Raw genomic sequence first — 57,671 nt, forward strand, 5'->3', positions numbered from 1 at the left:
GCGTGACCGCCCCCTGCACCTTCGGTGTGGTAGGTGTGGATGGTGCGGCCCTTGAGCGCGGCCAGCGTGGTTTCGACAAAGCCGGATTCGTTGAGGGTGTCACTGTGGATCGCCACCTGCACGTCGTACTGGTCGGCAACGCTCAGGCAGTTATCGATACTCGCCGGTGTGGTGCCCCAGTCCTCATGCAGCTTGAGGCCAATGGCACCGGCCTTGACTTGCTCGATCAGCGGCTCGGGCAGGCTGGCGTTGCCCTTGCCGGTAAAACCGATGTTCATCGGAAACGAATCGCTGGCCTGGAGCATCCGCGCCAGGTGCCAGGGACCTGAGGTGCAGGTGGTAGCGTTGGTGCCCGTGGCCGGGCCGGTGCCGCCGCCGATCATGGTGGTGACGCCGCTGGTCAGCGCCTCTTCGATCTGCTGCGGGCAGATGAAGTGCACATGGGAGTCGATGCCGCCGGCGGTGAGGATCATGCCTTCGCCGGCAATCACTTCGGTGCTGGCACCGATGGCCATCGTCACGCCGGGTTGGATATCCGGGTTGCCGGCTTTGCCGATCGCGTGGATGCGGCCGTTTTTCAGGCCGACGTCAGCCTTGACGATGCCCCAGTGGTCGATGATCAGCGCGTTGGTAATCAGCGTGTCGACCACTTCATGGGCGAGCAACTGGCTCTGGCCCTGGCCATCGCGGATCACCTTGCCGCCGCCGAATTTCACCTCCTCGCCATAGACGGTGAAGTCTTTTTCGACCTCGACGAACAACTCGGTGTCGGCCAGGCGAACCTTGTCACCGACGGTGGGGCCGTACATGTCGGCGTAGGCTTGGCGGCTGATTTTCATGTGTGTGTGCCCTGGAAAATTACGTTGAATGTGAGATCGCTATCGCGGGCAAGCCCGCTCCCACAGATGGAATTCGTTCCCGTGTGGGAGCGGGCTTTCCCGCGATGAGGCCCTAAAGGTCACCCATGATCCGTCCGGCAAACCCGAACACCCGCCGTCCACCGCTCAAATCCACCAACTCGATTTCACGACTCTGCCCCGGCTCGAAGCGCACCGCCGTCCCCGCTGGAATATTCAGGCGCATGCCCCGGCTCGCCGCGCGATCAAAGGTCAGCGCGTCATTGGTCTCGAAAAAATGGTAATGCGAGCCCACCTGGATCGGCCGGTCGCCGCTGTTGGCCACGCTGAGTGTGACGGTGCGGCGACCCACGTTGAGTTCGATGTCGCCAGGCTGGATCTGATATTCACCAGGAATCATGCAGGTTGCCCCAGGGTCTTGAAGTAGATGGCGGTCGGGCTGTAGCGCCCGTCCGGGCTTTGGCAGTAGTCGGGCAACTCACCGATCTTGGTGTAGCGCAGCGACTGGTAGAAGGCCTCGGCCGGGGAGCCGGCTTCGGTGTCCAGGTACAACAGGCCGCGCTTGTGCTGGCGCGCGGCGAGTTCCAGGGTGTTCATCAACTGTTGGCCCAGGCCGTGACGTCGGGCGCTGCTGTGCACCAGCAGCTTTTGCACTTCGGCGCGGTTGAGACCGTTGGCTTTCTGGCACAGCGCCAGTTGCACGCTGGCGATCACCTGTTCGTCGCGCACCACGACCCACAGCAGCAGGCTGGCGTCTTCGACGCTGGCTTGCACCCCCTTCAGGTAAGCGCGGGCCTGGGCTTCGTCGAAGTCAGCCATGAAGCCGACCGATGCACCGTGCTTCACCGCGTCCAGCAACAGCTCGATCAAGCCCAGGCGGTAGTGGGCAAAACTTTCTGCATTCACTCGACGCAGTTGCGAAGCGCTCATCGACTCACTCCTTGGGCGGTTCGGCGCCCGGGTTCAGGTTCAGTTGCATAAACGTCAGGTCCAGCCAGCGGCCAAACTTGATGCCCACTTGGGGCATCTGGCCGGTGGTAATGAAGCCCAGGCGCTCATGCAGGTGGATCGAAGCGTGGTTGCCGCTTTCGATGGCGGCGACCATCACATGTTTGCCGCCGGTGCGGGCGCGTTCGATCAGCGCCTCCATCAGGCGCGGGCCGAGGCCTTTGCCGCGTTGGTCGTTGCGCACGTACACCGAGTGCTCGACGCTGTAGCGGAAACCTTCGAACGGTCGCCAGTCACCGAACGAGGCGTATCCGGTGACTTCACCGTTTTCCACGCAGACCAGGACCGGATAGCCCTGGGCATGCCGCGCACTGAACCAGGCCTGGCGATTGCCCAGATCCACCGGTTGTTCGTTCCAGATCGCCGTCGTGTTGAGTACCGCGTCGTTGTAGATATCGCGGATCGCCGGCAAATCGTTTTGAGTTGCGTCACGAATCATGGCCGGGCCTCAGGCGATGGGTTGGTGGACGGTGACCAGCTTGGTGCCGTCGGGGAAGGTGGCTTCCACCTGGATGTCCGGGATCATCTCCGGGATGCCTTCCATCACCTGTTCCCGGCTGAGCAGGGTGGTGCCGTAGTGCATCAGGTCGGCGACCGTGCGGCCATCGCGGGCCCCTTCCATCAGTGCGGCGGAGATGTAGGCGATGGTTTCCGGGTAGTTGAGCTTCACGCCGCGCGCCAGGCGCCGCTCGGCCACCAGGCCTGCAGTGAAGATCAGCAGTTTGTCTTTTTCCCGTGGGGTCAGATCCATGGTTCAGGTGCTCCAGATTCGCGGTGAAACGGCTTCACGGCCCAGCACCGCCGGGCGCAGCAACCGCCATAAATCAATCAACCATGCCCGCGCCAGCAGCGCTTCGCTGGCCAGGCAGCGCGCGACCAGCAGGCCAGGCAGTTGAGTCAGGTCGCCGCGCACCGCGTGGGGCAGGGCACGGCAGGTTTCGAGTAATTCAGGGGCGATGTCGGCGGTCAGCAGCAACGTCGCAAACACCGGCTGACCGTCCAGGCCTATGGGCGAGTCCAGCAAGCCGTCGGCGCCGACAATGCGTTGGCGCTCGTGCCAGAGCAACTGGCCGTCGCGGCGAATGTCCAGGTGTGACTGAAAGTGGCCGAGGTCGAAACGTTCAGCGCTGGCCGGGCGACCCAGGGCGACCACATCCCAGTAGAACAGCCGCGCATCGCCTTGCAGCGCGATGCGCGTAGTGAGCTCGGCCTGGGCGGCACTGAATACGATGGTTTCCTGGGGCAGCCATTCCAGGGTGGCGCCGGCTTCCACGGTGAGGTCCACCTGCTGAAAGGCGGGGCCGCTGGCGCGATACCATTTGGCCGCGCCGGGGCTGGTCAATTGCGCCCAGGCACCCGCGCCGACATGGGCGCTGATGTCCAGGCGATCACCACCGGCAATCCCGCCGGGCGGGTGCACGATAATGTGCTGGCACACCTCGGGGCCTTCGGCGTACAGGTGCTTTTGCACCCGCAGCGGGCCAAGGTGGCGGCGCATCACCGGGCGCGTGGTGTCACCGAAACGCGCATAGCCGAGTTCCAGCTCGGCGTGCCAGCTGGGGGTGAACAAGGCGGGGGAAACGGGCAGGTTCATGGCGTGTGCTTATCGTTAGGAGGCTACAGATTAGATGGTTACGAGACCACGCACACCTTCACTTTCCATATTTTCACCTCGGCCTTGCTGCACGATTTCACCACGGGACATCACCAGGTATTGGTCGGCCAACTCGGCCGCGAAGTCGTAGAACTGCTCCACCAGCAGGATCGCCATATCACCGCGTGCCGCGAGTTTCTTGATCACCGCGCCGATCTCCTTGATGACCGAGGGCTGGATGCCTTCGGTGGGCTCGTCGAGGATCAGCAGGCGCGGGCGGCTGGCCAGCGCACGACCAATCGCCAGTTGCTGCTGCTGGCCGCCGGACAAATCGCCGCCACGCCGGTGTTTCATTTGCAGCAACACCGGGAACAGTTCGTAGATGAAGGCGGGCACTTCCTTGGCCTCGGAACCCGGAAAGCGCGAAAGCCCCATCAACAGGTTTTCTTCCACCGTCAGCCGTCCAAAAATCTCCCGGCCCTGCGGCACATAGGCAATCCCCGCATGCACACGCTGGTGCGGCTTGAACCCGGTGATCGCCTTGCCTTCCCAATTCACCGCGCCCTCTTTGGCCGGCAGCAGGCCCATCAGGCATTTGAGCAGGGTGGTCTTGCCCACGCCGTTACGGCCGAGCAGGCAGGTGACCTCACCGATCTTCACGTCAAAGGACAGCCCGCGCAGGATATGGCTACCGCCGTAGTACTGGTGCAGCTTGTCGACTTGCAGCATTCTCAAAACCTCCACGATTCCCCTGTGGGAACCGGATCAAATGTGGGCACTGGCGTGCCTGCGATAGCGCTGTACCCGCTACACCGAGTTGCCTGCATCGCCGGCAAGCCAGCGCCCACATGAAGCAGTCCTTGTCAGGCTCAGCGACCGAGGTAAACCTCGATCACCCGCTCATTTTCCTGCACCTGTTCCAGTGAGCCTTCGGCCAGTACGCTGCCCTGGTGCAACACCGTCACGTGGTCGGCAATAGAACCGACAAACCCCATGTCGTGTTCCACCACCATCAGCGAGTGCTTGCCCGCCAGGCGCTTGAACAGTTCGGCGGTGAACTCGGTTTCGGCGTCGGTCATGCCCGCCACCGGTTCGTCCAGCAGCAACAGTTGCGGGTCCTGCATCAGCAGCATGCCGATCTCCAGGAACTGCTTCTGGCCGTGGGACAGCAGTCCTGCCTGGCGATGCTCCGAGGCGGTGAGGCGGATGGTATCGAGCACTTCATCGATTCGGTCCTTCTGCTCGCCGCTCAAGCGTGCGCGCAGGCTGGCCCACACCGACCTGTCGGTCTTCTGCGCCAGTTCCAGGTTTTCGAATACGCTCAAGGCTTCGAACACCGTGGGTTTCTGGAATTTGCGGCCGATGCCGGCCTGGGCGATCTGCACTTCGCTCATGCTGGTCAGGTCCAGGGTTTCGCCGAACCAGGCCTTGCCGTGACTGGGCCGGGTCTTGCCGGTGATCACGTCCATCAAGGTGGTCTTGCCCGCGCCATTGGGGCCGATGATGCAACGCAGTTCGCCGACGCCGATGTAGAGGTTCAGGTTGTTGAGGGCCTTGAAACCATCGAAGCTGACGCTGATGTCTTCCAGGGTCAGGATGGTGCCGTGGCGAGTATTCAGGCCCTTGCCCGCGGCTTGGCCAATGCCGATCGCATCACGGCCGCTGCCTGCATCGAAAATAGGTTCAAGCATGACGTTCCTCATTTCTTCAGCAGGCCGATGACGCCCTTGGGCAGGTACAGGGTGACGATGATGAACAGCGCCCCGAGGAAGAACAGCCAGTATTCCGGGAAGGCCACGGTGAACCAGCTCTTCATGCCATTGACCACGCCAGCGCCCAGCAGCGGGCCGATCAGCGTGCCGCGCCCACCCAGGGCTACCCATACGGCGGCCTCGATGGAGTTGGTCGGCGACATTTCGCTGGGGTTGATAATGCCCACCTGCGGCACATACAACGCTCCTGCCAGCCCGCACAACACGGCGCTCAAGACCCAAACGAAGAGCTTGAAGCCGCGCGGGTCGTAGCCGCAGAACATCAGGCGGTTCTCGGCATCACGCAGCGCCGTGAGCACGCGGCCGAACTTGCTTTGCGCCAGGCGCCAGCCGATGTAGAGGCTGGCGACCAGCAACAGCACCGTGGCCACGAACAACACCGCGCGCGTGCCCGGCTCGGTAATGCCAAAGCCCAGGATGCTGCGAAAATTGGTGAAACCGTTATTGCCGCCGAATCCGGTCTCGTTGCGGAAAAACAACAGCATCCCCGCAAACGTCAGGGCCTGGGTCATGATCGAGAAATACACGCCCTTGATCCGCGAGCGGAAGGCGAAGAACCCAAACACCAACGCCAGCAGGCCTGGCGCCAATACCACCAGGCACAGGGCCCAGAGGAAGTGGTCGGTGCCCACCCAGTACCACGGCAGTTCGGTCCACGACAGGAATGTCATGAACGCTGGCAGTTCATCCCCCGAGGCCTGGCGCATCAGGTACATGCCCATCGCATAGCCCCCGAGGGCGAAGAACAGGCCGTGGCCTAGGGACAACATCCCGGCGTAGCCCCACACCAGGTCCAGTGCCAGGGCGACGATGGCGTAGCAGAGGATCTTGCCCACCAGCGTCAGGGTGTAGGCCGATACATGAAAGGTGTTTTCCGGCGGCAGCAGCGACAGCAACGGCAGCGCCAGCAACACGACAAGGATCAGCGCGCCGACGGCAATCGTCACCTTGGGGCCGGCCTTTTGCGCGGCCGTGAGCATCAATGGTTGGTTCATCAGTCGATCACCCGTCCTTTCAGTGCGAAGAGTCCCTGCGGGCGTTTCTGGATAAACAGAATGATCAGCGCGAGGATCAGGATCTTGCCGAGCACGGCGCCGATCTGGGGCTCCAGGATCTTGTTGGCGATACCCAGCCCGAAGGCGGCCATGACGCTACCGGCCAACTGGCCGACGCCGCCGAGTACCACCACCAGGAACGAGTCGATGATGTAGCTCTGGCCCAAGTCCGGGCCGACGTTGCCGATCTGGCTCAACGCCACGCCGCCAAGGCCAGCGATGCCTGAGCCGAGGCCGAACGCGAGCATGTCCACGCGGCCGGTAGGCACGCCGCAGCAGGCGGCCATGTTGCGGTTCTGGGTGACCGCGCGCACGTTGAGGCCCAGGCGCGTCTTGTTCAGCAGCAGCCAGGTCAGCACCACCACGAACAGTGCGAAGGCGATGATGACAATGCGGTTGTAGGGCAGTACCAGGTTGGGCAGCACCTGGATGCCGCCGGACAGCCAGGCGGGGTTGGACACCTCGACGTTCTGCGCGCCGAACACCAGGCGCACCAACTGGATCAGCATCAGGCTGATGCCCCAGGTGGCGAGCAGGGTCTCCAGCGGCCGGCCGTACAGGTGACGAATCACCGTACGCTCAAGGGCCATGCCGATGGCGGCGGTGACAAAAAATGCCACCGGCAGCGCGATCAGCGGGTAGAACTCGATGGCCGCGGGCACGTAGCGCTGCATCAGCAGTTGCACCACGTAGGTGGAGTACGCGCCGAGCATCAGCATCTCGCCGTGGGCCATGTTGATCACGCCGAGCAGGCCGAAAGTGATCGCCAGGCCCAGGGCTGCGAGCAGCAGGATCGACCCAAGGGACATGCCGCTGAACGCCTGGCCGAGGACCTCGCCAACCATCAATTTGCGTTTGACCTGGGCCAGGCTTGTCTCGGCGGCGGTGTGCACGGCAGCGTCGGTTTCGACGCCGGGCGCGAGCAGGGCTTCTAGGCGCGTGCGGGCCAGCGGGTCGCCGGTGCTGCCGAGCAAACGCACGGCGGCCAGGCGCACCACCGGATCGTTATCGACCAGCTGCAGGTTGGCCAGGGCCAGGCTGAGGGCGGTGTGCACGTCCTCGTTGGTCTCGGCGGCGACCCGCTGGTCGAGGAATGCGAGCTGCGCAGGTTGTGCGGTTTTTTGCAGGGTCTGCGCGGCGGCCAGGCGTACCTTGGGGTCGGCGGCGAGCAGTTGCTGGCTGGCCTGCACGTTGTCGATCAGGCCACGCAGACGGTTGTTCAAGCGTACGGTCTTGGTCTCACCGTTGACGGTGAGTTGGCCTTGTTGCAGGGCGTCTACCAGCTCGATGCGCGCCGGGTCGGGCTGGGCAGCCCAGTCCTGCAGGAGCTTGGCTTGTTGGGTCGGGTTGGCAGACAGGAAGTCTTCGGCGTCGCTGGCGTGTGCAGCGAAAGGCAGCAACAGCAGCGTAGCCAGGATGAAGCGGTAGAAGGCAGTGGGCATATTCGTGGGCCTTGCTCGAACTAATGTGGGAGCTGGCTTGCCTGCGATAGCGGTGCATCAGACACACCGAGTCGTCTGCATCGCAGGCAAGCCAGCTCCCACAGGGTGTGTGTCGGCACTCAAGTGCCGACACCCCTCGGATCAGTTGCTCTTCACCGCATAGTCCGGCTTCTTGTCATTGCCAGGAATGTACGGGCTCCATGGCTGGGCGCGGATCGGTTCCTGGGTCTGCCACACCACCGAGAACTGCCCGTCGGCCTGGATCTCGCCGATCATCACCGGCTTGTGCAGGTGGTGGTTGGTCTTGTCCATGGTCAGGGTGAAGCCCGACGGTGCAGCGAAGGTCTGGCCGGCCAGTGCTTCGCGCACTTTGTCGACGTCCGTGGACTTGGCTTTTTCCGCCGCCTGGGCCCACATATGGATGCCCACGTAGGTGGCTTCCATCGGGTCGTTGGTCACGGCTTTATCCGCGCCCGGCAGGTTGTGTTTCTTGGCGTAGGCTTTCCAGTCCGCGACGAACTTCTGGTTCACCGGGTTCTCCACCGACTGGAAGTAGTTCCAGGCCGCGAGGTTGCCCACCAACGGCTTGGTGTCGATGCCGCGCAATTCTTCTTCACCCACCGAGAACGCCACCACCGGTACGTCGGTGGCTTTCAGGCCCTGGTTGGCCAGCTCCTTGTAGAACGGCACGTTGGAGTCGCCGTTCACGGTGGAGATCACTGCAGTCTTGCCGCCCGCGGAGAACTTCTTGATGTTGGCGACGATGGTCTGGTAGTCGGCGTGGCCGAACGGGGTATAGACCTCTTCGATGTCTTTGTCCGCGACGCCTTTGGAGTGCAGGAACGAACGCAGGATCTTGTTGGTGGTGCGCGGGTACACATAGTCGGTGCCGAGCAGGAAGAAGCGCTTGGCACTGCCGCCTTCTTCGCTCATCAGGTATTCCACCGCCGGGATCGCCTGCTGGTTCGGCGCTGCACCGGTATAGAACACGTTAGGTGACATCTCTTCGCCTTCGTATTGCACCGGGTAGAACAGCAGGCCGTTGAGCTCTTCGAACACCGGCAGCACCGATTTACGCGACACCGAGGTCCAGCAGCCGAACACGACTGCGACCTTGTCCTGGGTCAGCAACTGGCGGCCTTTTTCAGCGAACAGCGGCCAGTTCGATGCGGGGTCAACCACCACCGGCTCAAGCATCTTGCCGTTCACACCGCCTTTGGCGTTGATCTCGTCGATGGTCATCAGCGCCATGTCTTTGAGCGAGGTCTCGGAGATCGCCATGGTCCCGGACAACGAGTGCAGGATGCCGACCTTGATGGTCTCGGCGGCCTGCACGGTCCAGGTCAGACCCATGGCGGCAATGGATGCCGAGAGAGTGAAAGCCTTGATCAAGCTGCGACGCTTCATGGTGCGGTCTCCAGGAACTCGATGTTGTTATGTGGACGTTGCACTGGCTTTTGCAAAGGCTGTGCCGAGGTGCGCGGCGGCGCTTGTCTGCGGTGCAGGCGGGGGGCTGGCGTAAACGGTTGCGCACCAGATCGGCGCGTTGACGGGGCGTCGGTGCATCGGCTGCGCTGAAGTGGTGCCTGGCCGACAACTATCTAGCGCCCGTGCGTGCCGGGTTGACGTGACAGTAGGCATTCCCCACTTTTCCAGGAGTCCCTGTATGTCTCGCACGCCACGAGCCGCTAACGCCACGCCCATCCTGCCGGCCTTGAGCCCGCCCTTTATCACCGCCGACGATGCTGCCCGTTGGGCTCACGACCAAATCGATCACCCCGTGGCTGACAAGGAATACGGCGGGGCTATTCTCAAACAGGGCAATCGCTACTTTGCTACGACGCCCCTTGCGGACCAACAGGTCTCGTTCGATCATCGAATCCTGCTGGCGACCGACGCCGACGATAATTTCATTGCCCCCCGTGGCTATATCTGCGAGGCGCTCTACCATTCGCACCCGCTGAACACGGCCCAGGTGAAAGCCCACAACCCAGGCATGAGCGATGAGCAGGCTTCGGTATTCGTCAGTTTTTTTTCCCCCGCCGACCTGAGTTTCATCATTGAGCACCGGCGTTCGGTGAAGGCCCATTATTTGTGCGGCCCAGAGGGCTCCTTGCTCAAGTACACGAGCAGTGGCTCGGCGCTGGAGAGCCTGCTTAGAAAACGCATTCTCGGCGAAGAGCCATTTGCGCCTTCCTCCGATTTCGAATCATTGATCTGGCAGGCCGTGCAGGCCGGTGACTTGCGGGTGGTGGTGGCCAACGCTCACTGGGGCGGCGTGCGCGGTCGGGTCAAGCAAGGCTGGCGCATCAATACGGCCGTCGCTCAGGTGACAGAGGAGCAGCCGTTCTTCACACAGATCTTCGAGCAGGCTGATGCGGCGGTGCTGGCGGCGCGGGCGTTGTTCCCGGCAGGCGCGGCCCAGGGTTTTGTGCTCAAGCACACGCGGGACGAAAGCTATGTGGCGATCTACCCCGAAGCGCTGAGCGCGCCGTTGTTCTCTCCAGTGGCACGGTTCCCTACGCGCGCCGACGGCCAGTTACGGCTGCCGTCGAATGTTCGGCTGGAGGCGATCTACTACCGCTCCTCGCCCGCGGCCCTCGACCTGCCTGCGCACGAACCCTGGCTGTATTCCACATTCTTTACGCCGACTGAAGTGGCGGCGGCCATCGCTCAAGCCAGGACCACCGCGTCACTGCAGGACAAGGCCCGTGGACTCCGCTTGTACCTGCAGGCATCGGATGGTGCGTTGCTCGAACTTGATGTGCCGGGCGCCACGACCGCCCTGGCCAGTGAGCCCGCGGCGGGCACCATTGAGGATAATGGCGCCCAGGCCGCACTGCTGGCCGGTACCCTGAGCCCGCGCAACTATGTGCGCCGGGTCATCGCCTCGACGAGCGTGTCGGTGGTGGAGGCGGGCTTGCTGTGGCGAGACGTCGGCCCGGTGGATGAACGTTCGACGGTGTTGGGCGGTCCCTCGCGGGCAGTATTGAGTCGTTTCTTCATTTCTGCCCACGACGCGGCCGTTTATGCCCACGAGCAAATTGGCCGCAAGCGCCAGCATGCCTACGGCGGGTACGTGCTCAAGGACGACGAAGGAGGCTTCTTGATCACCGAGCCGCAGGCGAGCAACGCCAACCCGTTCGCCCATCTGCTGTTCATGCCTGCAGATGGAAAGGGCCCGTCGATTCCGCCCGAGCCGTACCAGATACATGCGCGCTACGGTTCTCACGTGGCCTTGTCGATGGTTGACCCGAGTTGGGTCGAGCAGCGGCGCTGGACGCGGGAAGAGGCAGAAATCAATCTGCAGGTGTTCTCTGCCGAGGAAATCCATGACGTGATCCTGCACAAGCGCCCGGCTTATTTGTCGGGGAGCGAAGACTGTCTACTGGTCTACACACCGAGCGAGTCCGATTCGCAGACGCGGCTTTTGCGCCTCACCGCGCCGCAGGCGGGTGGCAGTGAGGCGCAGAAGCAACTGGGCAGCGGGCAGAGGAAGCCAGCGCAGTGGGTGGTCAGGTTGGCCGAGGCCGGTGACTTGCAGGTTATCCAGGGTAATCCACTGTGGGGGCCGCGCTCGCCAATCTATACCGATTGGACACCCAACTTTGACTACGCGCCGAGGTTTGGGCCGCCCAACTATGTCACCTACGGCGCCGTGTACTACAGTGCCGATGACGCCGCCCGCGACCTTCATGCTCGGGTTCATGGACGCAACCTTGCTGAGCAGGCGTACTTCGGTTTTATTCTCCGGCACAAGGACAAGCCGCATTACCTCGCCACCGAAGTAGTGGGCGTTGATGAACGCAACGCTCTGTTCAGCCTGAGCAGTTTGTTCGAAGCGACGGACGACCGTGATTATCGTTTTCCTGCGGGGTTCGTGCCCTGTGGGCTGTTCCGTTCACAGCAATGGCAGCCCATGGGGCTGGCGACGCAAAGTGCCTGGTTAACCCGCTATTTCGTGCGGCCTGCGTTGCTATATGGCGCGATTTACGACAGCAAGCGTGGCGGTGACAAATACGCTAACGGCAAGTACCTCCCGGTTTATTTTTCAACTGAAGACGGCGCTCTGTTGAGGTATGTATCGCTGCCTTACAACGTGGAAAGTGGCGGCCCGCTGGACAGGCTGTTGGCAGCCGACGATGAGGCAGTGGTGTCCGGTAAAAAGACGCCGCAGACCTTTGTCGGTGAGTGCGCCAACCGGGGCGGGCTCTATGTCGTGCGTACCAGCCAGTGCTGGGACAAGCAAGGGGGTGTGCCGCGCACCTGGTCCGGCTACGAGCACCCTACCCGGCGACGCCTCAGCCCGGTGTTTGCCAACCCGGACGATGCGGCGCGCTACGTCGCTGCGATAGTGGGCAAGGGGCGTCAACGGGCCTACGGCGGTGTGGTGCTCAGGATGACCGATGACAGGTTCGTGGCGACTCTGCCGCTGGTGGTGCCTCCTCGAGGCTTTACCATTGACTGGATTTACCCCAATTCGGTGATTGCGCGGGGGTTATACCCGCAGGGGGCCACGATCGTCGCGCGTTATCGTTCGGTGGTCGGGCATGAAGTACGGATGCTGTTGTCGGCCACTCAAAAAGCGATATACCAAAGCATGCTGCCCACCGGAGTAATGGCGAGCCTGTTGCAGCGCGAGGTCAACATTTTGCGTGAATACCTGATCGGGCCCCAAGGCTCGGTCCTGAGTTACCAACTGACGGGCTCTACGGACGAGGAGGCGCTCAAGCAGAACCTGCAGCCGTTGGATTCGCGCAAGGGCGACCTTTGGGACAATGACATCGAGCGCCAGTTACGCAACGGAACCCTGCTCCCCGGTGACTTTGTCACGCAGGTGGCCAAGGCCGGTAATCTGCAGGTGGTCCAAGGCAATTTACTGTGGGGGGGCGCGCGCCCCCTGCGTGGACCTTTCGTTGCGAACATGGTGTCGCCGGCACCTCTGGAGATCAAGCAGGTGTTTGCCGATGCGCCGTGCAGCCCTCTCTTTACCCAAGCCTACGATGCTGTGCGTTATGCACAGCTGCGCTCATCGCCACAAGCGCAGGTGCAATTCGGTTATGTGCTCAAGTCCGTAAAAAAGACGCTGTACATGACGACCTTACCGTTGGTACGTGCCAATTATTCCGACTTCAGGCAGGTCTTTCTCGATGGCCAGTTGCCTCAGGGCTATACGTTGGCGGCCTTGTACTTGTGCGCCTCCACACAGGTGATTGCGCCCACGCGCGATAGCATGGCGACCAGCTTCTTCGCGCCCGGGGCATTGGCCAATGGTGTCGCGTTTGTCAGCAACCTGGCCAAAAACGGCGTTCTGCCGCTTTACCTGCTGTGTGCCGACGGTGCCCTGCTCAGGTATTCATTCAGGAAAAACGGGCCTGAGGCCCTGTATGCGCTGATCTCCCAGGCCTCTGTCGCCGAACGGCAATTGCTGGAAGGCACCTTGCGTGTCGTCGACTATGTGCGCGGGCTCGCGACCCAGGGCGAGCTGTATGTGCGCGTGAGGAGCACGGTGTGGGGAAGGGAACAAGTCGTGACTGCGCAATGGTTGCCTCATGCTGCTGGCTGGCCGGTGGAAGACAACCCGCACTTTCTTTCCTTTTGCGGGCCGCTGTTCAGTCATGCCGATGATGCCGCGCTGTGGGCCGGCGCGCAGTTGGCCGGCTACAAGGGCCGTGAATACCTCGGGGCGGTGTTGGCCGCTCCGGGTAATGTGGGATTTGTGTCACTGGACCCTGTGGAAGACCACCACGCCTGGTTGCAGGACACGATTGCGCAACTGTTTCAGTTTGAGCATTTCGGCTTCGACATCAAACCTGACCATCCCCTGTTCCTCTACACCATTCACGCGGTCCAGGCTTTTTACAAAGTCATCGCCTCGACCATTAGCTCGCGGCCACTGGACCGAGCGCTACTGGAAAATTTTGTATCGAGGGACGATTTGAGCCTGTATCAGGACATTGTGAAAATCAACCGCCCGACCGCCCAGAGTGTGTACTTGACCTGTCGAGGCGGCGCGTTGCTCAAGTATGTGCCCAGTTTCTCGGCAGAGGAGGTACGACTGCTGAGTATCGGCCCTGTGCTTACGCCCAGCGTGCTGGTCAGCCGCTTGCGGGAGAACGGCCAATTGTCTGTGCTGCAAACCGATGCCTTCTGGACGCGCCTGGGGCTACTGGGTAACGAGTGGGAAGTCAAGGATGTGCAGGCCGCACCCGATCCGCAGGCCGTACAGTACGGTCGAGACAAGGACGAACTGTAATCTGCTGGTGGTCAGCGCTTGCGCATCAGGCCGATAAAAAACACCCCGCCAATTGCCGCCGTTGCCACGCCTATGGGCAAGTCTTCGGGGGCGATCAGGGTGCGTGCAGCAACATCTACCCACACCAGGAACAGGCTGCCCAGCAGCACGCACACCGGCAGTAACCGTCGGTGCTCGGCGCCCACCAGGCGCCGGGCAATGTGCGGCACCATCAGCCCGACAAAACCGATGGAGCCGCTGATGGACACCAGTACGCCGGTCATCAGGGACGCGACCAGGAACACCTTCAGCCGCACGTTGCGCGCATTCAGGCCCAAGGTCACGGCGGTCTGCTCGCCGGCCATCAAGGCGTTGAGCGGGCGCGCCAGGCCCAATAGCAAGACCAACCCCAACAGTACCGTGGCGGCGGGGATGGCCAACAACTCCCAGCGCGCGAGCCCCAGCCCGCCGAGCATCCAGAACATCACCGCCGAGGCCGCGCGATGGTCGCCCATGAACAGCAACAGGTTGGCCGCCGCCATCATCACAAACGACACGGCTACCCCGCACAGCAGCAGGCGATCACTCTCCAGCCGGCCGTTGCGGCTGGCCACTGCCAGCACCACCAACATGCTCAGCAACGCGCCGATGAACGCGGCGGCGGGCAGCGTGAGCAGGCCGACGATCTCACCAACGTGCAGCACCACGATGACTGCGCCGAGTGTCGCACCGGAGGTCACGCCGAGCAGGTGCGGGTCGGCCAGCGGGTTGCGCGTCACCGCTTGCAATACCGCGCCGATCAGGGCCAGCCCGGCGCCTACCAATGCACCGAGCAGCATGCGCGGCACACGGATCAGCCACACAATGTGTGCCTGCCCGGTGCTCCAGTTCACCTCACCCAGGCCGAACACCTTGTTCAGCAAGATCCGCCACACCACGTCCACCGGCACCCGCGCCGAGCCGAACCCCAGCGAGAGCACGCAGGAGACCAGCAACAGCGCGCCAAGGGCGACCAGCAGCAAGGCGTAGCGACGGGTGATCATTCGCCGTGGAATCCTTTGGCCAACGTTTCCACCGCGAGCACGTTATCGATGCCCGGCGTCGCCTGCACGTAGGGAATCACGATAAAGCGCTGGTTCTTGATGGCGTCTACCGATTGCAGGGCCGGGTTGTCGAGCAGGAATTGCACTTTTTGATCGGCAGTGATTTCGCTGTAGTCGACGATCACGATCACCTGGGGGTTGCGCTCCACCACGGTCTCCCAATTGACCCGGGTCCAGCTGGCATCGATGTCATCGAGAATATTGCGCCCGCCGGCGGCATCGATCAGCGCCTGCGGCATGCCCAGCCGGCCAGAAGTCATGGCGCGGTCTTCGCCGCTGTCGTAGAGAAATACCCGTGGTTTGTCGGCGGGCAGGTCTTTCTGCACCTCGGCAACCTGGGCCCGCATCTGTGCGATCAACGCATTGGCGCGGTCCTGCACGTCGAAGATCCTGCCCAGGTTGCGCAGGTCGTTGTAGGTGTCTTCCAGGGTGGCGGCGGGGCGTTTCATCACGAATGCGCACGACTCGGTCAGCTCATACACGTTGATACCCAGCGGCTGCAGGGTGTTCGGCGTGAGGTCGCCGCCCACGCGCATGCCGTAGTCCCAGCCGGCAAAGAAAAAGTCGACGTTGGCGTTCAACAGGGTTTCCACCGACGGGTACTTGCTTGCCAGCTCCGGCAGGCCGTCGAGCAGGTGCGCCATCTCAGGCGTCACGGACTTCCACCCGGTGACGCCGCTGTAGCCGGCCATGCGTGACTTGAGCCCCAGCGCGAGCATCATCTGCGTCATGTTGATGTCATGGCTGACCGCGTGTTGCGGGGCTTGCTGGAAGGTCACGTCGCGGTTGCAGCTTTTGACGGTCACCGGGTAATGGGTCGCTTCGGCGAACGCAGACGTCGCAGCGAGGAGCAGAGCAACAGCGGAGCAGGCGCGCAGGATCATGGTTGGGTTATCCAAGTGATTCGAGGGTAGCCGGACAGGGGATGGGTGTCGATCAAGGCGTCGACGCCAAAGACGTCGCGCAGCAGCTCGGCGGTCAGTACTTCATGGGGCGTGCCGCTGGCAACGATGCGGCCGTGGTCGATCACATAGAGACGATCACAAAAGGCGGCAGCCAGGTTCAGGTCATGAATACTGGCCAGGGTGCCGATGTTCAGGCGCTTGACCAGCCGCAACAGCTCCAGCTGATAGCGCGGGTCGAGGTGGTTGGTCGGCTCGTCGAGGATCAGCAGTTGCGGTTCCTGGGCCAGTGCACGGGCAAGAATCACGCGCTGTTTTTCACCGCCGGACAGGGTCGCGAACGCATGGTCTTCGAAGCCCTGCATGCCGACCGCCGCCAGCATGTTGTGAACGAGCTGCTGGTCCTGCAGTGTGTCGCCATCGAACAAACCCTTGTGGGGCGTGCGGCCCATGGCGACCACTTCATCCACGCGCAGTCCGAACGCATCGGGGAACTCCTGCAGCACCACGGCAATGCGTTGTGCGCACCATTTCGCGCTGTGTTTCCACACGTTCTGATGCGCCAGTTGCACGGTTCCCTGAGCGGGTTTGCTGAACCGGTAGGCACAGCGCAACAGGCTGGTCTTGCCGCTGCCATTGGGGCCGATCAGCCCGACAAACTCTCCTGCGCCGACCTGCAGGCTGGCGTCACGCAGTTGGAACTGGTGATGGCAGTGGCCGTGACCCGATGGGCTCCAGGCCAGGTCGTTGAGGGTGAGTGAGGTCATCAGAAGGTGTAGTCCGCCGTGACGAAGAACGAGCGCGGCTCACCGAGGATCCATTGCTGGCCGTCGTTGTACTGGCTGACGGCGTACGTGCGGTCGAACAGGTTGTTCAGTTGCAGGCCCAGGGTGGTGTTGCGCAGGGCCTTCCATGACACGTTGGCGTCGACCACGGTGTAGCTTGGCAGCTCGTTCTGGTTGGCCATGTCGGCATAACGTGCATCGACATAACGCACGCCGGCACCGGCGCGGATGTCGTCGGTCACGGCCTTGCTCAACCACAGGTTGGCGGTGCGGCGTGGTACGTCCACCGGGCGGTTACCGTCACGGGACACCTGCACGCCGCCGACGTCCTGCTTGAAGTCGTCGTACTGCGCGTGCACCCACGCCGCGTTGGCTTGCAACTGCCAGGCATTCGGCAGTTGCAGATCAAGGCTGGCCTCCAGGCCACGCGAGGATTGCTGGCCGACTTGCTGCTTGAGTTCCGGGTCGCCCGGCACATCGGTGAGCAGTTTCTTCTTGACGATGTGGTAGGCCGCCAACGTCCACTCACCGCGTTGGTCCCAGAACGCCTGCTTGATGCCGATTTCGGTCTGCTTGGCAGTGGACAGGTCAAACTGTTGCTGGCTCGGGCTCAGGGAAATCAGGCCGCCGACGCCGTCGGTGCTAGTGGAATACTGGCCGTAAACCGACGTGTCCGGTGTGATGGCGTAGACCAGGCCGGCCTTCCAGTTGTTGCCGGTGAGGGTCTTGCCGGTTCGGCTGCCATTGCGCAAATCATCCCGCTCGACCTGGGCATAGTCACGGCGGATGCCGGTGATCAGCGACAACTGGTCGGTAAGTTGCAGGCGGTTTTCCGCGAAGCCGGCGACGGTTTTGGTGGTGGTGGCGAACAGCGGCTTGAACGGGTCATTACTGGCGAACTGGCCGGGCGCCGGGTGGTGGATGTCGATGGGTTGGCCACCGGTAAAGGTGTCCCCGAACGGCGAGTTGCTGGCCAGGCGGAAGCGGATACGGTTGTATTCCACCCCGGCCACGGTCTGGCTGTCGAGGCCGAACAGCGTGTGCTTGAAGGTGAAGGTCTGGCGGTCGCCCACTTGTTCTTGATTGTGCTTGATGCCGAAGTTGCCGCTGCGGGTCAGTTGGCCGTCGGTGAAGTTGTAGTTCTCGGCGTTCTGCCAGCGGCGCTGGTTTTTCAGGTAGAACAATTCGTTGGTGGCACTGACGCTGTCGTTGATCTGCCACTCGCTGGTCAGGCGCGTCCACTGGTCGTTGTAGTGCTGGGTATCGTTGCTGACGTTGTAGTTCTTGTCGCGCAGGCCTTTGTGCAACTGGCCGTTGATCAGCGGCGTACCGAAGTAGTTTTGCGGGCGCTGGTCACCGTAGTCGCTGGCCAGGGTAAAGCTCAGGTTGTCCGCCGCCTGCCAGCGCAGGGCTCCGCTGACAAAGTCGCTGCTCGAGTCGCCACGGTCGATGAAGCCGTTGCTGCGCAGGCGATTGACGTTGAGGCGATAGCTCAGGGTGTCGGTCAGCGAGCCGCCGCTGTCCAGGGCTTCTTGCTGGCGGTCATAGGCGCCATAGCCCAGGCGGATGTGGTTTTCGATCTCGCCTTCAAACGGCTTTTTCGGCACGGTATTGATCACCGCGCCGGTGGCGCCTTCGCCGTACAGCACTGAGGCTGGGCCGCGCAGGACGTCCACGCGTTCCACCGACCAGGTGTCGACGGGAAAGGTCGAGGTGCCCATGCCCATGTACATGCGGTTGCCGTCGTACAGCTGCATCACCGAGCCCTGGCCGGTAAACCCACGGGCCGACAGCGAAGTACCACCGTCGCCCGGCGAACCGGTCCTGCTGATGCCGGTGGCGCGGGAAATCGCGTCTTGCACGCTGGCATCGCCACGCTCGCGGATCTGCGCGCCGGTCTGGCTTTCGACACTGCCTGGGGTTTGCAAGGCCGTGAGGTTCAGGCGCGAACCGGCGGTGGTCGGGGTCTTGAGGTCGACGCGTTCATCGTCAACGGCGCTAGCGGTGACGGGGCTGGCGGGCAGGGTCAGGGCCTGGGCATGGTTATGCAGGGCGAGCAGGCACAGGCCAGACGCAAGGTACTTGTTCATCGGTCGATCGATCGCTTCTTGGAGAGGTGCTCGCCGCGAGGGGCACGGCGAGCAACGATAACGCAGAAAGTGTTATAAGTTAACACTTATCGGCTGCGGGACAAAAGTCCGCGCAAGGCTACAGAAAGGCTCTGTGTCGGGCATCTCACTGGTTTCACGCCGAACCTGAGGCAGATTCATGTTGGCCAAAAAAGCGCGACAGCACCAGGCGGTCCAACGCCCAGACGAGGATCAAGGAAGCGCCCACGAGAGGAAAAATGATCGCCAGTCCGAGCATGACCAGCATGGCGGTTTTCCACTTCGGCAGGTCATGGCGCAATGGCGGAACACCCAGGCCGCCCTGGGGCCGACGCTTCCACCAGATCACCACGCCGCTGACCGCACTCAGCAGAATCATCAGGCAGATCAGCAGCACGAGCAGTTGATTGACCCAGCCGAACATCTTGCCTTCGTGCAGCATCACGCCGGTTTCGGTGGCGCGTGCAACGAGGTTGTAGTGCTCCCAGCGTACATCCGCCAGGACCTTGCCGGTGTACTGGTCCACGTGCAGGGTGGCGTCGTTGCGTGGGTCGTTGGCAAACACCGCAACGGTGAATACACCCTCTGCGGTGGTGGGGAAGGTGATGCTGTAGCCGGGCTCGACCTTGCGTGCAGTGGCCAGGTCGACCACCTCTTGCAGGCGCACTGCGGGTGCTGCGGGGGCCGCGTGCATCGCACCGTGATTCATGTGCTCGGCATGGTCGCCAGACATCGGCATTGGCGTGTTTTCCATGGCCCATGGCACCGTCTGCTGGGCAGCGGTATTGAGCACGCGCGCCTGTTGGTCCGACTGCGGCACCTGGTTCCACATCGCTGCCGGGAACGTGTTCCACAAGTCGGCGTATTGCTTGCCCCAGAAGCCGGTCCAGGTCATGCCGCTGAGCAGCATCACCAGCAGCAGCGACGCGCCCCAGAAGCCAGTCACCGCATGCATGTCGCGCCAGAACACCCGGCCGCGACTGCTGAATCTTGGCCATAGAATGCCCGCCGAGAATTTGCCGCGCGGCCACCACAGGTACAGGCCCGACACCACCAGCATCACGCCCCAACCGGCGGCGAGTTCCACCAGGCGATCGCCGACGGTGCCGATCATCAGCTCCCCATGCAGCGCACGGGCAATGGCCTGCAGGTTGTATTTCGAGTCCTGCTCGCCCAATACCGTGCCGCGATACGGATCAACGAACACGGTCACTTCGCGCCCGTCGTTGTGCATCACGAACTGCGCGCTACTGGTAGCGTCGGCCGGTGGCAGGTACTTGCTGACCGCGGCCTTGGGGTAGGCCGCCTGGGCGCGTTGCAGTTGCTCGTCGGCGCTCAGGGCGTGCTCGGCGGCTTGAACCTTGAGCAGGTCGCCGTACATCAGCGGGTCGAGCTGGGGTTTGAACAGGTAGATGATACCGGTCAGGGCCAGCAGGACCATGAAAGGGGCGACGAAGAGGCCGGCATAGAAGTGCCAACGCCAGGCCAGGTTGTAGAAGGACATTTTTTGAGTGGTCATCATTGGGCTCCGCAAGGCTTTGAATTTTTTGTGTGGGTGACGCCGCTGTCGCAGGCAAGCCCGCTCCCACAGGGAGGCAGTTGAACTGTGGGAGCGGGATTGCCCGCGATGCTTTTTAGAAGCTCATGTCCACCTTGGTCCAAAGGGTTCGCCCTGGCTCCTTGATGGCCTGCGGGTCATTGGCCGGGTAGCCGAAGCCAGCGTTGCCGGCGAGGTTCAGGTGTTCGGCATAGGCCTTGCCGAACAGGTTGTCGACGCCGGTACTGACCTTGAAGTGTTTATTGACGCGATACGCCGCATTCAGCGAGAACACGCCAAAACCACCGCTCTTGTCGAAGTCCTTGCCGACCACGTTGCCCTTGTTCTGGTCGATGCGGTTTTGCGCCGCGACCACACGCCACAAGGCACCGGCACTCCAATTGTCTTCGCTGTAGGTAAGGCCCAGGCGTGCATCCAGCGGCGGCATCTGCGGCAAGGCCTTGCCGTCGCTGCTGTTCTTGCCCCAGGCGTAGGCGAGGGTGGCGTCGGCCTTCCAGTTGTGCGTCAGCTTGTACGCCGCGCCCAATTCGCCGCCCATGATGCGGGCATCGACGTTACGGGCCTGGGAGGTCGTGCCCATCATGCCGGGCCTGTAGTCGAACAGGATGAAGTCCTGCACCCGGCCGATGTAGCCGGAGGCCCAGGCTTCAAGGTTCTCGGCTTTGTATTGCGCGCCAAAGTCGAGTTGGGTGGTTTTCTCCGGCTTCACGCCATCGAAGGCATTCACCGAGCCGACCGCGCCAGTGTTGGGCGAAAACAGCTCCCAGTAATCCGGGAAACGCTCCGAGTGGCCCAGGCCTGCGTAGAGGGTGGTGGGGCTGTCGGCCAGGTCGTGCTCATAGCGCATGAAGCCCGAGGGCAAGGTGTCGGCGCGCGTGTCGTCGGCGGTCGGGTTGGCGCGGGTGCTCATGCCCGAGCCGGTGGTTTGCCGGAAGTCCTTGGCCGAGGCGCGGTCCAGGCGCGCGCCGGTGATCAGGCGGTCGCGGTCGGCGGCGTACCAGGTGAGTTCGCCGAACACGCCGTAGTTGTGGAAGTTGGCGTCCTTGTTGCGTGGCAGGTCCTTGTAAGTGTCGATGCCCATGCTGCTGCGCTGGCGGTGTTCGTTGGTCTGCGCGTCCAGGCCGCTGATCAGCTGCACATCGGCCCAGCGCCAAGTGGCCTTGATACGCGCGCCGAGGGTGCGGCGGTCGACGTTGGAGGCCATGGGGCCGGCCATCATCCCGGTGCCCGAGGGCGTGCGCAGGCTGTAGTTGTCCATCACATGGTCGGCGTAGTTGTAGTAGACCTGGGCCTCGACCTTATCCAGCACCTCGCCGAGGTTGGACTTTTCGAAACGCAGGCCCAGGCTTTCGCGCAAAAACTGCGAGCCATCCATGCCGCGCCCGGCGTAACGCGCTTCGCCATCGCCACGGCCAGCGGTGAGTTCCAGCAAGGTGTCGGCATCGGGGGTGAAGCCGACCGCCACATCACCATTCCACTTGTCGTAGCGCGAGGCGACGGTGTCGTTGTTGCCGTCCTTGTAGTCATCGGCATGCGCCTGGTTGCCGATCACCCGCACATAGCCCAGCGGCCCGCCGGCGGCGGCATCGATGACTTTGTCGAAGCGCCCGTTGGAGCCGGCCAGCACGCTGGCGTTGACCCGCGTGCCCAGCTCGCCGAACTGCTCCGGCTCACGGTCGAACAGGATGGTGCCGGCCGAAGCGCCAGGGCCCCACAGTACGGTTTGCGGGCCTTTGATCACGGTGAGTTTGTCGTAGGTTTCCGGCGAGATGTACGAGGTGGGGGCGTCCATACGGCCGGGGCAAGCGCCCAGCATCATGCTGCCGTTGGTGAGGATGTTCAGGCGTGAGCCGAACATGCCGCGCAGCACCGGGTCGCCATTGGTGCCGCCGTTACGCACCAGGGCGAAGCCGGGGATGGTCTTGAGGTAATCGCCGCCGTCGCTGGCGGGTACGGGTTGGCGTGGGTCTTTCGGGTTGGTGACCACGGTCAGCGGCGAGCTGGGCGCGATGGCCGTGATCACGGTGGGGCTGAGCTCGTGCTCGGCATGCTCATCGGCCTGAGCGTGGGGGGCGAGCAACGCGCCGCACAGGGCAGCGAGCACGGGGGTATATCCCAAACGGGTGTCAGCAGAAAACCTGGACATGACAAATTCCATCAATCAATCGTAAACAACACGGCCAGCAGCCTGCGGCTGTCTGTCTAAAGTCGGCCGGTGTGAAGTAATGGTGTTAAGTGCTTACGAGGCGATTGGCGGGGCGCGGCTGCGGGCGCCGGGGAAGATGCTCTGCCGGGCATGGCCCAGGCGCGTGGCGGGGGTGAGGGCGTTGGCCGGTGGCGGGCTGCTCAGGGTAAACGTTGAAATGCCGCCGGGCAGGGCGGGGCAACTGTAGAGCAGGTCGCAATAGCCGCACTTGGACCAGAGGGCGTGGTGTTCGTCGGGGGCTTTAGGGTGATGGCCTTCGCCATGGTCGCCAGGCATGTCCATGGACATGCTCATGCTGGCGCCATTGGCCGGCATACCGGCGTGATGATCCATCGGCATCGCTTGGGAAATCAGCGGACCGATAAAAATCATCAGCATGGCAAACAGGCTGATCCAACTGCCGCGCTTCACGCGGTGGTGTGGGGATAGCCTGGCGCGAGGGGCGCCCATCTGGAGTCAGTCTATTGAGGGTGCTTGTGCTCGTGGCCGGCCATGGGCGGTACTTTCTGTACCGACACTTCCACCTCGACCTTGCCGGCTTTTTCAAAGGTCAGGGTCAGCGGGAACTGCTTGCCGTCGGCCAACAGGCTGCGGTCCTTGAGGCCCAGCAGCATCACGTGATACGCCATGGGCGCGAACGTCAGGTCACCCTTGGCCGGCACGGCAACGCTGGGCACTTGTTGCATCTTCATCAAGTCGCCCTGCATCACGTGCTCGTGCAGTTCGGCCTTGTCCGCCACCGGCGTGTCGACGCCGAGCAGGCGGTCCGACGTTTCACCGGTGTTGTGAATCACGAAATACGCCGCGACGGTGGGCGCGTTCGGCGGCAGCTCCTGGGACCAGGGGCCACGGATTTCCAGTTCGCCGACCTTGTAGTCGTCGGCATTGGCAGCACTGAACACCGGCAGCAGCAACGCAGCCAGAAGCAGGGAAGATTTGAGCATGGCAGTTCTCCAGAACGGTTCTAAACACAGTTCACTTGCGAAGAAAATCAGGCCGCTGGAGAGGCGCGGGGGTTAAGGCTCGGCCATTGCTGGCGCGGAGTGGGTTGCTGGAGCGAAGACAGCGTCAGGTTCTGGAATGCATCGAACCGCGTGACATACAACTGCGGCACATGCCCCGGCAACGCCACCAGCGGCGCCGAACCCGAGCAGCACCAGCAATGCTGCATGGTGGAGTGATCATCCTGCTGCGGCGCCGGAATTTCCAGCTTGCCCAGGGCGATGGTCTTAAGACTCGCGCCATTGGACGAGCAGAAACTGCCCCAGAGCAACTGCTGAACCGGGTCCTGGGACGGTTGCATCGCGGTGGCCATCGGCATGGCAAAGGCGTTGAACAGCACTGCAAGGCAGGCGATCCAGGCAATTGCAAAGCGTTGACGGGCCATGGCGGACAATCCGTAGGGTTAAACGATCAGGTGGGTATTTAGCCTGATCGGGGGGGATAAGTAAAAAGCGGCGGTGTGGTTTGGTGTCGCAGTGCTACCAGGTTGCTGTGGCGTGACGCTTGAGACCTAAAGCTTTCATGACGTTCATGATAGTCGCAAATTCGGGATTGCCAGCGCCTACAGGGATTGCAGTGACTTCAAAAGCGTTTCCATGCGGGTGAACTCCCGGTCGACTGGCGCCAACACCGGCCGCTTCAGCACCAGCACCGGCACGCCTCGCTCCCTCGCCACTTCCAGCTTCGGCTCGGTGGCCGTACTGCCGCTGTTCTTGCTGATCAGCACATCAATCGCGCGCCGTTCAAACAGCTCGCGTTCGGCTTCGATCAAAAACGGTCCACGTGCGCCGATCACTTCGCACCGCTCATTTGCGGGGTACACATCCAGCGCGCGCAGCGTCCAGAACTGGTCAGCGGGGATTTCATCGAGGTGCTGCAACGGTTCGCGGCCCAACGTGAACAAGGGGCGCTTGAAGGGTTTCAGGGCTTGGGTCAAGTCGGCCCAATCGTTGACCTCGCGCCAATCATCCCCGGCCTGCGGCTGCCACGCGGGACGCCGCAGTGCCCAGCAAGGAATGCCACTCAACTGTGCAGCCTGGGCGGCATTGCGGCTGATCTGTGCGGCGTAGGGGTGGGTCGCGTCGAGGATCAGGCCAATCCCCTCGTTCCGAACAAACGCCGCCAAGCCTTCGGCCCCGCCGTAACCGCCGACCCGCACCTGGCACGTGAGGTCGGTAGGCACACGGCCAACCCCGGCCAAACTGTAGATATGCTGCGGCCCCAAGGTGCGCGCGACGGCCAGCGCTTCGGTCACTCCGCCCAGCAACAGGATGCGTTTCATAACGGCTTGATCACTTCCAGCAAGGTAATCGGCAACGCCTGGCGCCAGGTGTCGAAGTCGCCCAGCGGCTGCGCCTGGGCCACATGGATGCGTGTCAGCTCGCCACCGTATTGGGCACGCCAGTTCATCAGGGTCATTTCGCTTTGCAGGGTCACGGCATTGGCGACCAGGCGGCCACCGGGTCGCAGGTGCTGCCAGCAGGTATCGAGCACACCCTCGCGGGTAACGCCGCCGCCGATGAAGATGGCGTCCGGTGCTTCCAACCCGTGCAACACATCCGGAGCCTTGCCACGGACCAGTTGCAGGCCGGGCACGCCGAGGGCATCGCGGTTATGTTCGATCAGGCCTTGGCGACCTGCGTCAGCTTCAATTGCCAACGCGCGGCAACTTGGGTGCGCACGCATCCATTCGATGCCGATGGAGCCACTGCCCGCGCCCACGTCCCACAACAATTCGCCGGGCATCGGCGCGAGGCGGGCGAGTGTCATGGCACGTACATCGCGCTTGGTCAGTTGACCGTCGTGTTTGAAGGCAGAGTCGGGCAGGCCAGCCAGACGCGACAGACGCAGTGTTTCGCTGGAGGCCAGGCACTCGATGGCGACCAGGTTCAAATCGGCGACCGAGGCGTGTTGCCAATCCGCAGCCAGCCCGTCGATGCGCAGTTCATTCGCACCACCCAGGTGTTCAAACACGCTCAACCGGCTGGGCCCAAACCCGGATTCAGCCAACAGCGAGGCAATCAACGCCGGACTGCGACCATCATTACTCAACACCAGCAATCGCACGCCACTGGCCAGATGCGCATTCAGCGCCGCCAATGGCCGGGCCACCACGGATACCGTCATCACCTCCTGCAAAGGCCAGCCCAACCGCGCTGCCGCCAGGGACACCGAGGAAGGTGCCGGCAAAACCAGCAGCTCTTGCGCCGCCACTTGTCGCGCCAGGCTGGCGCCCACGCCATAGAACATCGGATCGCCGCTGGCCAGCACGCACACCGGCTCCCCGCGTCGCGCCAGTACCGGCTCCAGGGAGAACGGGCTCGGCCACAGCTGGCGCTCGCCACGAATACACACCGGCAACAGGTCCAACTGACGCTGACCTCCTATAATCCGAGTGGCACGCAACAGGGCATGCCGGGCATTCCTGCCCAGCCCCTTGAAGCCGTCTTCACCGATGCCTACAACCGTCAGCCAGGGCGACATATGGATTCCTTGAACGACATCCGACGGGCAGGCTTTTCATGCCGCCGGACAAAGCAGGCATAATACCGCGCCTTTACCTGTGAACCGGTAGCCCCGTGAACCCAACGCCCGCTGTGAATACCTTGCGCCCCTCGGCTTGTCCGGGGTTGCTGCGTATCGTCCAGGCGTTGGATGGTGGTATCTGCCGGATCAAATTGGCCGGTGGTTCGATCACCGCCGCGCAAGCCCAAGCGGTGGCAGATGCCGCCCAGGCCCATGCGGGTGGGGTGATCGAGGCGACCAACCGCGCCAACCTGCAGATTCGCGGGATCGGCGCCGAAGAGAACGCATTGATCGCCCTGTTGCTGGCCGCTGACCTCGGGCCCAGCAATGCCGCCGGTGACGATGTACGCAACCTGATGCTCAGCCCCAGCGCCGGCATCGACCCGCAGATGCTGTTCGACACCCGCCCGCTGGCCGATGCAATCCTCGCCACCTTGCAAACCCATCCGCGTTTCCAAGAGTTGTCGGCCAAGTTCGCCGTGCAACTGGATGGCGGTGAAGCCCTGGCGATGCTTGAACATCATCATGACCTCTGGCTGTCGGCCTTCGTACGCAATGGCGAGACGCTCCTGGCGTTCGGCCTGGCGGGTTGCCCAGGGTTAGATGCGCCGTTGGCGGCCGTGCCGTTGGAGCAGGGGCATGCGCTGGTGGTGGCGGTGCTGGAGGCGTTCCTTGACCTCGCCACTCCCGAACAAACCCGCATGCGTCATCTGCCTGTGGATAACGTGTTGAGCCGCCTGCACCTGGAACTGCTGCCCGTCGACGGCTTCAATCGCCCGCCCAGTGGTGCTCTGTTGCACCTCGGGACTTATCCACAGTCGCAAAACAATCAGTTCTACGTCGCGGCCATCGCACCCTTGGGTCGCCTGGATTCGACGATGCTCAAGGGCGCGGCACAACTCGCCAGCCAGTACGGCGACGGCACCTTGCGTTTCACCCCTTGGCAGGGGCTGCTTCTGCCCAACGTCGAAAAGCCTCACGCCGTGACCGAGCGCCTGGCGCAACTGGGCTTTCTCTGCTCAGTCGACCAGCCCCTGGCACGCATGATCGCCTGCACCGGCTCCAGCGGCTGTGGCAAAGGCCTGGCCGATACCAAGGCCGACGCCCTGCAACTTGCCGCCCTGGACCCAGGCGTCGAGGTGCACCTGTCTGGCTGCCCCCGTTCCTGTGCCGCCGCGCACACAGCACCGGTCACCCTGTTGGCGGTGAGTCCCGGCCACTACGACCTCTATTTTCGCGATGCCGCCCACCCGGGTTTCGGCCGGCTGCACGCGCGCACTCTTTCCATTGAAGCGGCGGGCGCCCTGTTGCGCGCTCGTCCACGGAGCTACACCGATGATTGATTACATCCGCGACGGTCAGGAGATCTATCGCAACTCCTTCGCTATTATTCGCGCGGAAGCCAAGTTGGACCGCATCCCGGCCGACCTGGAAAAACTCGCGGTGCGCGTGATTCATGCCTGCGGCATGGTCGAGGCCATCGACGGCCTGCAGTTCTCCGAAGGTGCGGGAAAGGCCGGGCGTGATGCGCTGGCCGCCGGCGCGCCAATTCTGTGCGATGCGCGGATGGTCTCCGAAGGCGTGACCCGCGCGCGCCTGCCGGCCAACAACGAAGTGATCTGCACCCTGCGCGACGATAGCGTACCGGCGTTGGCGCGTGAGTTGGGCAACACCCGTTCCGCTGCCGCCCTGGAGCTGTGGCGCCCGCACCTGGAAGGCAGCGTAGTGGTGATCGGCAACGCGCCGACCGCCCTGTTCTACCTGCTGGAAATGCTCGACGCCGGCGCGCCGAAACCCGCCTTGATCCTCGGTTTTCCGGTTGGGTTCGTAGGCGCTGCCGAATCCAAGGCGATGCTTGCGGCCGATAGCCGTGGCGTGCCGTTCGTGATCATGCAAGGCCGCCTGGGCGGCAGCGCCATGGCCGCCGCAGCGGTGAATGCCCTGGCCACGGAGGTCGAATAATGCAGGCACGCGGACGTCTGATCGGCCTGGGCGTAGGCCCCGGTGACCCGGAACTGATCACCCTCAAGGCCTTGCGCCTGCTGCGCGAATCGCCGGTGGTGGCGTACTTCGTGGCCAAGGGCAAGAAAGGCAACGCTTTCGGCATCATTGAAGACCACCTGGTGCCGCAACAGACCCTGATGCCGCTGGTGTACCCGGTGACCACCGAGGTATTGCCGGCCCCGATGTCCTACGAGCAAGTGATCAGCGATTTCTACGACGCCGCCAGCGTTGACGTCGCAGCGCATCTGGATGCCGGCCGCGATGTGGCGGTGATCTGTGAAGGTGACCCGTTCTTCTACGGTTCCTACATGTACCTGCATGACCGCCTGGCTGAGCGCTACGAAGCCCAGGTCATCCCGGGAGTGTGCTCGATGCTTGGCGGCGCCTCGGTGCTCGGCGCGCCGTTGGTGTATCGCAACCAGAGCCTGTCGGTGCTCTCGGGCGTGCTGCCCCATGAGGACCTGAAGCGCCGCCTGGCTGACGCTGATGCGGCGGTGATCATGAAGCTGGGGCGCAACTTCCCGAAAGTGCGCCAGGTGTTGGCAGAACTTGGCTTGGCCGAGCGCGCGCTGTATGTGGAGCGCGCGACCATGGCCAACCAGAAGATTGTGCCGCTCGATGAGGTGGAGCCGATGTCCTCACCGTACTTCTCGCTGATCATCGTGCCGGGTGAACGGTGGCAAGGTTGATGAGCCCGGCGATTGTTATCCTCGGCCAGGGCAGCCTGGCGACTGCGCGCAGGATCCAGCAGGTGTACCCCGACGCGCTGATCCACGGCCTGGCCGGGCGTGTTGAAGGTGCGGACCAGACCTACAGCGAGTTCGGCACGACCCTGCGCCAGCTCTATCAACAAGGCACGCCGCTGATCGCCCTGTGCGCCGCCGGCATTGTCATCCGCACCCTGGCGCCGCTGCTGCTGGAAAAAGGCGAAGAGCCCGCCGTGCTGGCCGTGGCCGAAGATGGCAGCGCGGTGGTGCCACTGCTCGGTGGCCTGGGCGGTGTGAATATCATGGCGCGGGACATTGCCGCTGCGCTGGACGTGGCGGCGGCGATTACCACCAGTGGCGAGCTGCGTTTCGGCACCTGCCTGCTCAACCCGCCGACGGGTTACGAGTTGGCTGATCTGGAGCTGGGCAAGCGCTTTGTCTCGGACCTGCTGGCCGGCGAAAGCGTGCGTATCGAAGGCGCGGCGCCGTGGCTCGACCAGGCCAATCTGCCCCAGGATCAACAGGCACGCCTGGCGATCCACGTGGGCAGTGCCGAGCGCACACCCGCAGCCAATGAGTTGCTGATCTATCCCAAGAATGTGTGCGTGGTGTGCAAGCCAGGTGCGCAACTGCCCGAGCGTGTGCGCACGGCACTGCATGAGGCGAGCATCGCCGTGCAGTCCCTGGCCTGCCTGCTGGCCAGCGACACGCAGATGGCGGACGCGTCGTTGCACGAAGCTGCACTGGCACTCGGCGTACCACTGCGTTTTGGCCGCGTTGCCCAGGACGCCGATATCGTCATCAACGTTGCTGACGAGCCCCTGGACCTGTCTCACGTGGGTCGCCCCCGTGGTCGACTCGCCGTGATCGGCCTGGGCCCGGGTGCCGCCGAACTGATGGTGCCGGCGGTCAAGGCCGAACTGGCGCGCTGCACCGACGTGCTCGGCTACGAAACCTATGTGCGCATGGCCGGGCCGTTCCGCGACGACCAGGTACAGCACTGCACCGACAACCGTGAAGAAATGCAGCGCGCGCGGCACGCCTTCGAGCTGGCGGCCCAAGGTCGCTCGGTGGTGGTGGTGTCGTCCGGCGACCCGGGCGTGTTTGCCATGGCTGCCGCAGTGATCGAGGCCTTGCACGAGTCCGACGACCCGGCCTGGCATCAGGTCGACCTGGAAATTCTACCGGGCGTTTCGGCGTCCCTCGCTACCGCCGCCCAGGCGGGCGCGCCGTTGGGGCATGACTTCTGCGTGATGTCGCTGTCGGACAACCTCAAGCCCTGGTCGATCATCGAAAAGCGCCTGGACCTCGCGTCCCAGGCTGACCTGGCCTTGGCGTTCTACAACCCGATCTCGCGTTCGCGACCGTGGCAATTGGGGCGTGCACTGGAAATCGTCGCCCTGCATCGCACGCCGCAAACGCCGGTGGTGTTGGGTCGCGATATCGGTCGCCCGGGGCAGACCCTGCGGGTGACCACGCTTGGGCAGCTGACGCCGGAGCAGGTGGACATGCGCACCATGGTGCTGATCGGCTCCTCCACCACCTGCACATTCCCCCGTGCCGGTGGCGGTGAGTGGGTGTACACGCCACGTTGGTATGGCGAGAAACCCGCGTCCTGAAAACGGCCTGTTGGCCGCCTGAAAGCTCCGAATGACCCAGGGATTTTCCTGGCGTTGTCCGGAGCTTTTTCTTTTTTGCGCGATGAAATCCGGAAGCCTGCCAGGCACGCTGCGTTATTGCTGGGCGCAAGGGTTTGACGTGCGGCGCCAAGGGATTTTTGTCGCCTGGAAAACCCGCCGGCCAGTGGACTAGGGTGGACATAAGCCTCGAGTTGGGGTGCTTGTGGAGAGTCAAAATGGAGCGACATCACAGACGGATCAACAATACAAAACGGCGCAAGTTGATTGCCGCCTACAAGTTGCCGGGGGCGCCCGGCGCACAGAAGGCCTTGCCGCTGGACACGGAGGACGACTTCAACGCAGCCGTGGTCAACAACAGCGTGATTTCGTTTGCCGAAGGCCTGTCCGGCCTGAACCGCGAATACATCCGTAAAAGCTATTTACTGGCCAGCAGCTACGTCAGCGACGTGTTGAAAATGCACCGTGGTACCGAGGATTGGTATGACGAATTCATCAAGGTGATGATCAGCCTGGGATGGCTGCCGGTACGCAGTCGCTTCGAGCGAGTCTCACGCTCGGGCAAAGGCCTGACCGTGCAAGTGGCAGCGCTGAATATCATCGCCACCCTGCTGGCGTCGACGTCGTTGTCTGCGCCGCTGCTTGCCTTGTTGCCCAAGCTGGCGGCGGACGCATTGGAGGCATTGAAGCAGACGCCAGCGTCGTTCGAGCTGTTCAAGCGCAACAGCTCCGTGCACCAGGGCGGTGATTTCGGCCTGGCCTCGTGTGCTGAAACAGACGGTGAGCTGATGATGGTGCTGGTGACCTACAGCACCCACGGTGTGAGCAAACAGCTGGGGTTGCCTTTCCTTGAATGGGACAGCTCGTCCTTCGAGGCCTTCAGCGGGCAGACGTGCCTGGTGTTGAATACCTCGGTGGTCAACGAAAAAACGATCCAGCTGATGCGCGAGAGCGCGGGAGACAAGGTGCAACTGGCGATTGCCAAGTACCGGATCTAGGGCACCAGGTAGCCGCGCACCCCGGTGAAAATGATTTGCGCGGCCAGGGCACACACAAACAATCCCATCAACCGACTGACAATCTGCAAGCCCTGGTCGCCGAGGATGCGTTCGATACGGTTGGACAGGTACAGCACCACGCCCACCGTGAGGCTGGCCAGGGCAATGCTGAGGATAGCGGTGATCTTGTCATCCCAGTGCGGTTGGCTCACACCCATCACCAACAGTGCACCAATGGTACCCGGGCCGACGGTGAGGGGGATGGTCAGCGGCACGATGGTCACGTCCTGCTGCACATTGTCGGTCTGCACCGCCGACTTGCCTTGGGCCATGCCCAGGGCAGAGATGAACAGTACGCTGCCGGCGCCGATGCGGAAGGCGTCTACGGTGATGCCGAACACACTGAAAATCACCCGGCCGAACAGGTAGAGCAATACGCTCGATACCAGGGTTGCCAGCGCCACTTTCCACGCCAGTCGCCGGCGTTCCTTGCTGGAATAGCCACGGGTCAGGCTGATGAAGCAGGACAGCACGAAGAACGGGCTGTAGAGCACCAGCATTTTCAGGTAGACGCTGAATAACACGTGGAGCATGAGGGGCGGCTCGCGGCAGGGAAAGAGTGGGGGAAGTCTATCAGGCGACACGGTGCAAATGTGGGCGCTGGCTTGCCCGCGATAGCGGTGTGTAGGGCAACAGCTTTGTAACTGGTACACCGCTATCGCAGGCAAGCCAGCTCCCACAAGGGGAACGTATTTCAGGTTATGAAGGGGCGTGCTCGGGGCGCTGTTGGCGTTGCGCGACCCAGAATTCCACCAGCTCGCGCAACTGCGACAATTCCACCGGCTTGGCCATGTGCCCATCCATCCCGGCCTGGCGTGCGCGTTCCTTGTGTTCCGACAGAATATGCGCTGTCAGCGCCACCACCGGTGTGCGAATGCGCTGGTGGCTGACTTCCCACGCGCGCAATTGCTGGGTCGCGGAGAAACCATCGAGGATCGGCATTTCACAATCCATCAACACCAGGTCATAGCGCTGGGCTTTCATTGCTTCCAGGGCTTCCTCGCCATTGCTGGCGGTGTCCGGGTTGAGGTTGAGCTTGCCGAGCATGCCGCGAATGACCTTGGTGGAGATGCTGTTGTCTTCCGCCACCAGGATGCGGAAGTCAGCGGGCACCGTGACAGCTGCTGGCACGGGCAGCACCGGGCGCGGTTGCAGCGTGCCTTTGCTGCGCTGGGTCAGTTCGTCGGCCAACGTGGTCTTGAGCGTGTAGCCGGCCACCGGCTTGGCGAGGATGCGCTTGATCCCGCAATTGCGCGCGATGATCTTGCTCGGCGCGTTGCTGATGCCGGTGAGCATGATCAGCAGGATGTCGTGGTTCAGGCTCGGGTCTTCCTTGATCTTCGCCGCCAGTTGCATGCCGGTCATGCCGGGCATGTTCTGGTCCAGCAGCACCACGTCGAAGTAATCACGCAGGTGCGCCTTGGTGCGCAGCAACGCCAGGGCTTCCTTGCCCGATGGCACCGCGCTGACGTTGAGACCCCAGGCCGAGCATTGCTGCACCAATACCTTGCGGCAGGTGTCGTTGTCGTCCACTACCAGCACCCGTGCGCCTTTGAGTGGGCCGTCGAGGTCGGAGGTCGGGTGTTCCAGGCGTTCCGGGTCCAGCGGCAGGGTCAGCCACAGGGTGCTGCCTTGATGACTGCCGCTCTTGATGCCGAATTCACCGTTCATCAACAGGATCAGTTGGCGGGCGATGACCAGGCCCAGGTGGCCGTTCAAGCGAGTGGCCGAGAAGAAGTTCTTGCTGTGCAGTTCGCTGTGCAGCAGGGCGTCGCGCTCGGCCGCTTCCATCGGCAGGCCGCTGTCTTGTACGGCAATGCGCAAGCGCGGCTTGGTGCTGCGGTCGTCCAAGGCGACGACGATCAGCACTTCGCCTTCATCGGTTTTTTGCAGGGCGTTTTCCAGCAGGCTCAACATCGCCTGGCGCAGTCGCGTTGGGTCGCCGCTGATCACGCGGGGCACCTGTGGCTGGATAAAGCTGATCAGTTCAACGTTCTGCTGCTCGGCCTTGGCGCGGAAAATACTCAGGCAGTCTTCGATCAGCGCATTGAGGTCGAACTGCACGTCATCCAGTTCGATCTGGCCGGACTCCAGCTTGGAGATATCCAGGATTTCGTTGATCAGCGTGAGCAGTTCGTTGCCGGCGCTGTGAATGGTCTGCACATAGTCGCGCTGTTTCACCGACAGCGGCGTGCCGAGCAGCAGCTCAGTCATGCCCAGCACGCCGTTCATGGGCGTGCGGATCTCATGGCTGATCTTGGCCAGGAACTCGGCCTTGGCGGCGATCTCGGCATTGCTCGCCGCCAGGTCCCGGCTGAGGCTGAAGCGCGCCTCGACAATCGCGCGCTGGCGTTCGCCCAGCGCCAGGCTCATCAACAGGCCGCTGAGGCAGATAAAGGCCAGCAGCGTGACGATCAGGCCCTGGGGCGACACCATCGTCAGGCCCAGCAACGCGGGCAGGATGATCAGCGTACCGATGTTGAACACCACCATCGCCGCCACGAACAGGCGCGCAGGACGGTAGCCTTTCTGCCAGTGATAGGCCGAGACAAACAGCATGCTCAAACCGGCCAGGGCCACGAGGGCGTAGGTGATGATGTTCAGCGGCAGGGTGTTGACGAATAACAGCAGCAGGCCGCACAGCACGATGAACAGGATATCGGCCATCAACAGTTTGTTCAGCGGGTGCGGGCCCAGGGGCATGAAGAAACGGTAGGCAAACATCAGCCCGCACGGTGCGGTCAGCAGCAGCGCCAGGTAGGCGCCGGGCGTCTGGATCGCGTGCCAGTTCGGCAGCCATGGGCCCACCAGGTTGAGCAGCAGTGCCAGGCTGAGCATCAACAGCACTTCGCAGGCCGCCAGCCACAGGCTGCTGCGCGAGCGGTGGTAGGCGAAGCGGGTCAGGTTGTGCAGGATCAGCATCAGCAGGCAGCCGAACAGCAGGCCGTAGATCAGCGTCTGGGTCTGGTCGGCGGCGGCGAGTACGGCCGGTTCCAGGGTGATGTAGGGGCGCAGTTCGTGCTCCGAGACCAGGCGCAGGTAGACCTCGAGGGGCTTCTGGCTCTGGGGCATCGGCAACATGAAATCGCTGCTGGGCAGCGGCCGTTCAGCCTGGGGCTGGCGTGTGCCGGTGCTCTGTTGTTCCACCAGGGTGTCACCGTCCAGCACATAGAGGCTCAGGTGCGACAGATCCGGGGCGAACACCCGCAGCACTTGCTCGTGCTTGCCGGGTTGCAGCTTGAAACGTACCCACAACGCACCGTCGGGTTCCGCAGCGGTAATGCGGTCCAGTTCGATGGGGCTGAATTGATTGGTGTAGCGCGAGGAACGGATGTCGCTCAGCTGCAGGTCGGCCTGTTCATCAAGCAATACTGCCCAGCCACTGCCTTGCGCGGCGGCCTGGGCCGGGAGCAAGCAGAGCAGTGTCAGCAGGCTGACAGTAAAACCTATGGCGATCCTGAGCCAGCGCACGGCGAAATCCCTTCGTAGGTTGATGCACGGGTTAACTATGCGCGGGTCGGGCTGCATACGGCAAGGGCCTGGGGCCCTTGCCTAGCCGAACGGATAGCTACTGACGGCGGCTGCTTAGCTGTTCTCGCCCCGTTCACGGGCGATGGCGCGGTAGCCGATATCCTTGCGGTAGAAGCAGCCTTTCCAATCGATCTTCGCGGCCAGCTTGTACGCCTGTTGCTGCGCGGCGTCGACACTGGCGCCCATGGCAGTAGCGCACAGTACGCGGCCACCGGCAGTCACGACCTTGCCATCCTTGAGCGCGGTGCCCGCATGGAACACTTTGCCCTCCAGCGTAGCCGCAGCGTCGAGGCCCTCGATGACGTCGCCCTTGGCGTAGTCGGCAGGGTAACCACCGGCCGCCAGCACAATGCCGACGCTCGGACGTGGGTCCCACTGCGCTTCGACCTTGTCCAAGGCCTGGGCCAGGGCGGCTTCCACCAGCAGTACCAGGCTCGATTGCAGGCGCAGCATCACCGGCTGGGTTTCCGGGTCGCCGAAACGGCAGTTGAACTCGATGACTTTCGGGTTGCCGGCCTTGTCGATCATCAGGCCCGCATACAGGAACCCGGTGTAGACATTGCCTTCGTCAGCCATGCCGCGCACGGTGGGCCAGATGACCAGGTCCATGACGCGCTGGTGCACATCGGCGGTGACTACCGGGGCAGGGGAGTAAGCGCCCATGCCGCCGGTGTTCGGGCCGGTGTCGCCGTCGCCGACGCGTTTGTGGTCCTGGCTGGTGGCCATTGGCAAGACGTTCTTGCCGTCGACCATCACGATGAAGCTGGCTTCTTCGCCGTCGAGGAACTCCTCGATCACGACGCGTGAACCGGCGTCACCAAAGGCGTTGCCGGCGAGCATGTCGCGCACAGCGTCTTCGGCTTCCTGCAGGGTCATCGCCACGATCACGCCTTTACCGGCGGCCAGGCCGTCGGCCTTGATCACGATCGGCGCACCTTTTTCACGCAGGTAAGCCAGGGCCGGCTCGATCTCGGTGAAGTTCTGGTAGTCGGCCGTCGGGATCTTGTGGCGGGCCAGGAAGTCCTTGGTGAACGCCTTGGAGCCTTCCAGCTGGGCAGCGCCGGCGGTTGGGCCAAAGCAGTCCAGGCCACGGCTGCGGAACAGGTCTACGACACCGGCAACCAGCGGGACTTCCGGGCCGACGATGGTCAGGGCGACGTTCTTTTCAGCAAAGTCTGCCAGTTGCTCAAGGGCCAGCACGTCGATGGCGACGTTCTCGCACTTGGCTTCAATGGCGGTACCGGCGTTGCCGGGTGCTACGAAAACTTTTTGGACGCGCGGGTCCTGGGCTACTTTCCAGGCCAGGGCGTGTTCACGGCCACCGCTGCCAATGATCAAAAAATTCATTTCAAAAACCTCGGATGACGCACATTCTTGGGAACACGGTGGGCCGCGTTTCTGTCGGCGCTGGCTTGCCTGCGATGCTGGCGCCTCGGTGTATCAAGTGCACCGAGGTGATGCGATCGCAGGCACGCCGGCTCCCACAGAAGCCAGTGCCCACTGGGCAATGTTGGATCAGTGACGGAAGTGGCGCATGCCGGTGAAGACCATGGCGATGCCGGCTTCGTCAGCGGCGGCGATCACTTCAGCATCACGCATCGAGCCACCCGGTTGGATCACGGCGGTCACGCCAGCTTTCGCGGCATTGTCCAGGCCATCACGGAATGGGAAGAATGCATCGGAAGCCATCACCGAACCTACTACCTGCAAACCGGCGTGCTCAGCCTTGATCGCGGCGATACGCGCCGAGTTCACGCGGCTCATCTGGCCGGCGCCGACACCAATGGTCTGGCGGTTCTTGGCGTAGACAATGGCGTTGGACTTAACGTACTTGGCCACTTTCCAGGCGAAGATCAGGTCGTTGATCTCTTGCTCGGTCGGCGCGCGCTTGGTCACCACTTTCAGGTCTTCGCTGCCGATCATGCCAATGTCACGGCTCTGTACCAGCAAGCCGCCGTTGACGCGCTTGTAGTCCCAGGCCGCCGCGCGGTCGGCCGACCACTCGCCGCACGCCAGCAGGCGTACGTTGGCTTTGGCCGCCACGATGGCGCGGGCTTCCTCGCTGACGGAGGGTGCAATGATCACTTCAACGAACTGACGCTCAACGATCGCCTTGGCGGTCTCGGCATCCAGTTCACGGTTGAAGGCGATGATGCCGCCAAAGGCCGACTCGGTGTCGGTGGCATAGGCCAGTTCATAGGCCTGGCGGATACCGCCTTCCGCGTCCGGGCTCACGGCCACGCCGCAGGGGTTGGCATGCTTGACGATCACGCAGGCTGGCTTGACGAAGCTCTTCACGCATTCCAGCGCGGCATCGGTGTCGGCCACGTTGTTGTACGACAGTTCCTTGCCTTGCAGTTGGGTCGCGGTGGCAATGCCGACTTCGGCTGGCTTGGCCTCAACGTAGAACGCCGCGCTCTGGTGCGGGTTCTCGCCGTAGCGCATTTCCTGGGCCTTGATGAACTGGCTGTTGAAGGTGCGCGGGAACTGGCTGCGGCCTTCGGTGCTCAGGGTTTCGGCGGCCTGGTTCACGGTGCCCATGTAGTTGGCAATCATGCCGTCGTAGGCGGCGGTGTGTTCGAACGCCTTGAGCATCAGGTCGAAACGCTGGGCGTAGGTCAGGCCACCGGCCTTCAGGTTTTCGAGCACGTGGGCGTAGTCGCTGGCGTTGACCACGATGGCCACGTCCTTGTGGTTCTTGGCGGCCGAGCGAACCATGGTCGGGCCACCGATATCGATGTTTTCGATGGCGGTCGGCAGGTCGCAGCCTGGCTTGTTGATGGTGGCTTCGAACGGGTAGAGGTTAACGGCCACCAGGTCGATCGGCATGATGCCGTGCTCGGTCATGATGGCATCGTCGACACCGCGACGGCCGAGGATGCCGCCGTGGATTTTCGGGTGCAGGGTCTTGACCCGACCGTCCATCATTTCTGCGAAGCCGGTGTAGTCCGCCACTTCCACTGCGGCCACGCCGTTGTCCTGCAGCAGTTTGAAGGTCCCGCCCGTGGAGAGGATTTCCACGCCCAGGGCTTCCAGCTCCCGGGCAAATTCGAGGATCCCGGTCTTGTCGGAAACACTGATCAAGGCGCGGCGGATCGGCAGGCGGGTAGTCTGGTCGGTCATTTCAATTTCCATCAAAAGCAAAGGAGTCAGCAAAAAAGGCGACCGTTTTTACGCGGGCGCCTTTCTGGTTTGATTGAATGCTTACAGCAAATCGTATTGCTTGAGCTTTTTGCGCAAGGTGCCACGGTTGAGGCCCAGCAGCTCACTGGCTTTGGTCTGGTTGCCCTTGACGTAGTTCATCACGCTTTCGAGCAAGGGCGCCTCGACTTCGGAGAGCACCAGGTTGTACACGTCCGTGACGGAAGCGCCCTCAAGGTGGGCGAAATAATTGTGCAGCGCCTTCTCGACACTCCCGCGAAGGGTCTGGCCTTCTTCGCTCGGCGTGTTGAGGTGCTGTTTCAAATTGACGTTGTCGCTCACGGGTGTTGTTCCACTCACTAAAGTCTCGGTCATCATCGTCATGCGGCCACCCCCTCTCCGTCCCCTGTCCTCAGGCTCTTGTAACGCTCGCTGAAGAACTCACGAACGTTGGCGCACTGTGCTTCCGTATCATCCAAACGATTGAAGTGGGCGCGAAACTCCCTGGCGCCCGGCAGGGTTGCGAGATACCAGCCGACATGCTTGCGAGCAATGCGTACTCCCATCACGTCCCCATAGAAGGCGTGCAGGGCGGCCAGATGCTCTAGCAGAATACGTTCCACCTCGATCAACTCCGGTGCCGGCAACACTTCACCGGTACGCAGAAAATGCTCGATTTCACGGAAAATCCACGGCCGCCCCTGGGCAGCCCGGCCAATCAACAGGCCATCGGCGCCGGTGGCGTGCAGTACGCGCCGGGCTTTCTCGGCCGAATCGATGTCGCCATTGGCAAACACCGGCATCGACACCGCCTGCTTGATCGCAGCGATGGTGTCGTACTCGGCTTCACCGGTGTAAAGGTCGGCGCGGGTGCGGCCATGCACCGCCAGCGCTGTAATTCCAGCCTGTTCGGCGATCTTCGCCACCGTCAGGCCGTTCTTGTTGTCCCGGTCCCAGCCGGTACGAATCTTCAGGGTGACCGGCACATCCACTGCGGCGACAACGGCCTGCAGGATCTCGGCAACCAACTGCTCATCTTTCAACAGCGCAGAACCGGCGGCCTTGTTGCAGACCTTCTTGGCCGGGCAGCCCATGTTGATGTCGATGATCTGCGCCCCCAACTCCACGTTGGCCCGGGCCGCATCCGCCAGCATCTGTGCATCCCCACCGGCGATCTGTACCGAGCGGGGCTCGGGATCACCTTCGTGGATCATGCGCATCCGCGATTTGCGGGTGTTCCACAAGCTCATGTCGCTGGTGACCATTTCCGAGACTACTAGACCCGCGCCCAAACGCTTGCACAGCTGACGAAAGGGCTGGTCGGTGACGCCCGCCATCGGGGCGAGAATCAAGCCGTTCTGCAATATGTATGGGCCGATGCGTACCGCCGACATAGGACTTCCCTGTTGTGGGGCCGGATCATTAGAGTTCGAAAAAGGGTTGGCATGATACCCGCTCTCGATGACTGGATAAAGGCTGAATTGGATAAAATCTGAACAGTTATTTCTTTATCGCCGCCGGTTTGGTTGCGCCGGGCTTAGTCAATAACCCGCCGTCAAACCTCAAGGGTTGACCGGATTCACTCGGGTGAGTGAAAGCTCAGGCTGTAATTCACGGCTTTGTTGCCCGGATCAAGGATGTCCAGGGAGATGTGGATAGGGGTTTGCGATGGCATTTCGCTAACACCGGCCAACTCACCGCTGAGGTATTCGGCGGGTTTGAAGCGACGACTGGCAATCAGGCCGCCGTTCAGGTCGGCAAAACGCAGTTCCAGCAGCGGGAAGGGCTGGGAGAAAGTCGCGCGGTTATAGATGATCGCGTCCACTACCAGCGCCCCGGCGAAGTCCGGGTGGCTGCGCACCACCAGGTTGCTGCTCTTGATGTGGGCGATATCCACCCGTGACGGCACCGTGCAGCCCAGCGTGGGGCACAGTTGCTGGAACCATGGGCGATAAGCGTCCTGGCGAGCCAGGTCGTCAAATTGGTAGGCGATGTACTGCCCTGCCAGGCCGGCGGCGGCGATCAGCACCAGCAACAGCCAGATCAGGCGGCGGCCCCAGCCCGACGGGCGTTTTTGCGCGTAGAGGTGCAGCGGGTCGTCTTCCAGGTCCTGGAGCAGATCGTCGTGGACGCTGGCTTCAGGGCGCGGGCGCTTGCGACGCAGTGGGGGGCGCTCATTGGGATCGGCTGCTTCGGCGGCTTTGGTCAGCGGCGTGAAGGGCGGATCGACGTCGTCTTCGTCCGGGGTGGAGCGCAGTGGCGGTTCGTCGTCTATGTCGTCGGTGTGGAACGACATGGATGGCTCTGTGCGCTGCCGGGTCGCAGGTGCAATGGTCGGTTCGGGTTCGTCTTCAGTGGCAAGGGGGCGCTCTTCAGGCGGTTCGCTGAACAGGCTGGCGGCCCATTTTTCCTCTTCGGCCTTGAGCGTGTCACGGCTGGCGCTGAGGGCCTCTTCCTTCTGGCGACGGTCATGTCCCGCCTGGCGGCGTTCTGCACTGACAGGCAGCGTGTGCTGAATCTCGCGGCGTTCCAGCTTGGCCAGCTCTTCGTCCAGGTCCAGGTTGTCCAGGTCCAGCTCTTCGGCCGTCCACTGTTTCTGACTGATTGCCCGTGGCGGCTCTGGTTCAACCGCGGCCGGCAGCTCAGGCGGCGCTGAGCCCGCCGCGCGCTGATCGAGCAACTGGCGAGCGGCATTGAACACTTGCAGGCACGAACCGCAGCGAACCACGCCACGGGCCACGCTCAATTGAGCATGGCTGACGCGAAAGCGCGATTGGCAATGCGGGCACTGGGTGACGAAACTGTCGGTCATGCGGCCATCCGATTCAGGCAAGCGCTCATTCTAGCGCCGACGACCGCTGATGCGTACCCAGCCATCGCGGTTGGCGATCGGATCCAGCTCGAAATCCTTCGCGTAGGCGGCAGCGACGTCTTCACCCTGTTCGGCAAGGATGCCCGAGAGCGCCAGGCGGCCGCCCGGCTTGACCAGGCTCGACAGCTGCGGTGCCAGTGACACCAGCGGGCCGGCGAGGATGTTGGCCACCAGCACGTCGGCCTGCACCTGGGGCAATTGCTCCGGCAGGTAGAGTGGGAATTTGCCTTCAGGGATGTTGTTGCGCCCGGCGTTGTCGCGGGAGGCTTCCAGCGCCTGCACGTCGATGTCGGTGCCCACGGCTTCCTTGGCGCCCAGCAACAGGGCGGCAATCGCCAGGATCCCCGAACCGCAGCCGAAGTCCAGCACGTGGCTGTCGGTCAGGTCCTGGCCGTCCAGCCATTCCAGGCACAGCGCGGTGGTCGGGTGGGTGCCGGTGCCGAACGCCAGGCCCGGGTCCAGCAGCAGGTTGACGGCCTCCGGCTCAGGCGCGGCGTGCCAGCTCGGCACGATCCACAGGCGCTGGCCAAAACGCATCGGCTGGAAATTGTCCATCCAGCTGCGTTCCCAGTCCTGGTCTTCGATGATTTCGCTGTGATGCTCTGGCAGCGGGCTGCCGGTGAGCAACTCCATGTGGGCCAGTACGGCGGCGGCATCGGTGCCGTCTTCGAACAGGGCCAGCAGGTGGGTGTGGGACCACAACGGCGTGGTGTTGAGTTCCGGTTCGAAGATCGGTTGGTCTTCGGCGTCCATGAACGTTACCGAGACGGCGCCTACTTCGAGGAAAGCGTCTTCATAGGTTTCGGCTTGTTCTGGGCTGATGGCGAGACGGACTTGCAGCCAAGGCATGGCGGGCACCTTTGAAAAAATGAGTGTGCGACTGCTGGGTCGCGAAAGCGCGCAAGTTTACGCGAGCGAACAGCAGAAGACGACTGTGCTGAGTGAACACGGACCAAATGTGGGAGGGGGCTTGCCCGCGAATACGGTGTGCCAATCGACGCCTCCATTGCTGACACACCGCCTTCGCGAGCAAGCCCGCTTCCCCAGGGGGAATGCATCTATCCAGGAAAGTCGGGCGGTCAGAAACAACAAAGCCGCCCGAAGGCGGCTGTGTTGGGTGGAGCACTTACTGGTTGGCCAGCTTGTGTTCCAGGTAGTGAATGTTCACACCACCTTCGCAGAAGCCTTCATCACGGACCAGGTCCCGGTGCAGCGGGATGTTGGTCTTGATGCCGTCGACCACGATTTCGTCCAGGGCGTTACGCATGCGGGCCATGGCCTCGTCGCGGGTGGCGCCCCAGGTGATCAGCTTACCGATCAACGAGTCGTAGTTGGACGGAACCTTGTAGCCGCTGTACAGGTGCGAATCCACACGTACGCCGTTGCCGCCGGGCGCGTGGAAATGCTTGACCAGGCCAGGGCTTGGGATAAAGGTTTTCGGGTCTTCGGCGTTGATGCGGCACTCCAGGGAGTGGCCGTGCATCTTCACGTCGTCCTGGGTGAAGGACAACGGGTTGCCGGCGGCGATGCTCAGCATCTCCTTGACGATGTCGATACCGGTGACCATCTCCGAAACCGGGTGCTCTACCTGCACACGAGTGTTCATCTCGATGAAGTAGAAACGACCGTTCTCGTAGAGGAACTCGAAAGTACCGGCGCCACGGTAGTTGATGTCGATGCACGCCTTGACGCAGCGCGCCAGGACTTCCTGGCGGGCTTTTTCATCCAGGCCCGGTGCCGGAGCTTCTTCCAGTACCTTCTGGTGACGGCGCTGCAGCGAGCAATCGCGGTCGCCCAGGTGGATGGCGTGGCCCTGGCCGTCGGACAATACCTGCACTTCCACGTGACGTGGGTTGGTCAGGTACTTCTCCAGGTAGACCATCGGGTTGCCGAACCAGGCGCCCGCTTCGGAGCGAGTCTGCTTGGCGGCTTCGATCAGGTCTTCTTCCTTGTGCACCACGCGCATGCCGCGACCACCACCGCCACCGGCGGCCTTGATGATCACCGGGTAACCGACTTCGCGACCAATGCGCAGGGCAGTTGCCTCGTCTTCAGGCAGCGGGCCATCGGAGCCAGGAACGGTTGGCACGCCGGCGGCGATCATGGCGTCCTTGGCCGAGACCTTGTCGCCCATCAGGCGAATGGTTTCGGCTTTAGGGCCAATGAAGGCAAACCCGGATTTTTCCACCTGTTCGGCGAAATCGGCGTTTTCCGCGAGGAAGCCGTAGCCCGGGTGGATGCCATCAGCGCCGGTCACTTCTGCGGCGGCGATGATGTTCGAGACTTTCAGGTACGAGTTCGTGGCGAGTGGCGGGCCAATGCAGATGCTTTCGTCCGCCAGTTTCACGTGCATCAATTCGGTATCGGCCGTCGAGTAAACAGCGACGGTCTTGATGCCCTCTTCCTTACAGGCGCGCAGGATACGCAGCGCGATCTCGCCGCGGTTGGCGATCAGGACTTTTTGCAGTTTCTTCGCAGGTTTCAACATCGAAGGCGCTCCGCGGTTCAAACGATGGTGAACAGCGGCTGGTCGTACTCAACCGGCTGACCGTTTTCTACCAGGATGGATTCGATGACGCCGGCTTTTTCAGCCGTGATGTGGTTCATCATCTTCATCGCTTCCACGATGCAGATGGTGTCGCCCACTTTCACGGTTGCGCCGACTTCAACGAAGGCTGGCGAGGTCGGTGCCGGGGTGCGGTAGAAGGTACCGACCATTGGCGACTTGACCACGAAGCCGTTCAGCGCAGGCGCGGCTGGGGCGGCAGGTGCGGCGGCGGCAGCAGGCGCGGCGGCAGGTGCAGCAGCCGGGGCCGGTGCTTGCATCTGTGGCGCGTAGAACTGTTGGGCCGGGGTCTTGCTGTGACGGCTGATCCGTACGGACTCTTCGCCTTCCTTGATTTCCAGCTCGTCGATACCGGATTCTTCCAGCAGTTCGATCAGTTTCTTAACTTTACGGATATCCATGAATCATCAACTCCCAAGGGTCGGTCAGGGGCGCTTGGCCTGTTCTTCAAGCTGTTCCAGGGCGGCCTCCAGGGCCAGTCGGTAACCGCTGGCGCCAAGGCCGCAGATCACTCCTACCGCTACGTCGGAGAAGTAAGAGTGATGGCGGAAAGGTTCGCGTTTGTGCACGTTCGACAAATGCACTTCGATGAATGGGATGCTCACCGCCAGCAACGCGTCACGTAATGCAACGCTTGTATGCGTAAAAGCGGCGGGATTGATCAGGATAAAGTCCACGCCTTCGCCACGCGCGGCATGGATACGATCAATCAATTCGTACTCGGCATTGCTTTGCAGGTAGAGCAGATGGTGGCCGGCTTCACGCGCCCTGCGTTCAAGATCGAGGTTGATCTGATCGAGGGTGACTGCCCCGTAGACGCCCGGTTCGCGGGTGCCAAGCAGGTTCAGGTTGGGTCCGTGAAGAACCAGTAAGGTCGCCATCGGCTGTTCCTTGTTATTGATGTGGGTACGGCAGAACTCGGCGACTATGCCGCAAAGCCTTTGTGACTGTCCAGTTCTATGCAGTAGGCGGCACGATTAGCGAGGATTGCGCAAAATTTATGACTGTGGCCCTTGATCCAGTCATAGGCAGATCCCTGAAGGTGCTGGCTTGCCTGCGGTTGCAGTGGGTCAGGCAACCTCTCCTGCCCTGGCAGGCCGCAATCGCGGGCAAGCCAGCGCCCACCGTTGATCTCCATCCAGGCTGAGATCGGGTCAGACGCGGAACGCCTGTACGGCCGTATTGAGCTGCCCGCCCAGCACTAGCAGATGTTCGCCCTGGCGACGGCCCTGGCCAATGCGCAGCAGATTATCCTCGCCCAATTGGTGAATCCGCTCACTGTTATCGCGAATCTCACTGACGGCACCGCTTTGCTGCGCGGTCACATCGGCGATACGCACGGCGGTGTCGGAAATGGTCTGGATCGCGCCGACGATTTCATCCAGCGCACCGTCCGCGGCCTGGGCCTGTTGGGCGGTGGCCTCGGCGTGCTCGACCTGGGTGCGCATACCCTGCACCGATTGGTGGGCGGCGTTTTGCAGGCCGGCGATCAGGGTCTGGATCTCTGCAGTGGCGCCAGCCGTACGCTGGGCCAGCGAGCGGACCTCGTCGGCGACCACGGCAAAACCACGCCCGGCTTCACCGGCGCGGGCGGCCTCGATGGCGGCGTTGAGGGCCAGCAGGTTGGTCTGGTCGGCAATCGCTCGAATCACCGTCAGCACGCCGCCGATAGTGGCGGACTCTTCAGCGAGTTTTTCGATCATCTGTGCGTTTTGCTGCACTTCGCCTACCAGGGCATGCAGCCCGGTCAGGCTCAGGCCGATAACCCGCTGGCCTTGCTCCACCGCTTGGCCGGCACTGCGGCTGGCGCCCGCTGCCTGGCTGGCATCGCCGGCAACTTGTTGGATGGTTGCTTCCAGTTCGCCCAGCGAATCACGGATCTGCGCGGTATCGCCGGCCTGGCGTTCGGCGCCGTCGTGCAGGCCGCTGCTCAGTTCGGCGAGGGCGCGGCTGCTGCCGGCGACTTCCTTGGCGTTGCCGCGGATCGTGCCCACCAGGTCCACCAAGTAGGCACGCAGGCGGTTCAACGAGGCCTCTATATCGTGCAGTTCGCGGTTGGTCTTGCCCAGGGCAATCGGCTGGCTGAAATCGCCTTCCGCCCAGGTCGACAGCGCCGGCGCCAGGTTGGTCAGCACCCGTGCCAGGCGCCGTTGCAGGGTGTCGATGAGCAGCGCGATCAACAGGATAAGGCCGATCATCACGCCTTGTATCAGGCGCACTTCGCCCTGGATCTTGCCGTGCTGCGCACGCACGGCCGGCTCCAGGCCCGCGATGGCTTCCTGCACGGCGTTGATTTTGAGGTGGGTGCTGGTGGCCAGGTCCGCGCGTTGCTGGATCTGTTCGCGGGTGCGCTTGAGTTCAGCGGGGTAGCGGGTCAGCAGGCTGTTGAGCTCGCGCTTGAGGTCGACGCCGGTGTCCTGGGCTTCGGTCTTTTCAGTGTTTTCCAGGCCCATCAGCGCGGAAAAGTCATCGGCACTGGATTCAGCGCTGGCCTTCACCCCAAGCAATGGCAACTGCTCCAGGAGGTCAGCCTGGCTGCGGATGTTGCCGACTTCACGTTCCACATCATCGGCCAATTCTGCGCGACCGCTGCTCACCAGTTTATCGCGGGCCAGGGACAGTTTGCCCAGGTGCTGGGAGGCGGCGAGCAAGGGGGGGAGATAGCGTGCGGCGTCAGGGGTGTTCACCCCGATGGCGTACTGGCCCAGTTGCTCCAGGTTAGCGCCCAATTCACGTTCGGCTTGCAGCAGCAAGGCTTGTGGGTCGCCTGCAAGCTTGCCGGCCGCCAGCAAATCGGTTTTGCTGAACGTGTCCAGTTCCACCAGGCTGGGGCGCAGGTTTTGCGCAAGGTTCGCAGGCAGTTCATCCAGATGCTGCAACAGGCCTTCCAGGCTCTGGCTGGCGCTGCTCAGGCGCAGCGCATCGCCGCTGGCCAGGTAGTCGTCGATATTGCGCGCGGCCTGGTTTTGAAAGGTCTGTGACAGGCCCAGGTAGCGCTCCATCAGTAAATAAGGCCGTTCCAGGGCGCGTTGCGACCACCACAGCGTCGCTCCCAGCGCCAGGCACACGGCCACCAGCAGAAGAGTATTGAGATTGGTCAGCAGCTTCAGGCGCATGCGTGGTTTCAACCGACAGCAGAAGATAAGTGCCTGAAGTTATTGCGTTTTCATTACAAGGTTATGACCGAATCAGTGGATTCCGGTGAAAAGGTGGCACTTTGCTTTGATGTGCGCGCCGCTTGCACACGGTTACGCCCGGCATCCTTGGCGCGGTAAAGCGCCTCATCGGCCTGGGCGGCCATCATCAGGCTGTCGGAGCCGTCGCACAGCTCCACCAGCCCGGCGCTGAACGTGCACCACAAATCCTGGGGCTGGGCCGGGTAGTGGATTTCGGCAAAGCGTCCGCGAATCTCGTCCAGCACCTGGCACGCCGATTCCAGGTCGGTATCGGGCATCACAATGGCGAACTCTTCACCACCGTAGCGCCCGATGTAGTCGGTCTTGCGCAGGCGCTGCTTGAGGAACAGTGCCAGGCTCTTGATCACGCGGTCACCCATGGGGTGGCCGTGGCTGTCATTGACGCGCTTGAAGTGGTCGATATCGAGCATGGCAAAGCTCAGCGGCTTGTTCTCGCGACGGGCGCGGAAGCTGCAGTCTTCAAGCAATTGCAGGATGTGGGTGTGGTTGTACAGGCCGGTCAGGCTGTCGCGCACCATCCGTGCCTTGAGGTTGCGCGCGCGGGCCGCACGGTTGCGTACGGTGGTGATCAGGTGGCGCGGCTTGATCGGTTTGGTGAGGAAGTCGTCGCCGCCTTCGCTCATGGCGTCCAGTTGCTTGTCCAGGTCGTCCTCGGCCGACAGGTAAATGATCGGCACGCTGACATAACGGTCGTTGTGGCGGATCACCTTGGCCAGTTCAGTACCGGTACAGGCGGGCATATACATGTCGAGGATGATCAGGTCGGGCTGGAAGTCCGCCAGTTCGGCCATCGCCTGGATCGGCTCGATCAACGTGCGGGTGACGATGCCGGCACTGTTGAGCAACCGCTCGGTGTGCAGTGCCTGGGCCCGCGAGTCGTCGATGATCAGCACTTTATAGGGCTCGTACTGGGCGACGCAGGTCAGCACTTCGATCTTCTCCAGCAGGCTGGAGGCTTCCAGCGTACCGGTCAGAAACTCCTGGCCCCCGGCGCGCACGGCGGCCAGGCGAGTGGGGGTGTCGGTTTCGTGCAAGCTGAAAAACAGCAGCGGTAGTTTCTGCTCCAGGCCTTCCTGGGCTTCGGCGGCGAGTTTCAGGCCCAGGCCAGTGCCGCAGAAATCCACGTCCATCACGATTGCCGAAGGCAGGCGCTCGGCCATCGACGCACGAAACGCCGCCACGCTGTCGAGGGATTGGGCGCTCATGCCAAAAAATTCCAACTGCTTGGCCAAGCGCTCGGCGCGGTCATGATCGGCCAGCATCACGTAGATCGGCTTGCGCATCGGCGGCAGGAAGGTTTGTTCCAGTTGGTCGCCCTGGCGCAGGCCGGTGCGCGACAGGCGCTGCATCAAGCGGTTGAGTTCGGTGATCAGGTGGCTGCTCAGGCGCCCCCGGTTCTCGTCCACGGCCCTGAGGGATTCGCCGATGTGCTGCGCCAGCTGGCTGTGTTCCGGTTGTTCGAAACGCTCGGCAAACCGCAGCAGGCGCAAATTGGCCTCGCTGAGTTCGGAAAGGTCGGTGCCGGACCACTCGCTGCGTTGCAGGCGCTGCCAGATCTCAAGAATTTGACGTGCCTGATGAATTACCCGCTGGGCAAAATGCTGCTTGAGACGCTCACGGCTGGGGTCTTCTGGCTCGGTCATATCCTGACTACTAGTTAGGGTGCATGCTGAGGTCGACTGATGGCTCTATGCTAGCACCTCTTTTCCATGGGATGAGTGTCATGCATCAATAAACTGCGTGTTCCGAGCATTCAGTTGCTGACCTGCTGGTCGCGCAGCGTAAAAAGCGTGCATCCTTTATAGTTCAATACCTGCTCTGCGCCAGTTTGGTGAAAAGCCCCGCATGTGCGGGCACGATGGGGTAGGGTTGTGGTCGGAGTGTTTGAACGCACGCCATCAATTCAAGTGCATGAACTCAAGTGATTGAAAGGATATCGCCATGCTGGACTGGAAAAACCGTGCAGGCAGTGCCAAAGGCCCCGCCCCTGAGCCCAAGTCGGCCAACCGCAGCTATCTTCGTACCGTGCTGATGAGCCGTGCAGTGCTCAGCGTGCTCGGCCTGTACCTGTTGGTCACCGGCGCCCTGGGCTGGTACTGGAGCGAAGAGCCGGCGTTGTTCCCGGTCCAGCAAAATGCGCAGATTGCCGCCGAAAAAGACGGCAAGCAGATGGTGGTGGGCTTTACCACTGTCGAAACCCTCAAGACGGTGGTCGGCACCTTGCTCAACAAGCCCGGTGGCTACATCTCCAACGACCGCTTCCCGCCAGGCTTGTGGATGGACAACATGCCGAGCTGGGAGTACGGCGTGCTGGTGCAGGTTCGCGACCTGACCCGCGCCCTGCGCAAGGACTTCGCTCGCTCCCAGTCGCAGTCGGCTGAAGACGCCGACCTGGCCAAGGCCGAGCCGCGCTTCAACTTCGACAACAAAAGCTGGGTGCTGCCGTCCAGCGAGTCGGAGTACCAGGAAGGCATCAATTCCCTGAGCCGCTATGAAGCGCGCCTGTCCGACCCGAACCAGCGGGGCGCGCTGTTCTATGCGCGTGCTGACAACCTGAATAACTGGCTGGGCGATGTTGCCACGCGCCTGGGTTCGCTGTCGCAGCGCCTGTCGGCCAGCGTTGGCCGGGTAAAACTGAACACCGCGCTGAAAACCGAGGCCCTCGCGCCGGGTGAAGTGCCGCAGGTCGATGAAGAAGTGGTGGAAACCCCATGGATGCAGATCGACAACGTGTTCTACGAGGCTCGCGGCCAGGCCTGGGCCCTGTCGCACCTGCTGCGCGCCATCGAAGTCGATTTTGCCGACGTACTGGCCAAGAAAAACGCCACCGTCAGCGTGCGCCAGATCATTCGTGAGCTGGAAGCCTCGCAGGAACCGGTGTGGAGTCCTATGATCCTTAATGGCAGTGGCTTCGGCGTACTGGCGAATCACTCGCTGGTGATGGCCAACTATATATCCCGGGCAAACGCTGCAGTGATCGACTTGCGTCAGCTCCTCAACCAGGGGTGATGATGGACGCTACTCAAAAGGAGGCTGCGCACCGCGCGGCCTCTGATGCTGAACTGATCTGCTGGGTCGACGAGCAGGACAACCTGCTCGGCACCCTTGTCAGGTCCGACCTCCGCCAGCGCGGCCTGATCGGCCGCTGCACCTTTATCTTCCTGTTCAATTCGGCCGGCCATCTGTGCGTGCATCGACGCACCCTGAGCAAAGCCATGTATCCCGGTTTCTGGGACACGGCGGCGGGTGGGATGGTGGCGGCAGGTGAGACTTATGCCCTGTCGGCCGCTCGCGAGCTGGAAGAGGAACTGGGTGTCGGCGGGGTGGAATTGATCGAACATGATCATTTCTATTTCGAGGATGGTGACAGCCGGCTCTGGTGCAAGTCCTACTCCGCCGTCTGGGACGGGCCGCTGCGCCTGCAGCCGGAAGAGGTGATGGAGGCGCGGTTTTTACCTATAGAAATAGTCCTGCAGGAAGCTGAACAAAAGCCTTACTGCCCGGACGCCCAGGAGGGCCTGCGCCGCTATCTGGCCTCGCGTCGCTAAACTTGCATAAATTGGCGCCATTTGGCTCTTAGCAAGTCGCCTTTTTGTGGTTACACTGCGCGACTTTTCACCCGAACTGCCTTGGTGGTTCGGTAGCGCTGCCCCTGCCTGAGTGGGGCTTCGCGGTCGGTGGCTCGCCTTTTTTACAGGAGCCGAGCGCTGGCCAGTCTTTGTCCTCCCAAGAGGATTGCCGGTGGCCAAAAAAGCCGCATCCTTCGCCGCCCTTGGTGGCCTGGTATTTTCCACCGATGCAGGTCGACACTGCCCGGACTGTCGTCAGCCCGTGGATTCGTGTACCTGCAAACAGACCCTGATCCCTGAAGGCGACGGTATTGCCCGCGTGCGACGCGAGAGCAAAGGCCGTGGCGGCAAGACGGTGACCACCATCACCGGCGTGCCGCTGGCAGAAGACGCGCTGAAGGAGCTCGCCACTGCGCTGAAAAAGCGCTGTGGCACCGGGGGCGCGTTGAAAGACGGCGTCATCGAGATCCAGGGCGATCACGTCGAGTTGCTGTTGGCCGAGCTGATCAAGCTCGGGTACAAGGCCAAGAAGTCCGGCGGCTGAGAGCCTCTTCCCGACCTGTGTCTAAACTCTGTCCTGTGCGTGGGGTCCTACCTTGCACGCAGGCAAATCGTCATTTTCATTCTTTAGACTGCGCCAGCCTCGAACGAGGGGCGGTGCCTTCGACTTCATTTATAGGGGACTTCGATGTCCGTACGACGCACACGCAAAGACGATGGCAGCCAATGGACAGTTGCGGACAGCCGCAGTGTTTACGGGATTCGCCATTGGGGGGCCGGGTATTTCGCGATCAATGAAGCCGGTCGCGTAGAAGTCCGTCCGAACGGTCCGAACAGCACGCCGGTCGACCTGTACGAGCAAGTCGACGAACTGCGCAAAAGCGGCCTTTCGTTGCCGCTGCTGGTGCGCTTCCCCGACATCCTGCAAGACCGTGTGCGCCAGCTCACCGGTGCGTTCGACGCCAACATCGAACGCCTGGAATACCAGAGCAAGTACACCGCGCTGTACCCGATCAAGGTGAACCAGCAGGAGGCGGTGATCGAGAACATCATCGCCACCCAGAATGTGTCCATCGGCCTGGAAGCCGGCTCCAAGCCTGAGCTGCTGGCGGTATTGGCCCTGGCGCCGAAGGGCGGCACCATCGTCTGCAACGGTTACAAGGACCGTGAGTTCATCCGCCTCGCGCTGATGGGCCAGAAGCTTGGCCACAACGTGTTCATCGTTATCGAGAAGGAATCCGAAGTTGAGCTGGTGATCGAAGAGGCCGCCAGCCTCAAGGTCAAGCCACAGGTCGGCCTGCGCGTGCGCTTGTCGTCCCTGGCGTCGAGCAAGTGGGCGGACACCGGTGGCGAGAAGTCCAAGTTCGGTCTGTCGGCGGCGCAGTTGTTGTCTGTGGTCGAACGCTTCCGCGCGGCGGGCCTGGACCAGGGCATCCGCCTGCTGCACTTCCACATGGGCTCGCAGATCGCCAACCTGGCCGACTACCAGCACGGCTTCAAGGAAGCGATCCGTTACTACGGCGAACTGCGCAACCTTGGCCTGCCGGTAGACCACATCGATGTGGGCGGCGGCCTGGGCGTGGACTACGACGGTACGCACTCGCGTAACGCCAGCTCGATCAACTACGACATGGATGACTACGCTGGCGTGGTCGTGGGCATGCTCAAGGAGTTCTGCGACGCGCAGAGCCTGCCGCACCCGAATATCTTCTCCGAAAGCGGCCGTTCCCTGACCGCCCACCATGCCATGCTGGTGGTACAGGTAACCGACGTCGAGAAGCATAACGACGAAATCCCGACCATCGAAAACAAGGAAAGCCTGCCGGAAACCGTGCAATGGCTGGTGGACCTGCTGGGCCCGACCGATATCGAGATGGTCACCGAAACCTACTGGCGCGCCACCCACTACATGAGCGACGTGGCCACCCAGTACGCTGACGGCAAACTGACCCTGGCCGAGAAAGCCCTGGCCGAGCAGTGCTACTTCGCCGTGTGCCGTCGCCTGCACAACTCGCTCAAGGCTCGCCAGCGCTCGCACCGCCAGGTGCTGGACGAACTCAACGACAAGCTGGCAGATAAGTACATCTGCAACTTCTCGGTGTTCCAGAGCCTGCCGGACACCTGGGCCATCGGCCAGGTACTGCCGATCCTGCCACTGCACCGTCTCGACGAAGAGCCGCTGCGCCGTGCCGTGCTGCAAGACCTGACCTGCGACTCCGACGGCAAGATCAAGCAGTACGTCGACGAGCAGAGCATCGAGACCAGCTTGCCAGTACACGCCTTGAACGAAGGTGAGGACTACTTGCTGGGTATCTTCCTGGTCGGTGCCTACCAGGAAATCCTCGGCGACATGCACAACCTGTTTGGTGACACCGACTCGGTGAACATCTACCAGCGTGAAGACGGTTCGGTGTACAGCGCGGGTATCGAGACCCACGACACCATCGAAGACATGCTGCGCTATGTGCACTTGTCGCCGGAGGAGTTGATGACTCATTACCGTGACAAGTGTGCCAGTGCGAAGATCAGTGCCAGCGAGCGCACTCAGTTCCTCGATGCGCTGCGCCTGGGCCTGACGCGGTCTTCTTACCTGTCTTCGTGATCTAGGCTGACAGCAATCTAATGTGCGAGCGGGCTTGCTCGCGAAAGCGGTGTAGCAGTTACATAGCTGTTAACTGACCCACCGCATTCGCGAGCAAGCCCGCCCCCACATTTGGATCTTCACTTTGCGGTGCCTTCTGTGTGGGGGCTGGACGATGTCGAGCAAATGGCTGCAAGTATTGACCCTGGCATTCGCCACGCTTATCTCCGCCTGTTCCCCAGTCAAAGTGCTCAATGCACTGACCCCTTCGAATACGTTTACCAAAACCGCTTCGATCGCCTACGGCGATGATCCCCGCCAGCGACTCGATGTCTACCGCCCGGCCGCAGCAATATCCCACGCTCCGGTGGTGGTGTTCTTCTACGGTGGCAGCTGGAATAGCGGCTCAAGGGACGACTACGGTTTCGTCGGCGAAGCGCTGGCCTCACGTGGCATCGTCGTGGTGATCGCCGATTACCGCCTCTACCCGCAAGTGCGTTATCCCGCCTTCCTCCAGGACAGCGCCAACGCGGTCGCCTGGACCCATCGGCACATCGCCGACTACGGTGGCGACCCCCAGCAGCTCTACCTGATGGGCCACAGTTCCGGCGCCTACAATGCCTCGATGCTGGCACTGGACGCGCGTTGGTTGAACGCCGTTGATTTGTCGCCGTCGATGCTCAAGGGCTGGATCGGCCTGGCCGGTCCTTATGACTTCCTGCCGATTGAAAACCCAGACGTAAAACCGGTGTTTTTCTTCCCCGATTCACCGCCGGACTCTCAGCCGATCAACCACATCAGCGCCGGTGCGCCGCCGAGCCTGTTGATCGCCTCGACGGACGACAAACTGGTCAACCCCACGCGCAATACCGGTGGCTTGGCTAACAAGTTGCGCGCCGCGGGAGTGCCAGTCGAGTCGTTTTACTTCGGCAAGACCAATCACCAGACGCTGGTGGCGGCCATGGCCAAACCCTTGCGTTGGCTGGCGCCGGTACTGGATCGTGTGACCGCGTTTATCCAAGCCACTGGTCCTGCCGGTTCAAGCGCCAGGCAATCGCCCACAAAGTAAGGCTGCGCACGGCCATGAACAGTAGGAAGGTTATCCACAGCCCGTGGTTACCCAAACCTTGCAATGCCCAGGCGAATGGCAATGTCAGCAACACGGTCAGCAGCATGCCGTTGCGCATTTCCCGCGCGCGGGTGGCACCGATGAACAGGCCGTCCAGCAGGTAACTCCACACCGCAATCAGCGGCAGCACTGCCAAGTAGGGCAAGTAGGTATCGGCGGTTTCGCGCACACTGGGGATATCGGTCTGCATGGCGATGAACAGGTGGCCGGCGACGGTGAACAGCAGGGCGAAACCGACGCTGGCGATCAGCGACCAGCCGCCGGCCACCACCAGTGAGCGGCGCAGGGATTGGCGGTCATGCGCGCCGATCGCGTGACCGCAGAGGGCTTCGACTGCGTGGGCCAAGCCATCCAGGGCGTGGGCGGTCAGCAACAGGCCGTTGAGCAGCAGTGCATTGGCGGCCACAGTGGCGTCGCCCAGGCGCGCGCCTTGTACGGTGATCATGAAGAACACCGATTGCAGCGCGAGGCTACGGATAAAAATGTCGCGGTTGACCGCCAGCAGGGGGCGCCAACTCGCCCACCGTTTCAGCACGGCCCAGGCGATGTGGCCGGGGTAGGCGCGCAGGGCTTTTTGCGTCATCGCCAGGCCGAGCAGTGCACCCGTCCATTCGGCGACAACGGATGCCCGTGCCGAACCGACCACGCCCCAATCCAGGCCAAGTACGAACCACAGGTTGAGGGCGATGTTGACCAGGTTGGTGGTCAGCAGGATCGCCAGGGGCGCGCGGGCGTTCTGCGTCCCGAGGAACCAGCCGACCAGCGCATAACTGGCCAGCGCGGCGGGCAGCCCGAACAGGCGGGTCTGGAAAAATTCGCGCGTCAGTTGATTCAGTTCGGGAGAAGGCTGCATCCACTCCAGGGCCAGATGGCTCAGCGGGATCCCCACCGTGCCCAAGAGCATCGCCAGGCCCAGCGCCAGCAGCAGGCCTTGCAGCAGGATCTGCCGAAGCCCGGCGCCATCATTGCGCCCGGCGGCCTGGGCGGCGAAACCGGTGGAGCCCATGCGCAGGAAGCCCATGGCCCAGGCAAGAAAGGTATACAGGCTGGCGCCAACGGCCACGGCGCCCAGTTGGTGGGCGTGGGGCAGGTGGCCGATGACCATGCTGTCGACCAGGGCCACCAGTGGCACCGAGATATTCGACAGGATCATCGGCGCGGCCAGGGCCCAGACGCGGCGGTGGGTGGGACGATGGCGCCAGTCGGTGAGTAGGGTCGGCATGCGGGCTCCTTCAGAGGAGCGGCATTGTACCTATCCATACGTTACGCAGCAGAACCAATGCGGGCGACCTCTTTTGCTTGTGGGATTTGGCTGGCTGGCTATCCCTGCCCAGAACCGAACTGCACTCCGTCGGTCAATGTGACCAGTGCCACATCGGCCTCACTCAGGCTGATATATAGTTCACCCTTCGGATCCCTCTCACGACGAGTGCCCCATGTTTAACAAAGGACTGTTCCTTGCCTGTGCGCTGGCCCTGCTGAGCGCCTGCGATTCCTCCGATAAACCGGTAGCCCCGACCGCTCCCCCAGCGGTGACCGTGGCACCCAAACCGGTCAAGGCGGCGGTGGATGTGGCGGCGCTGAAGCAGCGCTACGCCGGGCGTGAGTTGAGCGTGGTGGACGTGTCCGAAGTGCAACTCGATGGCGCCAGCACCTTGTCGGTGAGCTTCTCGATTCCGCTGGATCCCGATCAGAAGTTCGCCGACAAACTCCATCTCGTGGACAGCAAGTCGGGCAAGGTCGATGGTGCCTGGGAAATCTCCGACAATCTGATGGAGCTGCGTCTGCGCCACTTGGAGCCGCAGCGCAAACTGGTGCTCACGGTGGATGCCGGTGTGAAGGCCGTGAATAACAACCTGCTGCCCGCCGAGTACATCGCCCGTCTCGAAACCCGTGACCTGCAAGCCACTGTCGGCTTCGCCAGCCGTGGCACCTTGCTGCCGACCCGTTTGGCCGAAGGCCTGCCCGTGATCGCGCTGAACGTCGACAAGATCGACGTCGAATTCTTCCGTATCAAGCCCGAATCCCTGCCGTCGTTCCTGGCGCAGTGGGGGCGCAACACCAGCCTGCAAAGCTATGAGTCACGCGAACTGTTGCCGATGGCCGACCTGGTCTACGGCGGTCGCTTCGACCTGAACCCCGCGCGAAACACCCGCGAAACCCTGCTGCTGCCAATCGCCGGTCTCAAGCCATTGCAGCAGCCAGGCGTGTATCTGGCGGTGATGCGTGCCTCGGGCACCTACAACTATTCGCAACCGGCCACGCTGTTCACCTTGAGCGACATCGGCCTGTCGGTGCACCGCTACGCCAATCGCCTGGATGTGTTTACCCAGGCGCTGGAAGGCGGCAAGGCGCTGGATGGCGTCGACCTCGAAGTGCTCGACGCCGAAGGCCGTGTGCTGGGCCAGGGCAAGACCGAGAAGGGCGGTCACGCCGAGTTGCCATTGCCGAAAAAGGCCCAGGTGCTGCTCGCCAAGCAGGGCGAACAGACCAGCCTGTTGCGCCTCGACAGCGCGGCACTGGACCTGGCCGAGTTCGACATCGGCGGCCAACCGTCCCACCCCTTGCAGTTCTTTGTCTTTGGCCCGCGCGACCTGTATCGCCCTGGCGAAACCGTGCTGCTCAACGCCTTGCTGCGGGACAAGGATGGCAATGCCGTCAAGCCGCAACCGGTGAGCGTCGAAGTGCGTCGCCCGGATGAACAGGTCAGCCGCAAGTTCGTGTGGGATGCCGATGCCTCCGGCCTCTACCAATATCAACTGCAATTGGCCGGCGAAGCACCGACCGGGCGCTGGCAATTGGTGTTCGACCTGGGTGATGGCAAGCCGCAGCTGTACGAATTTCTCGTCGAAGACTTCCTGCCCGAGCGCCTGGCGTTGGAACTCAAGGGCAGCGACACGGCATTGAGCCCGGCAGACGACGCGGTGATCCAGGTCAACGGCCGTTACCTGTATGGCGCGCCCGCGTCGGGCAACCGGGTCAGTGGCCAGGTGTATGTGCGGCCGTTGCGCGAAGCGGTCAAGTCGCTGCCGGGCTACCAGTTCGGCTCCGTCACCGAAGAAGAGCTGAGCCAGGATTTCGAGCTGGAAGAAAGCGTACTCGACGCCAAGGGCCAGGAAGTACTGACCCTGGAAAGCAAGTGGGCCGAGGCCAAGTCGCCGCTGCAACTGATCGTGCAGGCCAGCCTGCAGGAGTCGGGCGGTCGCCCGATCACCCGGCGCCTGGTGCAGCCGATCTGGCCGGCCGAGCAACTGCCTGGGTTGCGCGGGTTGTTTGACGGCACGGAAACCAATGGCGATGGCCCGGCAGAGTTCGAAGTGCTGCTGGCCAACCAGGACGGGCAGAAACTCGCTGCGCAGAACCTCAATGTGCGCCTGGTGCGCGAGCGCCGTGACTACTACTGGAACTACTCCGAGAGCGATGGCTGGAGTTACCACTTCAACGAGAAATTCCTCAACCTCGACGAGCAGACCTTGAATATCAAGGCCGGCGATACGGCCAAGGTCAGCTTCCAGGTGGAGTGGGG

General features: G+C 62.6%; 48 protein-coding genes (2 of these 48 cut by a window edge). 12 read left to right on the forward strand and 36 right to left on the reverse strand.

Annotated elements, in window-relative coordinates; all coding sequences use genetic code 11:
• The 11 genes from ureC to urtA form a co-directional block, all read right to left on the reverse strand.
• Window positions 1–839, reverse strand: the beginning of a protein-coding gene (ureC, locus tag ATH90_RS03000; protein ID WP_034105621.1) for an urease subunit alpha. It extends 862 nt beyond the left edge of the window; the window shows 839 of its 1,701 coding nt (coding positions 1–839); its start codon is at window positions 837–839; the stop codon falls past the left edge of the window.
• Window positions 840–951: 112 nt separating this feature from the next.
• Window positions 952–1,257 carry an urease subunit beta gene (locus ATH90_RS03005; protein WP_012721964.1) on the reverse strand — a complete coding sequence of 102 codons (306 nt, stop codon included), beginning with the start codon at window positions 1,255–1,257 and terminating at the stop codon, window positions 952–954.
• On the reverse strand, window positions 1,254–1,787 hold the full coding sequence (locus tag ATH90_RS03010; protein WP_069021489.1) for a GNAT family N-acetyltransferase: 534 nt from the start codon (window positions 1,785–1,787) through the stop codon (window positions 1,254–1,256). The genes ATH90_RS03005 and ATH90_RS03010 overlap by 4 nt, the downstream gene beginning before the upstream one ends.
• A 4-nt stretch (window positions 1,788–1,791) precedes the next feature.
• On the reverse strand, window positions 1,792–2,304 hold the full coding sequence (locus tag ATH90_RS03015; RefSeq protein ID WP_034105617.1) for a GNAT family N-acetyltransferase: 513 nt from the start codon (window positions 2,302–2,304) through the stop codon (window positions 1,792–1,794).
• 9 nt (window positions 2,305–2,313) lie between these two features.
• Window positions 2,314–2,616 (reverse strand): urease subunit gamma, encoded by a 303-nt coding sequence (ureA, locus tag ATH90_RS03020; RefSeq protein ID WP_003171437.1) that lies wholly within the window; start codon window positions 2,614–2,616, stop codon window positions 2,314–2,316.
• Window positions 2,617–2,619: 3 nt separating this feature from the next.
• On the reverse strand, window positions 2,620–3,459 hold the full coding sequence (locus ATH90_RS03025; RefSeq protein WP_098465673.1) for an urease accessory protein UreD: 840 nt from the start codon (window positions 3,457–3,459) through the stop codon (window positions 2,620–2,622).
• A 30-nt stretch (window positions 3,460–3,489) separates the two neighbouring features.
• Entirely contained in the window at window positions 3,490–4,188 is a 699-nt protein-coding gene (gene urtE / locus ATH90_RS03030; RefSeq protein ID WP_027607728.1) for an urea ABC transporter ATP-binding subunit UrtE, read from the reverse strand.
• A gap of 140 nt (window positions 4,189–4,328) precedes the next feature.
• Window positions 4,329–5,162, reverse strand: coding sequence for an urea ABC transporter ATP-binding protein UrtD (gene urtD / locus ATH90_RS03035; protein ID WP_170041093.1), 834 nt, complete (start codon window positions 5,160–5,162; stop codon window positions 4,329–4,331).
• Complete coding sequence (gene urtC / locus ATH90_RS03040) at window positions 5,159–6,226, reverse strand: urea ABC transporter permease subunit UrtC (protein ID WP_034105610.1); 1,068 nt, start codon at window positions 6,224–6,226, stop codon at window positions 5,159–5,161. The genes urtD and urtC overlap by 4 nt, the downstream gene beginning before the upstream one ends.
• Complete coding sequence (gene urtB, locus ATH90_RS03045; protein ID WP_034105608.1) at window positions 6,226–7,728, reverse strand: urea ABC transporter permease subunit UrtB; 1,503 nt, start codon at window positions 7,726–7,728, stop codon at window positions 6,226–6,228. The genes urtC and urtB overlap by 1 nt, the downstream gene beginning before the upstream one ends.
• 141 nt (window positions 7,729–7,869) lie before the next feature.
• A complete protein-coding gene (gene urtA / locus ATH90_RS03050) occupies window positions 7,870–9,135 on the reverse strand; it encodes an urea ABC transporter substrate-binding protein (protein ID WP_025857306.1) in 1,266 nt (421 codons plus the stop codon).
• 259 nt (window positions 9,136–9,394) lie between these two features.
• Here urtA and ATH90_RS03055 point away from each other — a divergent pair, with 259 nt between their 5' ends.
• Window positions 9,395–13,984 carry a DUF4329 domain-containing protein gene (locus ATH90_RS03055; RefSeq protein ID WP_098465675.1) on the forward strand — a complete coding sequence of 1,530 codons (4,590 nt, stop codon included), beginning with the start codon at window positions 9,395–9,397 and terminating at the stop codon, window positions 13,982–13,984.
• A gap of 11 nt (window positions 13,985–13,995) precedes the next feature.
• Here the strand turns inward: ATH90_RS03055 and ATH90_RS03060 are convergent, their stop codons facing one another.
• The 11 genes from ATH90_RS03060 to ATH90_RS03110 form a co-directional block, all read right to left on the reverse strand.
• A complete protein-coding gene (locus ATH90_RS03060; RefSeq protein ID WP_098465676.1) occupies window positions 13,996–15,006 on the reverse strand; it encodes a FecCD family ABC transporter permease in 1,011 nt (336 codons plus the stop codon).
• Window positions 15,003–15,950 carry an ABC transporter substrate-binding protein gene (locus ATH90_RS03065; protein ID WP_098465677.1) on the reverse strand — a complete coding sequence of 316 codons (948 nt, stop codon included), beginning with the start codon at window positions 15,948–15,950 and terminating at the stop codon, window positions 15,003–15,005. Before ATH90_RS03065 ends, ATH90_RS03060 begins: the two co-directional genes overlap by 4 nt.
• Window positions 15,947–16,735 carry an ABC transporter ATP-binding protein gene (locus ATH90_RS03070; RefSeq protein ID WP_098465678.1) on the reverse strand — a complete coding sequence of 263 codons (789 nt, stop codon included), beginning with the start codon at window positions 16,733–16,735 and terminating at the stop codon, window positions 15,947–15,949. Before ATH90_RS03070 ends, ATH90_RS03065 begins: the two co-directional genes overlap by 4 nt.
• Window positions 16,735–18,843, reverse strand: coding sequence for a TonB-dependent receptor (locus ATH90_RS03075; RefSeq protein WP_098465679.1), 2,109 nt, complete (start codon window positions 18,841–18,843; stop codon window positions 16,735–16,737). Before ATH90_RS03075 ends, ATH90_RS03070 begins: the two co-directional genes overlap by 1 nt.
• Window positions 18,844–18,997: 154 nt before the next feature.
• Window positions 18,998–20,380 carry a PepSY-associated TM helix domain-containing protein gene (locus ATH90_RS03080; RefSeq protein WP_098465680.1) on the reverse strand — a complete coding sequence of 461 codons (1,383 nt, stop codon included), beginning with the start codon at window positions 20,378–20,380 and terminating at the stop codon, window positions 18,998–19,000.
• A 115-nt stretch (window positions 20,381–20,495) separates the two neighbouring features.
• Window positions 20,496–22,565, reverse strand: a complete 2,070-nt coding sequence (locus tag ATH90_RS03085) for a TonB-dependent copper receptor (RefSeq protein ID WP_098465681.1) — start codon at window positions 22,563–22,565, stop codon at window positions 20,496–20,498.
• A 93-nt stretch (window positions 22,566–22,658) separates the two neighbouring features.
• Window positions 22,659–23,075 carry a DUF2946 domain-containing protein gene (locus tag ATH90_RS03090; RefSeq protein ID WP_034105594.1) on the reverse strand — a complete coding sequence of 139 codons (417 nt, stop codon included), beginning with the start codon at window positions 23,073–23,075 and terminating at the stop codon, window positions 22,659–22,661.
• Window positions 23,076–23,086: 11 nt separating this feature from the next.
• Window positions 23,087–23,569, reverse strand: coding sequence for a copper chaperone PCu(A)C (locus ATH90_RS03095; protein ID WP_034105592.1), 483 nt, complete (start codon window positions 23,567–23,569; stop codon window positions 23,087–23,089).
• A gap of 47 nt (window positions 23,570–23,616) precedes the next feature.
• A complete protein-coding gene (locus tag ATH90_RS03100; RefSeq protein WP_098465682.1) occupies window positions 23,617–24,012 on the reverse strand; it encodes a DUF2946 domain-containing protein in 396 nt (131 codons plus the stop codon).
• Window positions 24,013–24,189: 177 nt separating this feature from the next.
• The gene (locus ATH90_RS03105) at window positions 24,190–24,909 is read right to left on the reverse strand and encodes a cobalt-precorrin-6A reductase (protein WP_098465683.1); all 720 of its coding nucleotides are present in this window, start codon (window positions 24,907–24,909) and stop codon (window positions 24,190–24,192) included.
• A complete protein-coding gene (locus ATH90_RS03110) occupies window positions 24,906–26,111 on the reverse strand; it encodes a bifunctional cobalt-precorrin-7 (C(5))-methyltransferase/cobalt-precorrin-6B (C(15))-methyltransferase (RefSeq protein ID WP_069021463.1) in 1,206 nt (401 codons plus the stop codon). The genes ATH90_RS03105 and ATH90_RS03110 overlap by 4 nt, the downstream gene beginning before the upstream one ends.
• A gap of 95 nt (window positions 26,112–26,206) precedes the next feature.
• Between ATH90_RS03110 and cobG the strand changes: the two genes are divergently transcribed.
• From cobG to ATH90_RS03135, 5 genes are all read left to right on the forward strand, one after another.
• Window positions 26,207–27,496, forward strand: a complete 1,290-nt coding sequence (cobG, locus tag ATH90_RS03115; protein WP_275670171.1) for a precorrin-3B synthase — start codon at window positions 26,207–26,209, stop codon at window positions 27,494–27,496.
• Window positions 27,489–28,115 (forward strand): precorrin-8X methylmutase, encoded by a 627-nt coding sequence (locus ATH90_RS03120; protein WP_034105581.1) that lies wholly within the window; start codon window positions 27,489–27,491, stop codon window positions 28,113–28,115. Before cobG ends, ATH90_RS03120 begins: the two co-directional genes overlap by 8 nt.
• Window positions 28,115–28,846, forward strand: a complete 732-nt coding sequence (locus tag ATH90_RS03125) for a precorrin-2 C(20)-methyltransferase (protein ID WP_034105579.1) — start codon at window positions 28,115–28,117, stop codon at window positions 28,844–28,846. The genes ATH90_RS03120 and ATH90_RS03125 overlap by 1 nt, the downstream gene beginning before the upstream one ends.
• On the forward strand, window positions 28,846–30,483 hold the full coding sequence (gene cobJ, locus ATH90_RS03130) for a precorrin-3B C(17)-methyltransferase (RefSeq protein WP_098465684.1): 1,638 nt from the start codon (window positions 28,846–28,848) through the stop codon (window positions 30,481–30,483). Before ATH90_RS03125 ends, cobJ begins: the two co-directional genes overlap by 1 nt.
• 236 nt (window positions 30,484–30,719) lie before the next feature.
• The gene (locus tag ATH90_RS03135) at window positions 30,720–31,499 is read left to right on the forward strand and encodes a hypothetical protein (protein WP_034105575.1); all 780 of its coding nucleotides are present in this window, start codon (window positions 30,720–30,722) and stop codon (window positions 31,497–31,499) included.
• Here the strand turns inward: ATH90_RS03135 and ATH90_RS03140 are convergent.
• From ATH90_RS03140 to ATH90_RS03200, 13 genes are all read right to left on the reverse strand, one after another.
• Window positions 31,496–32,092: a MarC family protein gene (locus ATH90_RS03140; protein WP_003217330.1), complete on the reverse strand. Its 597-nt coding sequence runs from the start codon at window positions 32,090–32,092 to the stop codon at window positions 31,496–31,498. The two genes, ATH90_RS03135 and ATH90_RS03140, sit on opposite strands and share 4 nt — an antisense overlap.
• A 166-nt stretch (window positions 32,093–32,258) precedes the next feature.
• Complete coding sequence (locus tag ATH90_RS03145) at window positions 32,259–35,030, reverse strand: hybrid sensor histidine kinase/response regulator (protein ID WP_034105570.1); 2,772 nt, start codon at window positions 35,028–35,030, stop codon at window positions 32,259–32,261.
• Window positions 35,031–35,144: 114 nt separating this feature from the next.
• Window positions 35,145–36,437 (reverse strand): phosphoribosylamine--glycine ligase, encoded by a 1,293-nt coding sequence (purD, locus tag ATH90_RS03150; protein WP_098465685.1) that lies wholly within the window; start codon window positions 36,435–36,437, stop codon window positions 35,145–35,147.
• Between the two features lie 168 nt (window positions 36,438–36,605).
• Window positions 36,606–38,213: a bifunctional phosphoribosylaminoimidazolecarboxamide formyltransferase/IMP cyclohydrolase gene (purH, locus tag ATH90_RS03155; RefSeq protein WP_098465686.1), complete on the reverse strand. Its 1,608-nt coding sequence runs from the start codon at window positions 38,211–38,213 to the stop codon at window positions 36,606–36,608.
• 81 nt (window positions 38,214–38,294) lie between these two features.
• Window positions 38,295–38,615: a DNA-binding transcriptional regulator Fis gene (gene fis / locus ATH90_RS03160; RefSeq protein ID WP_002555375.1), complete on the reverse strand. Its 321-nt coding sequence runs from the start codon at window positions 38,613–38,615 to the stop codon at window positions 38,295–38,297.
• Window positions 38,612–39,625: a tRNA dihydrouridine synthase DusB gene (gene dusB / locus ATH90_RS03165; RefSeq protein WP_034105564.1), complete on the reverse strand. Its 1,014-nt coding sequence runs from the start codon at window positions 39,623–39,625 to the stop codon at window positions 38,612–38,614. The genes fis and dusB overlap by 4 nt, the downstream gene beginning before the upstream one ends.
• A 185-nt stretch (window positions 39,626–39,810) precedes the next feature.
• A complete protein-coding gene (locus ATH90_RS03170; RefSeq protein WP_098465687.1) occupies window positions 39,811–41,043 on the reverse strand; it encodes a DUF3426 domain-containing protein in 1,233 nt (410 codons plus the stop codon).
• A 30-nt stretch (window positions 41,044–41,073) separates the two neighbouring features.
• Window positions 41,074–41,952 (reverse strand): 50S ribosomal protein L11 methyltransferase, encoded by an 879-nt coding sequence (gene prmA, locus ATH90_RS03175; RefSeq protein WP_034105562.1) that lies wholly within the window; start codon window positions 41,950–41,952, stop codon window positions 41,074–41,076.
• Window positions 41,953–42,229: 277 nt separating this feature from the next.
• Window positions 42,230–43,591 (reverse strand): acetyl-CoA carboxylase biotin carboxylase subunit, encoded by a 1,362-nt coding sequence (gene accC, locus ATH90_RS03180; RefSeq protein ID WP_025857634.1) that lies wholly within the window; start codon window positions 43,589–43,591, stop codon window positions 42,230–42,232.
• A 17-nt stretch (window positions 43,592–43,608) separates the two neighbouring features.
• A complete protein-coding gene (accB, locus tag ATH90_RS03185; RefSeq protein ID WP_017136744.1) occupies window positions 43,609–44,070 on the reverse strand; it encodes an acetyl-CoA carboxylase biotin carboxyl carrier protein in 462 nt (153 codons plus the stop codon).
• Between the two features lie 24 nt (window positions 44,071–44,094).
• Window positions 44,095–44,550 (reverse strand): type II 3-dehydroquinate dehydratase, encoded by a 456-nt coding sequence (gene aroQ / locus ATH90_RS03190; RefSeq protein WP_003171482.1) that lies wholly within the window; start codon window positions 44,548–44,550, stop codon window positions 44,095–44,097.
• Between the two features lie 273 nt (window positions 44,551–44,823).
• Complete coding sequence (locus ATH90_RS29830) at window positions 44,824–45,372, reverse strand: methyl-accepting chemotaxis protein (RefSeq protein WP_392396919.1); 549 nt, start codon at window positions 45,370–45,372, stop codon at window positions 44,824–44,826.
• Window positions 45,373–46,838: 1,466 nt separating this feature from the next.
• Window positions 46,839–48,509, reverse strand: a complete 1,671-nt coding sequence (locus ATH90_RS03200; RefSeq protein WP_069021453.1) for a response regulator — start codon at window positions 48,507–48,509, stop codon at window positions 46,839–46,841.
• Window positions 48,510–48,897: 388 nt separating this feature from the next.
• On the opposite strand from ATH90_RS03200, the gene ATH90_RS03205 reads away from it, so the two are divergent.
• The 5 genes from ATH90_RS03205 (at window position 48,898) to ATH90_RS03225 (ending at window position 54,085) form a co-directional block, all read left to right on the forward strand.
• Window positions 48,898–49,875 (forward strand): DUF2333 family protein, encoded by a 978-nt coding sequence (locus tag ATH90_RS03205; protein WP_370636181.1) that lies wholly within the window; start codon window positions 48,898–48,900, stop codon window positions 49,873–49,875.
• Window positions 49,876–49,877: 2 nt separating this feature from the next.
• A complete protein-coding gene (locus ATH90_RS03210) occupies window positions 49,878–50,414 on the forward strand; it encodes an NUDIX hydrolase (RefSeq protein WP_098465689.1) in 537 nt (178 codons plus the stop codon).
• A 193-nt stretch (window positions 50,415–50,607) separates the two neighbouring features.
• On the forward strand, window positions 50,608–50,979 hold the full coding sequence (locus tag ATH90_RS03215; protein ID WP_025857628.1) for a translation initiation factor Sui1: 372 nt from the start codon (window positions 50,608–50,610) through the stop codon (window positions 50,977–50,979).
• A 144-nt stretch (window positions 50,980–51,123) separates the two neighbouring features.
• Window positions 51,124–53,037, forward strand: a complete 1,914-nt coding sequence (gene speA / locus ATH90_RS03220) for an arginine decarboxylase (RefSeq protein WP_016977003.1) — start codon at window positions 51,124–51,126, stop codon at window positions 53,035–53,037.
• Between the two features lie 154 nt (window positions 53,038–53,191).
• Entirely contained in the window at window positions 53,192–54,085 is an 894-nt protein-coding gene (locus tag ATH90_RS03225; protein ID WP_098465690.1) for an alpha/beta hydrolase, read from the forward strand.
• Here ATH90_RS03225 and ATH90_RS03230 read toward each other — a convergent pair.
• Entirely contained in the window at window positions 54,030–55,367 is a 1,338-nt protein-coding gene (locus tag ATH90_RS03230; protein WP_098465691.1) for an MATE family efflux transporter, read from the reverse strand. The genes ATH90_RS03225 and ATH90_RS03230 overlap by 56 nt on opposite strands.
• A gap of 214 nt (window positions 55,368–55,581) precedes the next feature.
• On the opposite strand from ATH90_RS03230, the gene ATH90_RS03235 reads away from it, so the two are divergent.
• A protein-coding gene (locus ATH90_RS03235) for an alpha-2-macroglobulin family protein (protein WP_098465692.1) crosses the window boundary here: on the forward strand, window positions 55,582–57,671 show its start. Its footprint extends 2,809 nt past the window's final position; the window shows 2,090 of its 4,899 coding nt (coding positions 1–2,090); its start codon is at window positions 55,582–55,584; its stop codon lies beyond the right edge, outside the window.

It is taken from the genome of Pseudomonas lurida (assembly GCF_002563895.1).
GTDB lineage: Bacteria > Pseudomonadota > Gammaproteobacteria > Pseudomonadales > Pseudomonadaceae > Aquipseudomonas > Aquipseudomonas lurida.

Bases quoted from the DNA above. Each gene is read 5' to 3' on its own strand.
- ATH90_RS03205 (WP_370636181.1), top strand. From the start codon at position 48,898: ATGAGCCGTGCAGTGCTCAGCGTGCTCGGCCTGTACCTGTTGGTCACC.
- ATH90_RS03090 (WP_034105594.1), bottom strand. From the start codon at position 23,075: ATGGGCGCCCCTCGCGCCAGGCTATCCCCACACCACCGCGTGAAGCGC.
- ATH90_RS03070 (WP_098465678.1), bottom strand. From the start codon at position 16,735: ATGACCTCACTCACCCTCAACGACCTGGCCTGGAGCCCATCGGGTCAC.
- ATH90_RS03200 (WP_069021453.1), bottom strand. From the start codon at position 48,509: ATGACCGAGCCAGAAGACCCCAGCCGTGAGCGTCTCAAGCAGCATTTT.
- prmA (WP_034105562.1), bottom strand. From the start codon at position 41,952: ATGCCTTGGCTGCAAGTCCGTCTCGCCATCAGCCCAGAACAAGCCGAA.
- ATH90_RS03110 (WP_069021463.1), bottom strand. From the start codon at position 26,111: ATGTCGCCCTGGCTGACGGTTGTAGGCATCGGTGAAGACGGCTTCAAG.
- speA (WP_016977003.1), top strand. From the start codon at position 51,124: ATGTCCGTACGACGCACACGCAAAGACGATGGCAGCCAATGGACAGTT.
- ATH90_RS03015 (WP_034105617.1), bottom strand. From the start codon at position 2,304: ATGATTCGTGACGCAACTCAAAACGATTTGCCGGCGATCCGCGATATC.
- ATH90_RS03170 (WP_098465687.1), bottom strand. From the start codon at position 41,043: ATGACCGACAGTTTCGTCACCCAGTGCCCGCATTGCCAATCGCGCTTT.
- ATH90_RS03095 (WP_034105592.1), bottom strand. From the start codon at position 23,569: ATGCTCAAATCTTCCCTGCTTCTGGCTGCGTTGCTGCTGCCGGTGTTC.
- ATH90_RS03125 (WP_034105579.1), top strand. From the start codon at position 28,115: ATGCAGGCACGCGGACGTCTGATCGGCCTGGGCGTAGGCCCCGGTGAC.
- ATH90_RS03075 (WP_098465679.1), bottom strand. From the start codon at position 18,843: ATGAACAAGTACCTTGCGTCTGGCCTGTGCCTGCTCGCCCTGCATAAC.
- purH (WP_098465686.1), bottom strand. From the start codon at position 38,213: ATGACCGACCAGACTACCCGCCTGCCGATCCGCCGCGCCTTGATCAGT.
- urtD (WP_170041093.1), bottom strand. From the start codon at position 5,162: ATGAGGAACGTCATGCTTGAACCTATTTTCGATGCAGGCAGCGGCCGT.
- ATH90_RS03080 (WP_098465680.1), bottom strand. From the start codon at position 20,380: ATGACCACTCAAAAAATGTCCTTCTACAACCTGGCCTGGCGTTGGCAC.
- ATH90_RS03025 (WP_098465673.1), bottom strand. From the start codon at position 3,459: ATGAACCTGCCCGTTTCCCCCGCCTTGTTCACCCCCAGCTGGCACGCC.
- ATH90_RS29830 (WP_392396919.1), bottom strand. From the start codon at position 45,372: ATGATCGAAAAACTCGCTGAAGAGTCCGCCACTATCGGCGGCGTGCTG.
- accC (WP_025857634.1), bottom strand. From the start codon at position 43,591: ATGTTGAAACCTGCGAAGAAACTGCAAAAAGTCCTGATCGCCAACCGC.
- ATH90_RS03140 (WP_003217330.1), bottom strand. From the start codon at position 32,092: ATGCTCCACGTGTTATTCAGCGTCTACCTGAAAATGCTGGTGCTCTAC.
- urtB (WP_034105608.1), bottom strand. From the start codon at position 7,728: ATGCCCACTGCCTTCTACCGCTTCATCCTGGCTACGCTGCTGTTGCTG.
- cobJ (WP_098465684.1), top strand. From the start codon at position 28,846: ATGAGCCCGGCGATTGTTATCCTCGGCCAGGGCAGCCTGGCGACTGCG.
- ATH90_RS03005 (WP_012721964.1), bottom strand. From the start codon at position 1,257: ATGATTCCTGGTGAATATCAGATCCAGCCTGGCGACATCGAACTCAAC.
- ATH90_RS03065 (WP_098465677.1), bottom strand. From the start codon at position 15,950: ATGATCCTGCGCGCCTGCTCCGCTGTTGCTCTGCTCCTCGCTGCGACG.
- dusB (WP_034105564.1), bottom strand. From the start codon at position 39,625: ATGTCGGCGGTACGCATCGGCCCATACATATTGCAGAACGGCTTGATT.
- fis (WP_002555375.1), bottom strand. From the start codon at position 38,615: ATGACGATGATGACCGAGACTTTAGTGAGTGGAACAACACCCGTGAGC.
- ureA (WP_003171437.1), bottom strand. From the start codon at position 2,616: ATGGATCTGACCCCACGGGAAAAAGACAAACTGCTGATCTTCACTGCA.
- ATH90_RS03085 (WP_098465681.1), bottom strand. From the start codon at position 22,565: ATGTCCAGGTTTTCTGCTGACACCCGTTTGGGATATACCCCCGTGCTC.
- purD (WP_098465685.1), bottom strand. From the start codon at position 36,437: ATGAATTTTTTGATCATTGGCAGCGGTGGCCGTGAACACGCCCTGGCC.
- ATH90_RS03010 (WP_069021489.1), bottom strand. From the start codon at position 1,787: ATGAGCGCTTCGCAACTGCGTCGAGTGAATGCAGAAAGTTTTGCCCAC.
- ATH90_RS03230 (WP_098465691.1), bottom strand. From the start codon at position 55,367: ATGCCGACCCTACTCACCGACTGGCGCCATCGTCCCACCCACCGCCGC.
- accB (WP_017136744.1), bottom strand. From the start codon at position 44,070: ATGGATATCCGTAAAGTTAAGAAACTGATCGAACTGCTGGAAGAATCC.
- ATH90_RS03055 (WP_098465675.1), top strand. From the start codon at position 9,395: ATGTCTCGCACGCCACGAGCCGCTAACGCCACGCCCATCCTGCCGGCC.
- aroQ (WP_003171482.1), bottom strand. From the start codon at position 44,550: ATGGCGACCTTACTGGTTCTTCACGGACCCAACCTGAACCTGCTTGGC.
- ATH90_RS03100 (WP_098465682.1), bottom strand. From the start codon at position 24,012: ATGGCCCGTCAACGCTTTGCAATTGCCTGGATCGCCTGCCTTGCAGTG.
- urtE (WP_027607728.1), bottom strand. From the start codon at position 4,188: ATGCTGCAAGTCGACAAGCTGCACCAGTACTACGGCGGTAGCCATATC.
- urtA (WP_025857306.1), bottom strand. From the start codon at position 9,135: ATGAAGCGTCGCAGCTTGATCAAGGCTTTCACTCTCTCGGCATCCATT.
- ATH90_RS03120 (WP_034105581.1), top strand. From the start codon at position 27,489: ATGATTGATTACATCCGCGACGGTCAGGAGATCTATCGCAACTCCTTC.
- ATH90_RS03105 (WP_098465683.1), bottom strand. From the start codon at position 24,909: ATGAAACGCATCCTGTTGCTGGGCGGAGTGACCGAAGCGCTGGCCGTC.
- urtC (WP_034105610.1), bottom strand. From the start codon at position 6,226: ATGAACCAACCATTGATGCTCACGGCCGCGCAAAAGGCCGGCCCCAAG.
- ATH90_RS03225 (WP_098465690.1), top strand. From the start codon at position 53,192: ATGTCGAGCAAATGGCTGCAAGTATTGACCCTGGCATTCGCCACGCTT.
- ATH90_RS03135 (WP_034105575.1), top strand. From the start codon at position 30,720: ATGGAGCGACATCACAGACGGATCAACAATACAAAACGGCGCAAGTTG.
- ATH90_RS03210 (WP_098465689.1), top strand. From the start codon at position 49,878: ATGGACGCTACTCAAAAGGAGGCTGCGCACCGCGCGGCCTCTGATGCT.
- ATH90_RS03060 (WP_098465676.1), bottom strand. From the start codon at position 15,006: ATGATCACCCGTCGCTACGCCTTGCTGCTGGTCGCCCTTGGCGCGCTG.